52 protein-coding genes and 1 other RNA gene (1 of these 53 running past the window's edge) are annotated in these 57,671 nt (G+C 41.7%); 20 read left to right on the top strand and 33 right to left on the bottom strand.

Annotation, left to right across the window (positions count from 1 at the left end):
* The 4 genes in view from pdxH to LA313_RS04065 are tightly spaced (at most 2 nt apart) and all read left to right on the top strand, a layout consistent with a single transcriptional unit that may run on beyond the window.
* Positions 1-362 carry the 3' portion of a pyridoxamine 5'-phosphate oxidase gene (gene pdxH / locus LA313_RS04080; RefSeq protein ID WP_228913395.1) on the top strand. 283 nt of this gene lie to the left of the window's left edge, so only the last 362 of its 645 coding nucleotides appear in the window; its start codon lies beyond the left edge, outside the window; its stop codon occupies positions 360-362.
* 2 nt (positions 363-364) lie between these two features.
* On the top strand, positions 365-850 hold the full coding sequence (locus LA313_RS04075; RefSeq protein WP_228913394.1) for a SixA phosphatase family protein: 486 nt from the start codon (positions 365-367) through the stop codon (positions 848-850).
* Positions 851-2,959, top strand: coding sequence for a polyphosphate kinase 1 (gene ppk1, locus LA313_RS04070; RefSeq protein WP_228913393.1), 2,109 nt, complete (start codon positions 851-853; stop codon positions 2,957-2,959). It begins immediately after the preceding gene.
* On the top strand, positions 2,956-3,864 hold the full coding sequence (locus LA313_RS04065) for a Ppx/GppA phosphatase family protein (RefSeq protein WP_228913392.1): 909 nt from the start codon (positions 2,956-2,958) through the stop codon (positions 3,862-3,864). The genes ppk1 and LA313_RS04065 overlap by 4 nt, the downstream gene beginning before the upstream one ends.
* On the opposite strand, the gene miaE is transcribed toward LA313_RS04065, so the two are convergent.
* Positions 3,851-4,432, bottom strand: coding sequence for a tRNA-(ms[2]io[6]A)-hydroxylase (gene miaE, locus LA313_RS04060; protein ID WP_228913391.1), 582 nt, complete (start codon positions 4,430-4,432; stop codon positions 3,851-3,853). The genes LA313_RS04065 and miaE overlap by 14 nt on opposite strands.
* The gene (locus LA313_RS04055; RefSeq protein ID WP_228913390.1) at positions 4,432-6,324 is read right to left on the bottom strand and encodes a DNA polymerase III subunit gamma/tau; all 1,893 of its coding nucleotides are present in this window, start codon (positions 6,322-6,324) and stop codon (positions 4,432-4,434) included. The genes miaE and LA313_RS04055 overlap by 1 nt, the downstream gene beginning before the upstream one ends.
* A gap of 150 nt (positions 6,325-6,474) precedes the next feature.
* Here LA313_RS04055 and rnpB point away from each other — a divergent pair.
* The 4 genes from rnpB (at position 6,475) to LA313_RS04035 (ending at position 12,553) form a co-directional block, all read left to right on the top strand.
* Positions 6,475-6,816: RNase P RNA component class A (gene rnpB, locus LA313_RS04050), an RNA gene on the top strand.
* A 485-nt stretch (positions 6,817-7,301) separates the two neighbouring features.
* The gene (locus LA313_RS04045) at positions 7,302-10,010 is read left to right on the top strand and encodes a cation-transporting P-type ATPase (RefSeq protein ID WP_228913389.1); all 2,709 of its coding nucleotides are present in this window, start codon (positions 7,302-7,304) and stop codon (positions 10,008-10,010) included.
* 51 nt (positions 10,011-10,061) lie between these two features.
* On the top strand, positions 10,062-10,883 hold the full coding sequence (locus LA313_RS04040; protein ID WP_228913388.1) for a universal stress protein: 822 nt from the start codon (positions 10,062-10,064) through the stop codon (positions 10,881-10,883).
* Positions 10,880-12,553 carry a cation:proton antiporter gene (locus tag LA313_RS04035; RefSeq protein ID WP_228913386.1) on the top strand — a complete coding sequence of 558 codons (1,674 nt, stop codon included), beginning with the start codon at positions 10,880-10,882 and terminating at the stop codon, positions 12,551-12,553. Before LA313_RS04040 ends, LA313_RS04035 begins: the two co-directional genes overlap by 4 nt.
* Before the next feature lie 101 nt (positions 12,554-12,654).
* On the opposite strand, the gene LA313_RS04030 is transcribed toward LA313_RS04035, so the two are convergent.
* The 4 genes from LA313_RS04030 to LA313_RS04015 are packed head-to-tail and all read right to left on the bottom strand — an operon-like array spanning position 12,655 to position 15,062.
* The gene (locus LA313_RS04030) at positions 12,655-13,059 is read right to left on the bottom strand and encodes a hypothetical protein (RefSeq protein ID WP_228913385.1); all 405 of its coding nucleotides are present in this window, start codon (positions 13,057-13,059) and stop codon (positions 12,655-12,657) included.
* Between the two features lie 8 nt (positions 13,060-13,067).
* Positions 13,068-13,601 (bottom strand): RsmD family RNA methyltransferase, encoded by a 534-nt coding sequence (locus LA313_RS04025; protein WP_228913384.1) that lies wholly within the window; start codon positions 13,599-13,601, stop codon positions 13,068-13,070.
* On the bottom strand, positions 13,598-14,428 hold the full coding sequence (locus tag LA313_RS04020) for a DUF3822 family protein (RefSeq protein WP_228913383.1): 831 nt from the start codon (positions 14,426-14,428) through the stop codon (positions 13,598-13,600). Before LA313_RS04020 ends, LA313_RS04025 begins: the two co-directional genes overlap by 4 nt.
* Entirely contained in the window at positions 14,412-15,062 is a 651-nt protein-coding gene (locus LA313_RS04015; RefSeq protein ID WP_228913382.1) for a hypothetical protein, read from the bottom strand. The genes LA313_RS04020 and LA313_RS04015 overlap by 17 nt, the downstream gene beginning before the upstream one ends.
* Positions 15,063-15,178: 116 nt before the next feature.
* Here LA313_RS04015 and LA313_RS04010 point away from each other — a divergent pair, with 116 nt between their 5' ends.
* The 3 genes from LA313_RS04010 to LA313_RS04000 all read left to right on the top strand — a co-directional run bounded on the left by LA313_RS04010 (position 15,179) and on the right by LA313_RS04000 (position 18,409).
* Positions 15,179-16,618, top strand: coding sequence for an ATP-dependent DNA helicase (locus LA313_RS04010; protein ID WP_228913381.1), 1,440 nt, complete (start codon positions 15,179-15,181; stop codon positions 16,616-16,618).
* Positions 16,619-16,704: 86 nt separating this feature from the next.
* A complete protein-coding gene (gene kdsB / locus LA313_RS04005) occupies positions 16,705-17,460 on the top strand; it encodes a 3-deoxy-manno-octulosonate cytidylyltransferase (protein WP_228913380.1) in 756 nt (251 codons plus the stop codon).
* 103 nt (positions 17,461-17,563) lie between these two features.
* Positions 17,564-18,409: a DUF2911 domain-containing protein gene (locus LA313_RS04000; protein ID WP_228913379.1), complete on the top strand. Its 846-nt coding sequence runs from the start codon at positions 17,564-17,566 to the stop codon at positions 18,407-18,409.
* A 148-nt stretch (positions 18,410-18,557) separates the two neighbouring features.
* On the opposite strand, the gene LA313_RS03995 is transcribed toward LA313_RS04000, so the two are convergent.
* The 9 genes from LA313_RS03995 to LA313_RS03955 all read right to left on the bottom strand — a co-directional run bounded on the left by LA313_RS03995 (position 18,558) and on the right by LA313_RS03955 (position 27,619).
* On the bottom strand, positions 18,558-19,532 hold the full coding sequence (locus LA313_RS03995) for a Gfo/Idh/MocA family protein (RefSeq protein ID WP_228913377.1): 975 nt from the start codon (positions 19,530-19,532) through the stop codon (positions 18,558-18,560).
* Entirely contained in the window at positions 19,522-21,225 is a 1,704-nt protein-coding gene (locus tag LA313_RS03990) for a sodium:solute symporter (protein WP_228913376.1), read from the bottom strand. Before LA313_RS03990 ends, LA313_RS03995 begins: the two co-directional genes overlap by 11 nt.
* Positions 21,226-21,333: 108 nt before the next feature.
* Positions 21,334-23,862, bottom strand: a complete 2,529-nt coding sequence (locus tag LA313_RS03985; RefSeq protein ID WP_228913374.1) for a PIG-L family deacetylase — start codon at positions 23,860-23,862, stop codon at positions 21,334-21,336.
* A 54-nt stretch (positions 23,863-23,916) separates the two neighbouring features.
* A complete protein-coding gene (locus LA313_RS03980) occupies positions 23,917-24,456 on the bottom strand; it encodes a mechanosensitive ion channel domain-containing protein (protein ID WP_228913373.1) in 540 nt (179 codons plus the stop codon).
* A gap of 63 nt (positions 24,457-24,519) precedes the next feature.
* A complete protein-coding gene (locus LA313_RS03975; RefSeq protein ID WP_228913372.1) occupies positions 24,520-25,107 on the bottom strand; it encodes a Maf-like protein in 588 nt (195 codons plus the stop codon).
* A 1-nt stretch (position 25,108) separates the two neighbouring features.
* Positions 25,109-26,029 carry a geranylgeranylglycerol-phosphate geranylgeranyltransferase gene (locus LA313_RS03970; protein WP_228913371.1) on the bottom strand — a complete coding sequence of 307 codons (921 nt, stop codon included), beginning with the start codon at positions 26,027-26,029 and terminating at the stop codon, positions 25,109-25,111.
* 3 nt (positions 26,030-26,032) lie between these two features.
* Positions 26,033-26,359, bottom strand: coding sequence for a DMT family transporter (locus LA313_RS03965; protein WP_228913370.1), 327 nt, complete (start codon positions 26,357-26,359; stop codon positions 26,033-26,035).
* Positions 26,356-26,868 carry a KdsC family phosphatase gene (locus LA313_RS03960; RefSeq protein ID WP_228913369.1) on the bottom strand — a complete coding sequence of 171 codons (513 nt, stop codon included), beginning with the start codon at positions 26,866-26,868 and terminating at the stop codon, positions 26,356-26,358. The genes LA313_RS03965 and LA313_RS03960 overlap by 4 nt, the downstream gene beginning before the upstream one ends.
* A complete protein-coding gene (locus tag LA313_RS03955; RefSeq protein WP_228913366.1) occupies positions 26,852-27,619 on the bottom strand; it encodes a Rossmann-like and DUF2520 domain-containing protein in 768 nt (255 codons plus the stop codon). The genes LA313_RS03960 and LA313_RS03955 overlap by 17 nt, the downstream gene beginning before the upstream one ends.
* 127 nt (positions 27,620-27,746) lie before the next feature.
* Between LA313_RS03955 and ccsA the strand changes: the two genes are divergently transcribed.
* Positions 27,747-30,956, top strand: coding sequence for a cytochrome c biogenesis protein (gene ccsA, locus LA313_RS03950; RefSeq protein WP_228913364.1), 3,210 nt, complete (start codon positions 27,747-27,749; stop codon positions 30,954-30,956).
* Positions 30,957-31,629: 673 nt separating this feature from the next.
* On the opposite strand, the gene LA313_RS03945 is transcribed toward ccsA, so the two are convergent.
* From LA313_RS03945 to gcvT, 7 genes are all read right to left on the bottom strand, one after another.
* The gene (locus LA313_RS03945; protein WP_228913363.1) at positions 31,630-32,472 is read right to left on the bottom strand and encodes a pirin family protein; all 843 of its coding nucleotides are present in this window, start codon (positions 32,470-32,472) and stop codon (positions 31,630-31,632) included.
* A 43-nt stretch (positions 32,473-32,515) separates the two neighbouring features.
* Positions 32,516-33,244: an NYN domain-containing protein gene (locus LA313_RS03940; protein WP_228913361.1), complete on the bottom strand. Its 729-nt coding sequence runs from the start codon at positions 33,242-33,244 to the stop codon at positions 32,516-32,518.
* Between the two features lie 130 nt (positions 33,245-33,374).
* Positions 33,375-34,262, bottom strand: a complete 888-nt coding sequence (locus LA313_RS03935) for a cation diffusion facilitator family transporter (RefSeq protein WP_228913360.1) — start codon at positions 34,260-34,262, stop codon at positions 33,375-33,377.
* Positions 34,263-34,414: 152 nt separating this feature from the next.
* Positions 34,415-35,143 carry a YebC/PmpR family DNA-binding transcriptional regulator gene (locus tag LA313_RS03930; RefSeq protein WP_228913359.1) on the bottom strand — a complete coding sequence of 243 codons (729 nt, stop codon included), beginning with the start codon at positions 35,141-35,143 and terminating at the stop codon, positions 34,415-34,417.
* 57 nt (positions 35,144-35,200) lie between these two features.
* Positions 35,201-35,491, bottom strand: a complete 291-nt coding sequence (locus LA313_RS03925) for a 4a-hydroxytetrahydrobiopterin dehydratase (RefSeq protein WP_228913358.1) — start codon at positions 35,489-35,491, stop codon at positions 35,201-35,203.
* A 74-nt stretch (positions 35,492-35,565) separates the two neighbouring features.
* Positions 35,566-36,384: a sugar nucleotide-binding protein gene (locus LA313_RS03920; RefSeq protein WP_228913356.1), complete on the bottom strand. Its 819-nt coding sequence runs from the start codon at positions 36,382-36,384 to the stop codon at positions 35,566-35,568.
* Between the two features lie 3 nt (positions 36,385-36,387).
* The gene (gene gcvT / locus LA313_RS03915; RefSeq protein WP_228913355.1) at positions 36,388-37,470 is read right to left on the bottom strand and encodes a glycine cleavage system aminomethyltransferase GcvT; all 1,083 of its coding nucleotides are present in this window, start codon (positions 37,468-37,470) and stop codon (positions 36,388-36,390) included.
* Between the two features lie 141 nt (positions 37,471-37,611).
* Between gcvT and LA313_RS03910 the strand changes: the two genes are divergently transcribed.
* Positions 37,612-39,141 (top strand): NAD(P)H-hydrate dehydratase, encoded by a 1,530-nt coding sequence (locus LA313_RS03910; RefSeq protein ID WP_228913354.1) that lies wholly within the window; start codon positions 37,612-37,614, stop codon positions 39,139-39,141.
* Entirely contained in the window at positions 39,141-40,646 is a 1,506-nt protein-coding gene (hutH, locus tag LA313_RS03905; protein WP_228913353.1) for a histidine ammonia-lyase, read from the top strand. Before LA313_RS03910 ends, hutH begins: the two co-directional genes overlap by 1 nt.
* Here the strand turns inward: hutH and LA313_RS03900 are convergent.
* Together LA313_RS03900 and fumC are read right to left on the bottom strand one after the other, a co-directional pair.
* The gene (locus LA313_RS03900; RefSeq protein WP_228913351.1) at positions 40,616-41,017 is read right to left on the bottom strand and encodes a hypothetical protein; all 402 of its coding nucleotides are present in this window, start codon (positions 41,015-41,017) and stop codon (positions 40,616-40,618) included. The two genes, hutH and LA313_RS03900, sit on opposite strands and share 31 nt — an antisense overlap.
* Before the next feature lie 135 nt (positions 41,018-41,152).
* Positions 41,153-42,550 (bottom strand): class II fumarate hydratase, encoded by a 1,398-nt coding sequence (gene fumC / locus LA313_RS03895; protein ID WP_228913350.1) that lies wholly within the window; start codon positions 42,548-42,550, stop codon positions 41,153-41,155.
* A 194-nt stretch (positions 42,551-42,744) separates the two neighbouring features.
* Between fumC and LA313_RS03890 the strand changes: the two genes are divergently transcribed.
* Entirely contained in the window at positions 42,745-42,918 is a 174-nt protein-coding gene (locus LA313_RS03890; protein WP_228913349.1) for a hypothetical protein, read from the top strand.
* 88 nt (positions 42,919-43,006) lie between these two features.
* Here LA313_RS03890 and LA313_RS03885 read toward each other — a convergent pair whose 3' ends face one another.
* The 3 genes from LA313_RS03885 to prfB all read right to left on the bottom strand — a co-directional run bounded on the left by LA313_RS03885 (position 43,007) and on the right by prfB (position 47,272).
* Complete coding sequence (locus LA313_RS03885) at positions 43,007-45,547, bottom strand: outer membrane beta-barrel protein (protein WP_228913348.1); 2,541 nt, start codon at positions 45,545-45,547, stop codon at positions 43,007-43,009.
* A gap of 184 nt (positions 45,548-45,731) precedes the next feature.
* Entirely contained in the window at positions 45,732-46,076 is a 345-nt protein-coding gene (arsC, locus tag LA313_RS03880; protein ID WP_228913346.1) for an arsenate reductase (glutaredoxin), read from the bottom strand.
* A gap of 97 nt (positions 46,077-46,173) precedes the next feature.
* Positions 46,174-47,272 (bottom strand): peptide chain release factor 2 gene (prfB, locus tag LA313_RS03875; RefSeq protein ID WP_228913345.1). Its coding sequence is split into 2 segments (ribosomal slippage): positions 46,174-47,208 and positions 47,210-47,272, totalling 1,098 coding nucleotides; the frame shifts between segments, so codons are not numbered across the junction.
* Between the two features lie 135 nt (positions 47,273-47,407).
* Between prfB and LA313_RS03870 the strand changes: the two genes are divergently transcribed.
* Positions 47,408-48,436, top strand: coding sequence for a threonine aldolase family protein (locus tag LA313_RS03870; protein ID WP_228913343.1), 1,029 nt, complete (start codon positions 47,408-47,410; stop codon positions 48,434-48,436).
* A 111-nt stretch (positions 48,437-48,547) separates the two neighbouring features.
* Here the strand turns inward: LA313_RS03870 and LA313_RS03865 are convergent, their stop codons facing one another.
* Entirely contained in the window at positions 48,548-48,877 is a 330-nt protein-coding gene (locus tag LA313_RS03865; protein WP_228913342.1) for a YbaB/EbfC family nucleoid-associated protein, read from the bottom strand.
* Between the two features lie 126 nt (positions 48,878-49,003).
* Between LA313_RS03865 and LA313_RS03860 the strand changes: the two genes are divergently transcribed.
* The 4 genes from LA313_RS03860 (at position 49,004) to wrbA (ending at position 54,411) form a co-directional block, all read left to right on the top strand.
* The gene (locus LA313_RS03860; RefSeq protein ID WP_228913340.1) at positions 49,004-51,073 is read left to right on the top strand and encodes a S9 family peptidase; all 2,070 of its coding nucleotides are present in this window, start codon (positions 49,004-49,006) and stop codon (positions 51,071-51,073) included.
* 87 nt (positions 51,074-51,160) lie between these two features.
* Positions 51,161-52,201 carry a PLP-dependent cysteine synthase family protein gene (locus LA313_RS03855; RefSeq protein WP_228913339.1) on the top strand — a complete coding sequence of 347 codons (1,041 nt, stop codon included), beginning with the start codon at positions 51,161-51,163 and terminating at the stop codon, positions 52,199-52,201.
* Positions 52,202-52,390: 189 nt separating this feature from the next.
* Positions 52,391-53,650, top strand: a complete 1,260-nt coding sequence (locus tag LA313_RS03850) for an aminotransferase class I/II-fold pyridoxal phosphate-dependent enzyme (protein WP_228913337.1) — start codon at positions 52,391-52,393, stop codon at positions 53,648-53,650.
* A gap of 152 nt (positions 53,651-53,802) precedes the next feature.
* Positions 53,803-54,411 carry an NAD(P)H:quinone oxidoreductase gene (gene wrbA, locus LA313_RS03845; RefSeq protein WP_228913334.1) on the top strand — a complete coding sequence of 203 codons (609 nt, stop codon included), beginning with the start codon at positions 53,803-53,805 and terminating at the stop codon, positions 54,409-54,411.
* A gap of 47 nt (positions 54,412-54,458) precedes the next feature.
* On the opposite strand, the gene LA313_RS03840 is transcribed toward wrbA, so the two are convergent.
* The 5 genes from LA313_RS03840 to LA313_RS03820 form a co-directional block, all read right to left on the bottom strand.
* Positions 54,459-54,842 carry a DUF3037 domain-containing protein gene (locus LA313_RS03840; RefSeq protein WP_228913332.1) on the bottom strand — a complete coding sequence of 128 codons (384 nt, stop codon included), beginning with the start codon at positions 54,840-54,842 and terminating at the stop codon, positions 54,459-54,461.
* Positions 54,820-55,614, bottom strand: coding sequence for a HipA family kinase (locus tag LA313_RS03835; protein WP_228913331.1), 795 nt, complete (start codon positions 55,612-55,614; stop codon positions 54,820-54,822). The genes LA313_RS03840 and LA313_RS03835 overlap by 23 nt, the downstream gene beginning before the upstream one ends.
* A gap of 85 nt (positions 55,615-55,699) precedes the next feature.
* Positions 55,700-56,317: an SOS response-associated peptidase gene (locus tag LA313_RS03830; protein ID WP_228913329.1), complete on the bottom strand. Its 618-nt coding sequence runs from the start codon at positions 56,315-56,317 to the stop codon at positions 55,700-55,702.
* Between the two features lie 328 nt (positions 56,318-56,645).
* On the bottom strand, positions 56,646-57,089 hold the full coding sequence (locus tag LA313_RS03825) for a hypothetical protein (RefSeq protein ID WP_228913327.1): 444 nt from the start codon (positions 57,087-57,089) through the stop codon (positions 56,646-56,648).
* Positions 57,090-57,108: 19 nt separating this feature from the next.
* Entirely contained in the window at positions 57,109-57,540 is a 432-nt protein-coding gene (locus LA313_RS03820) for a hypothetical protein (RefSeq protein WP_228913325.1), read from the bottom strand.
* Positions 57,541-57,671 lie beyond the last annotated feature (131 nt).

Here is a 57,671-nt window from a genome sequence, read left to right as displayed (position 1 = left end):
TTTGCCTCTCTTTTTTCTGGCCCACATCAGAAAGACAGGTGATGGTGAAAGGCATTGCCGAAAAAACTTCTAAAGAAGAATCGGAAGCCTATTTTCATTCGAGACCACGGGGCAGTCAACTTGGAGCCTGGGCTTCCCAACAAAGTTCTGTGATTCCCTCCCGCGAATATCTTCAGAAAAAACTGGAACTTCTAGAGCAGGAGTATTCTGGAAAAGATATACCAAAACCTGTATATTGGGGAGGTTATAAAGTCATACCTTCTGAATTCGAATTCTGGCAGGGAAGGCCTAATCGTTTGCATGACCGTATCTACTATAGCAAAGAGAATGAAGGATGGAAAATGGATAGATTAGCACCATAAATATGAAGAAATTGATACTTGTAAGGCACGGCAAATCCTCCTGGAAGGAAGATCTGCCCGATGATGAACGTCCTTTGAAGAAACGAGCATTTAAAGACGCCGGCCTTGTACTAAATGCCTTTTCCGGATTTTGTGAAAAGCCGCTGAAGATCTGGAGCAGTTATGCCACCCGTGCACTTGATACTGCGAAGATCTTTAAAGAAAGGCTGGAGGTGGAAGATAACGATTTTACTGTAAAAGATGAGCTTTACACTTTTGACAGCTGGAGCCTGCTTGATATAATTCGCTCCTATGAAGACGAAGTTGACACTCTTATGGTTTTTGGTCACAACCCGGCTATTACCGGAGTAGCAAATCAATTGGGAGATCAACATTTTTCAAACATCCCTACCACCGGATTGTGCATGATCCAGTTCGAAACCGAAAACTGGAAGAAAATCCAGGATGGAAAGACATTAATGTATTTATTCCCAAAGAACTTAAGATAGATGCAGGAAAACCAGTACATCAACAGGGAATTAAGCTGGCTGCAATTCAATGCCCGGGTTTTACAGGAGGCTGCAGACAAAACTGTTCCCTTGATAGAGAGGCTGAGATTTCTTGGAATCTTTTCAAATAACCTTGACGAATTTTTTAAAGTAAGATATGCTACTATTAAACGTATCGACCTTGCCGGAAAAGGCGGGAAAAGCGTTTTAGGAGGGATCAAGGCAAATCAACTGCTGGAGGAAATAACCCAGATCGTAATTGAACAGCAGAGTGAAAGTTTAAAGATCCTTGATTCTATTCAGAATAAACTTAAGGAGCATAATATTTTTATTATAAATGAGAAGCAGGTTTCGAAAGCACAACAACCTTTTCTTAAAAATTTCTTTCTCCAGAAGGTTAGCCCCGCCCTTGTTACCATAGTATTGAATGACCTGGATGAGCTGCCGCGCCTAAAAGACAGTGCGGCTTACCTGGCAGTGAAAATGGTAATGAAAAATACGGTCTCTAAAAGGACAAATTCTCATGTCGTTTCCCGACACATCAAAGAAAAAAAATATGTGCTTATAGAAATACCACGAAGTATTGAAAGATTTGTGGTGCTGCCAAAGGAAGGTGAAAAGCAACATGTAATCCTGCTGGATGATCTTATTCGCTACCACTTGCATTCCATTTTTAATATTTTCGAATACGAGAGTGTGACAGCTCATATGATCAAGATTACCCGGGATGCTGAATTGGATATTGACAGTGATTTAAGTAAATCTTTTATTGAAAAAATTTCGGCCAGTGTTAAAGACCGTATTGAGGGGGAACCGGTGAGATTTGTATATGATATGAATATTGCTCAGGATACCCTGCAATACTTAATGAGTAAAATGGGTATTGATGCTACCGATAGTATTATTCCGGGGGGGCGATATCACAACAGGCGGGATTATATGAATTTCCCCAGTTTGGGAGGAGAGGAATTACAATACAAACAGTACGAGCCTCTGCCGTTATCCGGTCTTATTTTACAAGCCAGCCTGTTTAAGGAAATCGCAAAGAAGGATTATTTATTACATACCCCTTATCAAACTTTTTCCTACACTGTAAAATTTTTACGGGAAGCAGCACTTGATCCTGCCGTGAAGTCAATAAAGATCACCATTTATAGACTGGCAAAGATCTCTCATATCGCCAGCTCTCTTATTAACGCGGTCAAGAACGGAAAAAAAGTAACAGTTCAAATCGAGCTCCGCGCCCGGTTTGATGAAGTTGCCAATATCAATTACGCCGAACAAATGCAGCGGGAAGGGGTGAACCTTATTTTTGGAGTAAAAGGTCTTAAGGTGCATTCCAAGGCTTGCGTGATCGAAAGACTGGAGAATGATAAGATGAGACGATATGGCTTTATAAGTACAGGTAACCTGAATGAATCAACTGCCCGTGTTTATTCAGATCTCACTCTTTTTACCAGCAATCAAAGTATCCTGAAAGAAGTTAATAAAGTCTTTGATTTTTTTGAAGTAAATTATAAGGTGAGCAGATATAAACATCTACTGGTCTCTCCCCATTACACCCGAAGCACTTTAGTAAAACTGATACAAACAGAAATAGACAATGCTAAAGAAGGAAAATCTTCGGGAATTCGTCTTAAATTGAATAGCCTGTCAGATTATTCACTCATCGATAAGTTGTACGAAGCCAGCAGGGCAGGAGTGAAAATGAAATTGATAATTCGCGGAATCTGTTGTCTCGTGCCGGGAGTGGAAGGAATGAGTGAAAACATCGAGGTAATAAGTATCCTGGACAAGTACCTTGAACATCCCAGGATCTACATATTTGAAAATGGAGGTGACTCTAAAATATATATTTCCTCGGCCGACTGGATGACGCGGAATATGGACTATAGGGTAGAAGTAAGTTGTCCTATTTATGATAAGGAGATCCAGAAGGAATTGATGGAAACTTTTGAAATTTGCTGGAGCGATAACGTAAAAGCAAGGGTTATTTCTGTAAAACAGGATAATGCCTACCGCCGGAATAATAAACCGCCCCTTAGATCTCAATTCGCTCTGTATGATTATTTTTATAAGAAATTGGAACTAGAAAAAGAAAAAGTTTGATCAAACAAAGAAAGTTTGCCGCCATAGATATTGGTTCTAATGCTGTGAGATTGTTGATTATGACCATCACAGAGCAGGAGGGGAGAGAACCGCTGTTTAAGAAAACCTCCCTGGTAAGGGTGCCTATTAGATTGGGAGCAGATGTTTTTCTTACCAAACGTATTTCCGACGAGAATATTAAACGCATGGTAGATACCATGCAGGCTTTTAAATTACTCATGAGGTCCCATAAGATCGAGAGGTTTAAAGCTTGTGCGACTTCGGCAATGCGGGAATCCCTCAATGGGGAGGAAGTGGTGCAGCTTATCGAGGAGGAAACAGGAGTCGAAATAAGCATTATTGACGGGACCGATGAAGCCGCTATCATTGCCGCGACCGATCTTCATGCCCTTATCCAATCAGATAAAACCTATTTATATGTAGATGTGGGTGGTGGTAGTACAGAATTTACTCTTTATTCAAAAGGTAAGACCGTTGCTTCCAGGTCCTTCAAATTAGGAACGGTAAGATTGTTGGAGAATATTGTCCCCCAGGAGATGTGGGATGAAGTAGAAGCGTGGATAAGGGAAGTGACCCGCAAGTTTTCGAAGATTGACCTCATAGGCTCTGGAGGAAATATCAATAACATCTTTAAAAGCAGCGGCAAGGCTAATGGGAAACCTCTTAGCTTTTTCTACTTAAGCTCTTATTACCAGTTATTGCAATCCTTTACCTACGAAGAGCGGATCACGGAGCTTAACCTAAATCAGGATAGGGCAGATGTTATTGTGCCGGCGGCTAAAATATACCTCTCTGCAATGAAGTGGACTCGGGCACGAAGAATATATGTTCCGAAAATTGGACTTTCAGATGGAATTATAAAATCCTTGTATCAGGAAAGCCTCGAAGAAGCTACCCGTGCATAGTTTCCTTTTTTCCAAGGTCTCTCATGATTTCGGCTTCAAATTCCAGTAGATTTTGCCATTTTTGGTCCACCTCCTTGCGATCCCCATATTTACGGGCAAAATTGAGGAACATGGTATAATGATTAGCTTCACTCACCATTAAACTTCTGTAGAATTCAGCCAGTTCCCTGTCCTCAAGGTTTTCTGAAAGCAACCTGAAACGTTCACAGCTGCGGGCTTCAATTAATGCCGCGTAAAGCAGGCGGTGCGTTAGGTTTGTTAGCCTGCTTCCACCTTTAGGAAAGAAGGTTAACAGCTTTAATACATATTCGTCTTTACGGTCCCTGCCAAGGGTTAGTCCCCGTTCCAGGATACGGTCGTGAACCATTTTAAAATGGGCCATTTCCTCCCTTGCAAGCGCCGTCATCTCGGTAACAAGTTCAGAATATTCAGGGTGGGTGACGATAAGGGAAATAGCGGTCGAGGCAGCCTTTTGCTCACAATAAGCATGATCTGTGAGGATCTCCTCAATATTCTTTTCAACGATATTGACCCATCTAGGGTCTGTGGGTAATTTTAAGCCTAACATTATACATCCAGATCAAAGGTGGAACGTAACTTCTCAATAAGGGGATTTTTCTCCCTTAGTTTTTCAAATTTTTCAATGGCGGTGAAAGCAAATTTCTTCTCCGCTTTTTCATTTACAGTTACCTTCAGCTGTATGTGAGTATTTTGCAGTTTTTCCTTGAGAAAGCCCATCAAATGGTACTGCACTCTTTCCAACTCCAGTTTCATGGTTTCATTTGGGAGTTCTACACAAATATTCTTACCCATTAGTGCGGGAGTGTCTGTCTGCATTATCGAAGCCAGGATCTTTTCGCCTTTTTCATTCTGCTCTTCAGTAAATTCCTGCCAGGCGGCCTGCATCTGTTCTTCGGAAAATTTTCCGTTCTTCACCACTTCTTCTTCAGTCCTGGCTTCACGCTTTTGGGCTTCCAGTTCTTTTTTCTTCTGAATGCTCTTCAGGGAAAGACCCGAAACTTTTTTAGGGGCCATCTCATTTTTCACCTCCGTTTTTTCTTCGGAAGGTTGTTCAACAGGAGGAGTCTTTACAATAGTTTCAGCTTGAGAAGCCGAAGCCTTATTAGAAATTTCTTCAGAAGTATTAATTCTTTCCGAAGGTTCCTGTACAGAAGATTCTGATGCTTCAGATTCCGAAGTTACAGGAGCACAGTCGGTCGTTGCACCGGGTACAGATTTTGGCAGCTGAGAATCTGCCGGGGCGGCCGAATCTCCTTTTGCGTATTCATTGTTGACTATTACTTCCTTCTCTTTGGAAGAAAGTTTAAGTGCCGGTGCAGGGATTGGAGCCCCGGTAAAATGATTCGGCGGAATTATATAGCTGCTATCCTTTTTTTTTTCGTCGCTAAAAGTGACAGAAGCGAGTTGCATCAAGCAGAGTTCCACCAACAGGCGTTGATTTCGGCTGCTTTTGTACTGCAAATCACAGTCGTTAGCGAGTTCGATCCCCTTTAGAAGAAATGCTGAAGAAGCCTGTTGTGACTGTTGGTAATACAGTGCCTTTGTGTTATCTCCCACCTCGAGAAGGTTGATGGTCTTGGGATCCTTGCATACGAGTAAATCTCTAAAATGTGAAGCCAGTCCCGCAATAAAATGATGACCGTCAAAACCGTGGCTCAGGATCTCGTTGAATAATAAAAGTAACTGCGGAATGTCATTTTTCAGGATAAGATTGGTAGCCGAAAGATAGGTGTCGTAATCCAGAACGTTCAGGTTTTCGGTTACTGCCTGCCGCGTAAGATTTTTTCCGCTAAAGCTAACTACCCTGTCATAGATAGAAAGGGCATCACGCATAGCACCATCGGCTTTTTGAGCAATGATGTGCAGCGCATCTTCATCGGCTTCTACACCTTCCTGTTGGGCTATATAACCAAGATATTCCTTTGCGTCCTTTACCGTGATCCTTTTGAAGTCAAAAATCTGGCAACGGGAAAGAATGGTGGGAATGATCTTGTGTTTCTCTGTAGTAGCCAGAATAAAAATGGCATGTTTTGGCGGCTCTTCAAGGGTTTTTAAAAATGCATTAAACGCTGCCTGGGATAACATGTGTACCTCATCAATGATGTACACTTTATACTTCCCAACTTGTGGCGGGATACGCACCTGGTCTATTAGATTCCTTATGTCATCAACTGAGTTGTTTGAAGCCGCATCGAGTTCAAAGATGTTGAAAGCAAAATCCTCATTAGGATCCTGGTTGCCATCCTGGTTGATCTTTTTTGCAAGAATCCGGGCGCAGGTGGTCTTTCCAACCCCACGAGGACCGGTAAAAAGCAGTGCCTGTGCCAGGTGATTATGTTCAATGGCATTGAGTAGCGTATTGGTGATAGCCTGCTGGCCCACAACGTCTTTAAAGGTTTGGGGGCGGTATTTCCTGGCCGATACTACAAAGTGTTCCATTGAAATGTTTTAGATTGACAAATATAAAAAATACAAAACCGAAGCCGGGAATAATCCCCGTGTTTTTATCCACAAAAACCTGTTGACACTATTGCAATAAGCCGGATTTTTACACCACTCAAAAATGGCATTTAAACTGTATATTTGCCGCAAGCAGACCGCCTTATCGCTGCCCCGTCCCGATAGCTATCGGGAAAAGCGGGGCGGAGGAAAGTCCGGACACCATAGGGCAGCATAGTGGGTAACACCCACCGGCACTGAAGCAAATCGGTGTCAGGACCAGTGCAACAGAAAGGATGTACAGGTAATGCTGTAGTGAAATCAGGTAAACTCTATGCGGTGCAATGCCATGTATACCGGCTGTTAAGGATTGCCCGTCCGTTGCCGGAGGGTAGGCAGCTAAAGGCTTTTGGTAACAAAAGTTTCAGATAAATGATAAGGACTTCAATTTAGGTTGAGGAACAGAATCCGGCTTACAGGTCTGCTTTTTTTTTCACTATTCTTTCCGAAGCTTCTTTTTTCAGCTAGTGTAGATCATTAATGGATACATCCTCTATGGCATTCATCCTCCTCTTGCGGTCATAGCAAGGAATTTTAAAATTTGGATTACTCTTTCCGCATTAATTTAAAATCCCTGATTCAGTCTAAAAAATAGCTGATAACATTCCCTTTAGACGCTTTAGGTTTTCCTGCCAGACCTTGATCATAAATTGCCAATAATTCTTTAAAATGGAAGAAAACAATCCGACAAATATGTATCTTAACTACCACAATTTTAATTAGATACATTTATTATTTGTAGTCTTTTCTCTGCTCCATAGGAGAATCTGGCTAACCGGGAAATAGAAAAATTGAAGAACTGAGATCAACTTATTACCAACCTTATAAATTGATTTCTCAATTCTAAAAAGTTGGAAATTAAAGCCTGGCTTTTTTTCGTATGTAGCATCTTTCTATTGTATGTAAATAGTTTTGCTATGGAAAAGCGGAAAGTCGAGTGGCATACATTAAGGTACGATCAAGTAGCCGAAGAGCTGGGGACTAACATAGAGAAAGGTCTCTCCGGTGAAGAGGTGAATGAGCGACTGAACCGTTACGGGGAAAATCGAATTAGCCTTAAAAAACGGCAAAGCAGTCTGGTGCGTTTTCTCCTTCAGTTCCATCAACCCCTAATTTACATTCTTCTGGCTGCCGCCGTGGTTACTTTGTTGCTGGGAGAATACCTCGATGCCTCTGTTATCTTTGCTGTTGTCCTGATAAATTCTCTCATAGGGTATATCCAGGAAACTAAGGCTCTTAAAGCTATTGATGCCCTTTCGAAAAGTATGAGTACCAATGCCACAGTGATCCGCAATGGGAAACAGGTCATGGTGAACAGCATTAATCTTGTTACGGGAGATGTCGTAACGGTACAACCCGGAGATAAGATCCCCGCCGACCTGCGGTTTGTGTCAGTCAAAGACCTTCAGGTGGATGAGTCGGCCCTTACAGGGGAATCGGTTGCTTCCGAAAAAGGTACAGAACTGGTAAATTCTGAAGCCATTATTGGGGATCGAAAAAATCTCGGTTTTGCAACCACTATGGTCACTTACGGAACCGGTAGAGGAATTGTAGTAAGTACGGGAGACCATACAGAGGTGGGGAAGATCAATCAATCCATAGCCACAGCAGAGGAACTTGACACACCACTTACCTTAAAGATCAAAAACTTTAGTCATGTTCTGTTATGGGTGATTTTGAGCCTTTCATTTCTCATTTTGGTCGTTGCCTATTTAAGAGGAGAAAGTCTGGCTGATGCTTTTATGGTAGCTGTAGCGCTGGTTGTGGGTGCAATACCCGAGGGGCTTCCCGCTGCTGTAACGATCATGCTAGCCATTGGGGTGGCAAAAATGGCAAAAAAACGGGCGATCATTCGCAAACTGGTGGCTGTGGAAACCCTGGGGAGTACCAATGTCATCTGTTCAGATAAAACCGGCACCCTTACCGAGAACCAAATGACCGTACAAAAGATAATGGCCGGGGGAGAACTATTTGAGGTAACGGGGATAGGATATAAGCCTGAGGGTAAGATCCTCTTTGAAGGAGAAGAAGTGGAGCTGAATAACAAGCCGGCCCTTCAGCTTCTTTTACGAGGGGGAGTCTTGTGTAATGAAAGCCGCATAAAAGAAGAGGAGGGAAGATGGATTTCCGAAGGTGATCCCACGGAAGCAGCCTTAATTAGTGCCGCAGAAAAAGCCGGTATTAAAGATCATTATATAGACCATTACTATCCCCGGCTGGATGAAATCCCCTTTCAGTCAGAATATCAGTATATGGCTACCCTCCATAAACATGAAAAGAATGTAGTATTTATGAAGGGTTCCCTTGAGGCTGTGCTGAGGTCATGTGATCATATGATGGACAACTCCGGAAAACCTATTCCTGTTGATAAAGATTTCATCCAGAAGAATGCAGAGGCCATGGCTGCGGAAGGCCTGCGGGTCCTGGGCTTTGCTGTTAAAGAATTCGATCCAACCAAGGTAAGCGTAAGCCACCAGGATGTAACCAGTGGTATGCAATTTACCGGCCTGCAGGGAATGATCGATCCTCCAAGGAAGGAAGCAATAAAAGCCGTTGAACTTTGCCAGCAGGCGGGTATTCGCGTGAAAATGATCACCGGCGACCATGCCCTTACTGCCGCTACCATTGCCACTCAACTTGGGATCCAGGGAAAAAGTGAAAACGGAAAACTTAAATCCCTGACCGGACTGGAGCTGCAAAAATTCTCTGATGAGGAACTACCGGCGCTTGCAGAAGAGGTATCGGTATTTGCACGGGTGAGCCCAGATCAAAAACTCAGGCTGGTAAAGGCTTTGCAGGCCAGGGACAAGGTGGTGGCAATGACCGGCGACGGGGTTAATGATGGTCCGGCTTTAAAACAGGCCAATATTGGAATAGCAATGGGTATCACAGGTACTGAGGTGGCCAAAGATGCATCAGATATGGTCCATACAGACGATAATTTTGCCTCGATCGAGGCGGCTGTGGAGGAAGGACGTGGCGTACTGGACAACCTGACAAAATTTATTGTCTGGACCCTGCCCACCAACCTGGGGGAGGCACTGGTTATCCTCGCCAGTATTGTCTTTGCTACCCAGCTGCCCCTCGCCCCGGTTCAAATATTGTGGATCAATATGACCACTGCAGTCCTGCTGGGGCTTATGCTCACCTTCGAACCCAAAGAACCAGGCATTATGGATCGTCCTCCCACACCTGCCAATAAACCGATACTTACCTTTCCTTTGATCATGCGAACGCTGCTTGTGGGAACCCTTATCATGCTTGCTTCCTTTATTCTATTCCGGTTTGAAATTTCCCGGGGAGCCAGTCTGCCGGAGGCACAAACAGTCGCCACTACTGTTTTTATTGTCCTGGAAGGATTTTACCTTTTCAATTGCCGTTCCCTGAGAAGATCTATAAGGGAGATTGGTTGGTTTTCAAATATGTGGGTGTACTATGGAGTCCTGGCAATGTTTGTTCTTCAGCTTCTTTTCATCCACGCCCCCTTCATGAACAAATTGTTTCATTCAGCTCCTATAGGTTTGGATTCCTGGTTATGGATCTTTGCAGCCGGTTTGGCGCTTTTTATCATTGTTTATATAGAAAAGACGATTCGAAGAAAGTTCACCGGTAATGAAGAGTTCTAACCTGAATGAGTCTGGAATTAAATTCGGCATTCTAAAAAAAAAGTAAAGGAAATGGAAACAAGAAACCGGATAATAGTATTGGTTGAGTTTTCTGAATATTCAGAGAACCTGGTGAATTTTGCCTTCCGTATTTCTGAAATAATCAATGCAAAAGTTGTTTTGGTCCACAAGATAACAGGAATCACACCGGCAATGGCAGATGAGGGAATCAGGGATGAAATTATAAAATCTGAATCTGAAGAGGCTCATTCCAACCTGGTAAAAATGGCAAAAGGAAGAGTCTACAGTGATGATTCCTTTTTTGTGAGCCAAAAGACAATCATGGCTATACTCCGGGATCTGAAAAGTGATCTTTACTTTGACTGGGTTTTTACCGGTCTAAAGGAGGATGCCGGTAAGCTGAAGCGTCTATTCATGAGTAGCACCACTATTTCCATTATTGACGAATCCGATTTGCTTACGGTGGCTGTACCGGCAGGCATTCCGGTTCCGGTACCCACTAAACTTTTGGTGGGGGTTCATCCAAAATATCCGCTCAATAAACAACAATTTGAAAGACTGTTATCAGCATTGAAAGAGCAGATCAGGGAATTAGAATTCTTTACAATTCTTAAACAGGGTGAAGATGAAGCTAAGATCAACCAATACCTTTCAGAAGTTCAGGAGGAATATAGAGTCTATGATCCGGTTATTAGGATGTACGAGGGAGATGATGCGTTTAGTTTGCTAAAAAACAGGGTGGAGCAAACCGAAAATTCATTTCTGGTACTTCAGCAAGGTTCCCGCTCCCTTAGTGAACAGCTGTTCCGAAAATTTATGATCAATGAACTGGTGTACCATGCACAAACACCACTAATAGTTATATCCAGATGAATTGGCCTTCAGCCATCCTGGAAAATCCGTTCTATGAGGTTGCTATAATCCTTGCTCTTGCCGCGCTTCTGGGAATCCTTGGGCAGATAATGAGACAGCCCTTAATCGTAATGTTCATTGCGCTGGGTGTCCTGGTGGGGCCGTCTGTGCTAGACATAGTTGCCTCGCATGACAAGATAGATTTACTGGCAGAAATAGGCATAGCCCTGCTGCTCTTCATTGTGGGTCTTAAACTGGATCTCAGGATTATAAAATCTGTAGGGAAAGTAGCCCTACTTACAGGTTTGGGGCAGGTGATATTTACTTCGCTTATTGGATACCTTATAGGTCTGGCTCTCGGATTTTCTTCCCTTCATAGCTTTTATATTGCCGTAGTCCTTACTTTTTCCAGCACAATTATTATTGTAAAGCTTTTATCTGATAAAAAAGAAATCGATTCTCTTCATGGCCAGATAGCCGTTGGATTTCTTATTGTTCAGGACATTGTTGTTATTCTTTTGATGATCATTTTGTCTGCCATGCAACAAAGGGGCGAGACTTCGTTTCTCCAGGATCTTCTTGGTACACTGGCTGTCGGCTTTGGTTTCCTGTTGTTTACTGTTATTGCTATGAAGTGGATCATCCCTGCGTTAAGTTCTTTCATTGGAAAGTCGCAGGAAATGCTCACACTTTTTGCCATTGCATGGGCAGTAAGCTTAACAGCTGCCGGAGAGTTATTGGGTTTTAGTGGAGAAGTAGGTGCTTTTTTGGCAGGTATTAGCCTGGCTTCATCAGATTTTAAGGATATGATCAGTATTCGGCTGGTGAGCCTAAGGGATTTCTTGCTGTTGTTTTTCTTTGTAAATCTGGGAGCAAATCTTGATCTATCCATAATAGGCAGCCAGGTCTCATCTGCTCTTATATTTTCGGTATTTGTACTTGTTGGAAATCCAATCATTGTGCTTTTCATCATGGGAATCCTTGGCTACCGGAAAAGAACTTCTTTTCTAGCCGGACTTACTGTGGCCCAGATCAGTGAATTTTCGTTGATCTTTGCCGGCCTGGGATTCACTGTAGGACATATCACCGGGGAAATCGTAGGTTTGATTACTCTTGTGGGCCTCATCACTATTGGGCTTTCCTCCTATTTGATCTTATATTCCCATCAGATATATGAAGTGTTGTCACCGGCTCTTAACCTCTTTCAGAGAGACAGGGGTTACCTGGAAGGGGAGGAAACGGAAGATAAGTTAAAGAACTATGACATTGTGATCATGGGATTGGGGAGGTTTGGCCGCAGACTGGCAGAGATGCTTGATGAACATTCAGAAATAATTTATTTAGGGGTGGATTTTGATCCTTCTGTGATCAGTGAATGGAAGGCGAGAGCTAAAGATATTATTTATGGAGACATGGAAGATCCCGACCTGCTTGAGCGGATCCCTTTTAAAGAAAATGGGATCATTGTGAGTACAGTGCCAAATTATGAACTGTCTCAGCACTTGATCGAAATGCTGAAGCGACGGAAGTATAAAGAAAAAGTTTTTGTGACTGCAGGGACCCCGAATGATTATGAGAAATTACGGGCAGTAGGTTTTAAAGATTGGAGTATTTTACAACCTCATCAAATGGCTGCTTCAGATTTTTATCATTCCTTTTTAAAGAATAAAGTAGATCATAAAAGACATTAGCCTCGCTGGAAATAAAGCAGCTTCCTGATGAAGTAAGGATGAATATTTATTTTCAGAATACTATGCACTCTGCAGATTCTGAGAAAACATGCCAAAAAGCTTCAGTTTCTGTTCTTCTCTTTTTTAAGCTTCTCCTCCAGCACTTTCCCCGTCCAGTCCAGGGCATCATCAAGATCGGTAAAGATCTCAAAAGGGAGTTTACAGAAATTCTTTTCAAAAGAAGCCATTTTAAGGGAGGAAGTTTTTTTACTAACCACACCTATACCGGCCAGATTTTTTACCTCGTCCAGATTCATGTAAACTGTTGGATTGACATTGTAGTCATTCACCCTATAGGACAGGTACACAAAAGATTCGCGGCCGAAAAAATCGCTACAGACTTCTATAAGTTTCGCGACCTCTTTTGCCTCCAGTATCTGTCCTTCCCGTGGTTTTGATAATACAAAATCCCTGTGGAATTCAAGGACAGTGAATTCCAGTTCCAGTATTTTGCGGGGTAATGCCATTCTCTAAGTTAAGAAAAAAAACTAAAAACTGAATTACCGTATTTCCTCACCTCCCTAAAATGATCTATATGAGAGAGATCAATTTTTTTACTATGCTCTATGATGAGGGAGCCTCCTTCTTCAAGAAGATTTCTGGAAAATGTGAGCTCTACAATTTGTTGAAGGGACTCGGTTTCAAAATCATATGGTGGGTCTGCAAAAATGATCTTTGCAGTTTCTCCTGTAGCCTTAAGAAATTTGAACACATCACTTTTAACTGTTCTTACAGGCAGGTCAAGTTCCCCGACCATTTTATTGATGAACTTTACGCATTCAAAATGCGCATCAACAGCAATAATCTCTGTCGCACCACGGGAGCCAAATTCATAAGTAATATTTCCCGTTCCGCTAAAAAGATCAATGACCTTTAATGCTGAAAAATGATACTGGTTATTTAAAATATTGAAGAGAGCTTCCTTGGCAAAATCTGTAGTAGGCCTTACCGGAAGCTTCTTTGGAGCGATGATTTTTTTCCCTTTATGTATTCCTGAAACGATTCTCATTCGAGTACTTTAAAAAGTGTATAATGCATATAACCTTTTGGAGGCTCTTCCTTACTGTTGAAAAGATAACCAAAAGAAGTTTGCAGGAATTTTATTTCCTTCACGTAATTATAGGCGATATCGTAATAATCTGAATGTTCTTTGATCCTTCCCAGTAAGATTAATTCAAAACTTGTGGGGTCAAGATCCAGCTGTTCTGCGCAAAAGAGCAAATAATAGATAAAATCTTCCCGGGTTGAGCAATTAAAGGTATTTGCAAGTAATAATTGCCCTTTTTGATACACCAGTAGGTCGTAACCACCGGGGAAACAATTGAGGTAAACTCTTGTGCCTTCTGTCTGAAAGCAATTTTGGATCTGGAATTCTTCAGCAAGAACACTTACACAATGCCGGTATTCAAATTCACCATATCTGTCAAAAAAGAAATTATTGATATTGGTGTAGGGAATATAAATATTGACAATTTCTGCGGAAGATATTTCATCGTTGGCCACATAATCTGTTTCCAGGATCTTTGTGTTGTACTTGAGATATTCTGAAGCATTTTCCTCTTCAAAGAACTTCTGTGGGACCAGACTGTACAGTTCGTTAGAAAAAAGAACAACTACTTCGGGATTTTCTTTTATTAAAAAGGATTCCTGTTCGTATTGTTTTTCTATTTGTTGAAGTACCTGTGCAGGATTCAGCCGTCTGGAAAAGAGCATGTCTTTAAAGAAGACGATCCTTTTCTCATCTTTGGAAAGGGCACAAAAAGAAAGTCCATTCAGGCTCACCTGAATGGACAACTTTATATTTGTGCTTTTTGTTTCCTTACTCTGCGTCACCATACTTTAAAGGCCAGTTCCCGCTGGTATTTACTTCTTCCATGGAACCAACGCTAATAAATGGACCGTTCACGTTATCTACAGATACTACTTCCTGTTCCTGGTTTATCAAGTCGCTATCCTGATCATACAGAATAACTTTCTTAGCTATTTTAGCTTCAAAAACCGGAATCTTGGTTCCACTCTTGTCTATAGTGCCTGCATCAAGCTGGAATTGTGCATCTACTCCTTTAATTGGAATGTTCATCATGTTTTTGTAACGATCTGATCCTTTAAAAAGAGAATCTTTTACAGACTTATATCCAAGTGTATCGACCACTACTATTTCGATCCTGCGATCAACTCCATAGGTTTTTCTATACTCTTCGTCCATTACTGTAGTGTCCCTTCTTTGAGTAAGGGTAAATTGTGCGGTGTCAATAAAACGAATAAGATTATCCCAATCTCCTTCAAATTCCCCGGTCACCGTACGGTGAGCCAGCTCTGCATCTCTTATATCCTTTAAGTTTTCAATAACTTTGGCATATCTTGCCTCTTTGACTTCATTAAATTTAATAGGCTCATAAATTGAATTAAAAACCAGGTATCCAAGGAAAATAATCACAATCCAAAGAACTAACTGAATGACAAGTTTCATGCGGGTGCAGTTTATGATTTAATTAAGTATTGAGGCAAATCTACAATTTTTTTTTATTCACAAAAGATTCTTCCGAAAAAAACCTTGTTATCTTTGGGCTTCGACGGAAAATGACCATGGAAAAAATTAACGCTGCTGTATTTTACGACCTTTTACTGAAAGACCTGAAATTTGAAGCTAAATTAAAACAGGATATTGCACTGCAGCAGCTGGCCTCTTTTGTGGTAGATGGAACTAAGGATTCCCTGTTTCTCCTCAAAGGTTTTGCCGGTACTGGAAAGACCACAATTATTAGTTCTTTGGTGAAAAACCTGTGGCAGGTAAAAAAGAGTGGTATTCTTCTCGCGCCTACAGGCAGGGCGGCCAAGGTGATTGCAAATTACTCCGGAAGGGAAGCCTTTACCATACACAAGAAGATATATTTTCCGAAAAAGAAGTCGGGCGCCGGAGTTAGTTTCGTGCTGCAGCCTAACAAGCACCGCAACAGCATTTTTATTGTGGATGAGGCATCCATGATCCCCGATGTTAATAATGATGCCAAAATGTTTGAAAATGGATCTTTGCTCGATGATCTTCTCCAATACGTTTACTCGGGGCATAACTGCAGATTGATCTTGATTGGAGATACGGCACAATTGCCGCCGGTCAAACTGGAGGTGAGCCCGGCACTTGAGGAACAAAAACTTCAGAATACTTATCTAAAAGAGGTGACGCATATTGAGCTGGACGAGGTGGTGCGCCAAAGTGAAGAAAGTGATATTCTGCACAATGCAACTTTAATACGGGAGGCGCTCAGGGAAGAGTTTTATGAGAGCTTCAGATTTGAACTTAGTGATAAGAAAGATGTGATAAGGTTGACGGATGGTTACGATATAATGGAAGCCATTGAAGATTCTTATCGCAACCTGGGGCATGAAGACACCACGATAATTGTCCGGTCCAATAAAAGGGCAAATCTGTATAATCAGCAAATAAGGAACAGGATTCTTTTCCAGGAGGAAGAAATTTCTGCAGGGGATTATTTAATGGTTGTGAAGAATAATTACTTCTGGGTTAAACCTAACAGTGAAGCCGGTTTTATCGCCAATGGTGATATTATCAAGGTGTTAGAGATCTTTGCCATCAAAGAATTATATGGCTTTAGGTTTGCCGAAGTTAAGGCCCAAATGGTTGATTATCCAAATATGCAACCCATAGAAACGGTGGTGCTACTGGATACTTTGGAAAGTAATAATCCATCCCTAACCTACGACGAGTCTAACCGGCTTTACCAGGAAGTCATGAAAGATTACGAGGAAGAACGGTCAAAATATAAAAAGTTTCTAAAGGTGAAGAACAACAAGTACTTCAACGCCTTACAAATTAAATTTTCTTACGCCATGACCTGTCATAAATCCCAGGGAGGCCAGTGGAACACAGTATTCGTGGAGCAACCTTATCTTCCAAACGGGATCGATAAGGATTATTTGCGTTGGCTGTACACCGCCCTGACCCGCGCTCAGAAAAAATTATATCTTATTGGCTTTAAGGATGATTTTTTTGCCCCGGCAGACTAGTCAAAAATGCCATTTTTGGGCACTCTTTACGGCCTGCTTTTACAGTAAAACATAATTCTTCGGAAGAAATAAAGAATCAACAAGTTATGTCTACACAACAACCTCTCAAAATAATTGCAATGATCCCGGCGAGGTATGCCGCCACACGTTTTCCCGGGAAACTGATGCAGGACCTGCACGGCAAAACCGTCATTTTGCGAACCTACGAAGCCGCACTAAATACTAACCTTTTTGACGAGGTCTATGTGGTGACCGATAGCGATGTGATCTTTGAAGAGATCATCAAAAATGGGGGGAAAGCCATTATGAGCAAGAAGGAACATGAATGTGGGAGTGACCGTATTGCCGAAGCAGTAGAAGATATGGATGTGGATATAGTTGTTAATGTGCAGGGGGATGAGCCTATGATCGATACCGCCAGCCTGGGGCTACTTCTAGATGTTTTCCGTGGTAAAGATGCCGATCTTATTGACCTTGCCTCTTTAAAAGTGCCGCTAGTTGATAAGAAGGACATTGAAAATCCCAATAATGTCAAAGTGATCACTAACAAAGAGGATTTTGCGCTTTACTTTTCCCGTTCGCCCATTCCGTATCCCCGTGAGGAGAATTCTGGCGTAACCTGGTTTAAACATATTGGGATCTATGCCTTCAGAAAGCAGGCTTTACTGGATTTTTACCGTCTTCCAATGCTCAAACTTGAAGCTACGGAAAAAATTGAATGCATACGATACCTGGAATACGGGAAAAACATAAAAATGGTCGAAACAAAAGTGAAAGGGGTAGGGATAGATACTCCTGAAGATCTTGAGGAAGCGAGGAAACTCATAGCTGCCGAAAAATAGGGGTTGAAAATTATCATTTTTGGCTGCCTTGAACCGGTGAATTTTTCGTGCAGGCTGCATGGTGAAAATCTATATCTTTGGGGAAAACCAACCTGATATTATCATGAAAAAAATTCTTTTTGTTCTTTTTGCAGGGCTAATAAGCAACTTTGCTTCTGCCCAGATCGAAGTCCCACAACCCAGTCCCACTGCTAAAATTGAGCAGGAGGTAGGCCTCACTAATGTTGATATTAAATATTCCCGTCCTGGGATGAGAGGCAGAACCATCTTTGGGAATCTTGTGCCTTACGGAGAAAAATGGCGTACCGGAGCCAACAGTAATACCATCATTTCTTTTGATACCAACGTTACGATTGAGGGGAAAGAGCTAAAAGAAGGAACCTATGCTGTGTATACCATTCCGGGGGAAAATGAATGGGAGGTGATCTTCTACAAAGACAGCAATAACTGGGGGCTTCCACAGGAGTGGGATGAGAATAAAGTTGCGCTTAAAGCCACTGCCAAAGTACAGGAAATGCCAATGGCTATGGAGACTTTTACCATTCTCATAGATGAACTAAAAAACGATTCCGCTGCCCTTAATTTCATCTGGGAAAATACTGTGGCTACTTTGGACTTTAATGTTCCAACAGACGAGCGTGCTATGGCCAGTATCCAGCGAGTAATGAATGGGCCTTCGGCAGGAGATTATTTTTCTGCAGCTACTTATTATCACGACGAGAAAAAAGATCTAGACAAAGCTTATGAGTGGATTAAGAAAGCAGTTGAAATAGGTGGGGAAGATGCCTATTGGGTAGTGCGCAGAAAGGCCTTAATTGAAGCTGATCTTGGAAAAAAAGAAGAAGCTATTTCCACAGCTAAAAAATCTCTTGCCGCAGCAGAAAAAGCAGGAAATAAAGATTACATAAAATTGAATAAAGACTCTCTAAAAGAGTGGGGAGCACAATAATATAAGTTTAAAAAAGGCTGTCTAAAAACCTGGTAAACGTCATTCTGAATTTATTTCAGAATCTTATTGTGTTTGTTTTCAGAACTAAATAGAACCTGAAACAAGTTCAGGTTGACGTAAAATCTTACTTTTAGACGGCCTTCTCTTTTTAATATTCCAGCCCAATTTGCTTCCTTATCTCATCCAGTGCCCTAATTAGTTCAAGACTTTTTTCAGGGGTCATGACGTTGCTCTCGATCCTTCCTTTCCTCAACATTTCCTGAACGTGTTTTGCCTCATATTCATAGCCATACGAAGCAACATCAAAGGTCTTGCTTATAGTTCCTTCGGTTGTAGAAATTGAGACAGTAGAAGGTTCGTGCCACCTTGAGCTTATCCTTATGCTTGCTTTTTCTAATTCAAATTCGGCAGTGGTGGGAGTTTTTTCTGTGATACTGCTTTTTAGTTCAGCCTTTGCTCCATTGGAGTATGAAAAATAAATGTCACAATTTTCATCCACCTCTGTTGTTCCCAGTTTTGCATTGGCTTCAATATTTTCAGGCACTCCCAGGGTATGAAGAGCAAGAAAAACAGGATAGATGCCAATATCCAGTAAACTACCGCCTCCAAGGCTCTTCCTAAAAAGCCTTCCGTTCTGGTCAAAAGGTGCATCAAAACCAAAGTCGGCGGTAAGCTTCCTGATGCTTCCGTATTTTCCGCTTTGCAGCTCTTCCATTAAATATTGGATGTGAGGCAAAAATGGTGTCCACATAGCTTCCATGAGAAAAACCTGCTTTTCTCTGGCTTTCGAGATCATTTCTTCCACCTGCTCCTGGTTTATAGCAAAGGGTTTTTCACAAAGGACCGGCTTGCCATACTCCAGGCAGAGCAGGGTGTGTTCGTAATGAAAGACGTGTGGGGTAGCCACATATACCACATCAATTTCCTCATCCTGTAGCATTTCCTCATAAGATCCATAAGCTTTCTTTGCTCCGGCTTCTTTAGCAAAGGCTGTTGCCTTTTCGGTAGATCTGCTTGCCACTGCAAATAGCTCTGTGTCTTTGACTTCTTTAAGGCTGGTCGCGAACTTTTTTGCTATTTTTCCGGGGCCAATAATTCCCCATTTAATCTTTTCAGTCTTCATTTTTTACTATTTCTGTAGTATGCGGTTGGGAAGTCTGTATGATCACGGCCAATGTTATGACCAGGAGGCAACCTACAAGGTTTAACCACAGGTATGGCATTACCTCTTGAAAATACAGCACAAAAATGATTGCCTGTGTTATTAAAGCCGCAATAAAGGTGGCATTACTTTTCACGTAGGTTATAAAGAAAGCGAGCAAAAATATTCCCAGCACGTTTCCATAGAAGAGGGAGCCTATGATATTCACTAACTGAATAAGATTATCAAAAAGATCTGCAATACTGGCAACGGCAATGGCGATAAGTCCCCAGCCAAGGGTAAACCATTTTGACATACGTACGTAATGCTCCTGGGTTTTTTCACCTACATTCCTTTTGTAGAGGTCTATCATGGTGGTCGAAGCCAGGGCATTTAATTCTGAAGCTGTTGAAGACATGGCTGCCGATAGAATAACTGCCAGTAACAATCCAATAAGTCCCCGCGGGAGATTGTTCAGGATAAAATGTATGAACACATAATCCTTGTCATTGGTTTCTATTTCAGGATTTGCCCTGTTGATCAATTCTGTTGCTTCCTGCCGTACCTGTAATTCGGCTGCATTAAGCTGTACGAGGTCATTTTTAAAGGAATCACGATCTCCTTCTGAAAATTTTCCGGCGTTGGCGTAATCAAGGGATTTCTGCTGTTTTTGATCCTGAATTTGCTCCAGTTCTGTCTGAAGGTTAATGTACTGTGAAGAATGTTCAGAGTTAATAACCGCATTTGTGGCTGCCGGATTAAAATTTAGTGGTGAATAATTGAACTGGTAAAAAACAAAAACCATGACTCCCACTAATAAAATGAAGAACTGCATGGGGACTTTCAGTAGTCCGTTAAAGATCAATCCCAGCTGACTTTGCTTAACAGATTTTCCCGAAAGATACCGCTGCACCTGGCTCTGGTCTGTTCCAAAGTAGGAGAGGGCAAGGAAAGTTCCACCTATGATCCCGCTCCAAAAAGTATAGCGGTTGTCAAGATCTAATGAGAAATCGAGAATATCCAGTTTTCCGCTGGCACCGGCTATTTCAAGTGCTTCGGGGAAACTGATCTCTTCCGGAAGATATTGGATGATGAGGATTAGGGCTATTATCATTCCGGAGAATATCACCGCCATTTGCTGTTTTTGAGTGACATTGACAGCTTTAGTTCCGCCGGAAACCGTATAGATGGTCACCAGGATCCCAATAATAATGTTGAGGGTCGTAAGGTTCCAGCCAAGCACCGCCGAAAGAATGATAGCCGGGGCAAAAATGGTAATTCCCGCCGCCAGTCCACGTTGAACAAGAAAGAGAAAAGCAGTTAAGGTCCTTGTCTTTAGATCGAACCGGGTTTCAAGATATTCGTATGCCGTGTAGACCTCCAGCCTGTAGTAAATTGGAATAAAGACCATGCAAATAATGATCATCGCAATGGGTAAGCCGAAGTAGAATTGCACAAAGCCCATCCCGTCATGGAAGGCCTGTCCCGGGGTGGAAAGAAAAGTAATGGCGCTGGCTTGTGTGGCCATGACCGAAAGTCCTACCGTCCACCACCTGGCTTCATTTCCTCCCCGTATATAATCCTGAACATTCTTGCTGCCGCGCGTTTTATAGACACCGTAGATTACGATGAAAGCTAGAGTACCGGCTAAAATGATCCAGTCGATTTGCTGCATATCAGGAGAATATTGTCATGAGTACGTAAAACAGGAAAATATAGATGGCATTAGCAATAAGAACTGCGGTATACGATCTTTTCCACTGATATTTCTTCGGACCTTCCATTAGTTCGAATTGTGATTATCCTTTGAAGGAGCAGGTTTGTTCTTCCCCAAAGAGATCATATTGGCAAAAAGCCTGAAGGCCCCGGGTACACCGGCGGGAAATTCCCTGAAAAAGCTGAGTCCGGTGTAAATAAAGTTGCCCTTTCCATAAGGCGCCACAAGCAAACTGCCCTTTTTTGAAGTTTCACCTTTGTCATTCATCGCCAAAATGGGAGTAAATTCTTTTCCCCATCGATCTGGGAAGTAAAGACCGCGCTCCTGCACCCATCTCTCGAAATCTTTTGAAGTGATTTTATTGGGAGTATTCAGGATAGGATGATTTGGCGCCAGAAAACTAACTTCAGCATTTTCATCGGTCACCCTGTCCCTCGAAAGTTGCAGTTTATAGGGAGCGAGTTCCTCGGTTACGAGTCCGCGGCTGGTGTTGTACTGCAGGATCAAATTTCCGCCTTGTTCTACAAACTCAAAAAGTGCGGCCTGTCTATGCCGAAGTTCTTCCACAGTGTTGTATGCGCGTATTCCTACAACCACAGCATCATATTTAGCTAATGAGGAAGCAGAAATATATGCGGGATCCACCATATCTACCGAATAACCTATTTGTTCCAGCGCCTGCGGAACAACGTCACCGGCCCCCGGAATATACCCTATCAAATTTCCTCTTTTTTGGATATCCAGTTTTACAAGTTGCGTTTTATTTGGAAGCACCAGTGTTTGCAGTGGAATGTGCGGATAATCCATTTGAAGTACAGTTTTTGAATATTCTGTTTCGTTCACTACAGCTACAGGATTAAATGTCACCTTATCCTGAACAGCCGGTGGATGCACTTCAAAAGTGAAAGTCAGTTCCTCACCTTTTCGAAGGGTGTTAAAAATGTGATTTTCGGGAGATATTTTCCAGCCGCTGATTTTCCCGGGTTCAAGTATTCCCGAAATATTATTTTTCATGGCCTTCACAGTTACCGGGATCTTTCCCGGGGCACCGTTTGCAAAGACCATAACTTCGGTTCCTACTGTGACCGAAACTGCCGGCACCACCTCGAAGGGCCTGTAGGTTTCCCCGGCAACGGGATCATTGAACTTATAGGTAATATCTCTTTCAAAAGGAATATGCTCATCGTTGATCCTCACCATAAATTCCACCTTTAATTCCTGCGGAGTTTCTGGTAAACCTGTTAGATCCTTGTTTTCGACTTTATACATCCCGAGGCTGCCTTCTTCATTAAGCCAATAAGGACTTGTAAAATTGATATTTTCAGGAATTGTAAAATTCACTTCTTCAGCCGAAGGTGTGTTATTGGTAAGGGAAAGATTCGCAGGGATTTCTCTTCCTGTCGGCGATAGTTTTATTGAGACGAGTTCTGCGGGAATATCACTTCGGTTAATGGCTTCCAGGTTTAGTTTTATTTCTTCTCCCGGAGTAGCCAGGGAAGAACCGGCCACAGCTTCCAGGTACAGACCCAGAGAAGCCGCAATTATAGTTTTTATTTGCTCCGACTTGATTTCTCTCCAGTGCTGGTCTTCCAGGTTTTGGATTAGCCGGTAAGCTTTTACTAAGTCAGGTACACTGGCCGCGGGGTTCTCAAAATCAAAGTTCTTTTCCACTCCGGCGAGGATTTCTCCAATCTCTTTTCCGCCTGGTACGCGGGTCCAGGTAGTGTTGATGCCGTGAAATATATCTTTGTTGTTCTTTGGATGTTCTCCTTTTAGGAGTTCAATATATTCCGCAGCACTTCCGCGAGTCCCCGTGCTTCCAAAGCCCTGGGACTGATGCTGACTTCGGCTAAGGGAAGCGATCTCTGTATTAGACATTCCTTTCAGCGGAAAATAAACTCCGGTGTCAAAAGTGAGGAAATGGGATTTATCGGCTGCATCAAATGCTTCCTGGGAATCATAGAACCAGGGAGAGGTGTTGAAAAAGAGCTTTTTTGGCTGCCATGTTCTCAGCTTCTCTGCCTGCATTGGATAAGCTGATTTTTTCCCGGCAAGATCAAATGCGCGGCTGCTTAAAATGGCCGATGAGGTATGATGTCCATGAGTTTCCCCGGCCGAATTAGCATCAAAGCGGTTGATGATTATGTCGGGTTTAAAAGATCTTATGGTGCGAACTACATCTTTGAGGACCTCTTCTTCATTCCAGATGTTGAGGGTTTCTTCCGGTGTTTTGCTGTATCCAAAGTCATTTGCGCGGGTAAAGAATTGTTCCCCGCCATCTATTTTTCTTGCGGCTAAAAGTTCCTGGGTGCGAATTACTCCAAGCAGCTCCCTGAGTTGTGGGCCGATTAAATTCTGTCCGCCATCCCCACGAGTTAAAGAAAGGTATGCGGTGCGGGCGTCGAGTTCATTGCTAAAGTAGGAGATGAGCTTCGTATTCTCATCATCGGGATGGGCCGCTACATATAGAACAGAACCAAGAAAATTGAGTTTTTCAATTTCAGAATAGATTTCCGAAGAACTTAATTTTTCAGGTTTTTGAGCCTGAACAAGAGCAGTAATGAAAAAAAGGAAAAGACAAAAAAGCTTTCGCATAGGATTTTCTATTGATATGCTTTCAAATATAACAAGAATCCTCACCAAACCATGTTAGAGAGCATCTTTACCTTCATCTGCATGATATTCTTTTTCAACTAAAGAAACTGCTTTTTGCAGGATGAGGTTATTAGGATAGGTGATCAACTCCCCGTCGAGAGTCCTTAGGTGCAGGTGAAAAGCTTTAATGTCTTCAATAATAGCTTCTACAGGCATGTCTTTATCATGGATCTTGATTCGGCTCCCAATTTTATACGGAAAGGAAAAGAACAGGATAATACCTGCTGTGATATTACTAAGTATCGACCAGATGGCAAACATGGCCACTCCAATTATCGCGAACAGGGAGGAAAAAATAAGCGCAATTTCCTGCGCATTATAGCCCCAGGTAAGGGAAAGCAGAAAGATAGCGATTATTGTGACCAGGATATTGATGTACTTAAACATAAGCCTGGTACGGGTTATATGGATCTCACTGCGGTGGCCTACACGGTGGGCTGCCTTTTTCATAATGAATTGCAGGATCCATAATCCCAAAAGAATGGCAATAGTGGTAATTATTTGATTCCGGCTGAAAAAAAAGATGTCTAACATTCCTGAAAATGAATTTTTGTAAAGATACTTTTTAGGATTAGGATGCTGAAATTAAGCTGAAAATTATTCAGCGATCTCCCGCAGGGTCTGGTGCACCAGGTGAGTGGGCAGGCCTACTACATTGAAATAACTGCCTTCAAGATGTTCTACACCAATAAGGCCAATCCATTCCTGGATACCATAAGCCCCGGCTTTATCAAAAGGTCTGTATTTATCTATGTAATATTTGATCTCATCCTCTTCCAGGCTGCTGAAGGTAACTCGAGTGATCGCATGGACGGTTCGTAGCTTTTCAATCGTTTTAAAGCAAACAGAGGTAATGACCTCATGCGATTTTCCCGAAAGAGCTTTGATCATTTCCAGTGCCTGGGCAGGATCTGTAGGCTTTTCCAGGGCTTTTCCTTCGTGCCACACAATGGTGTCGCTGGTAATAAGGATATCCCTGGTAGAAAGTTCCCCGTCAAAAGCTGCAGCTTTGAGTTCTGCCAGGTAATTAGTAATCTCTACATCTTTTAATTCTGAAGGATATTCTTCTTTTACCGGCTTTAGTCTTATCTCAAAATCAATCTCCAGTTCTTTAAAGAATTGTTGCCTGCGGGGAGAACCTGAAGCAAGAATGATATGATGGTCTTTTAGTTTTTCCTGTAACATATTATAGTAATACAAATCTATAAAGGCCGATGGATAATATACCTGCGGCCAGGATTAATTTAAACACCAGGCTAAGGTGGTGGAAATCTTTTTTTGTCTCGGCTCCCAGTATTTTTACCAGAAAATAAAGGAGTGGGCCTACCACGGCAAACATGATGTAAAGCATGGCAGCGTGGCTTTCATAAAGGTACGTATATAAATAATAAAGCACTCCCAGTAGTGGTAGCAGGGCAATTATAAAAATGATAAAGTTGGTTCTGCCCCTGCCAAGCAGTACAGGTAGGGTGTTGTAACCGGCATTGTAGTCGCCGGTTATATCCTCCTGATCTTTCACCATTTCCCGAAGAAAATTCACTAAAAAAGCAAAAATGCCATAGTCAACAAGGATCAAGAAAATTACTTTTTGAGTAGAGAGATTTTTAGGGGTGATTGCCGGCACGAGATCAAAAATTCCCACCATGACAATGATCATGGCGACCATCACGCTTACCACAAGATTCCCAACCAGGACAGTTCCCTTGATCTGGGTAGCATAGAAATAAAGGAAAGCAGACGGCAGGATAAAAAGTGCAACGAAAGAAGGTTTGCCAACAATATTACTAAGGTAAAAACCTATTCCCACTCCAATGATATTCAAAGCTATAAACCAGTTCCAGGCAATTTTTTCTGAAATCTTTTGTCCAATGATCAACTTATGAGGCTTATTGATCTTATCGGCCGCTATGTCCTGAATGTCATTGATGATATTCCCGGCGGCAGCCAGAGAGATCATGGAAAGAACGAGCAGAGAAAAACTAAAATGGTCAAGGACTGTCTCAATATTAAAAGGCTCAAACAGGAAATACTTTACCAGTACCTGCGTGAGAATGATCATCAAAAGATTCGGAAGCCTAATCAGCTTCAAAAATGCAACTACAGGCATGGATTAAGCTGAAACGAATTTAAGCCCTATGATCGAAGCTATAAGTGTAAAAAGGAAAAACAGCCGCCAAAAATGAACAGGTTCTTTAAAAACAAAGATCCCGATCAAAACCGTACCAAAAGCCCCAATTCCGGTCCATACAGCATAAGCAGTACCAATAGGAAGGGCTTGAGTGGCTTTGTATAAAAGGGCCATGCTTACACTAAGGCAGACAAAGAAACCTGCCATCCACCATAAGGAGGTGCTGCCGGTTGTTTCCCTGGCTTTTCCAAGGCAGGTTGCAAACCCTACTTCAAAGAGTCCTGCGATAATGAGGAGGAACCAATTCATTTGTGGTCATTCCATTTGCCCTGTACTTTTAAAACCTGCTCTATGACATCTCTTACGCAGCCTTTTCCGCCTTTTTTGTGAGATACATAGCGGGAAATTTCCTTTATCTCGGGCGCAGCATCCTGTGGGCAGCAGGGGAGCCCTACTTTCTTCATTGCATATAAGTCCGGAAGGTCATCTCCCATATATAGCACTTCTTCGGGATTGATATCGTAAACCTCAAAAAATTCTTTCATTTGCTCCACCTTGTCTGGGCAGCCCAAATAAATGTCTGTAATTCCCAGACCTTTAAGACGGAGGCGTACGCCTTCATTTTTTCCGCCAGAGATGATGCAGATGGTGTACCCTTTGTCCCTCGCATATTTCATCGCGTATCCATCTTTGATATCCATGGTGCGAAGAAGATCGCCGTTGCTGCTTATTTGAATGGATCCATCGGTAAGGACCCCGTCTACGTCAAAAATGAATGTTGTTATCTGGCTAAGGAATTCTTTATAGCTTTTTTCCATGGAAGGTTTGAATTGCTGAAGTTAAGAGTTTATAGATTTCCCGGTTTTCTTCTGAAGATTCCAGGAGTTGTAAATGAGCATCAATTGTAGAGCGGTCATTTCTTATGGCCGGTCCCGTTTGTACTTTTGCCGGGGATGCATGCTGGACTTTCCTTGAAGTTTCTGCAATGAGGGGCTTCAAAATTTCAAACGGAATTTCACTTTTTTGACAGATCTGTTCCCCAACTGCGTACAGGTGGTTTACAAAGTTGCACACAAAAACGGCCGAGAGATGTAATTTTTTTCTTTGTGTTGAAGAGATCTCATAGCTTTTCCCTGAGATCATTCCCGCAACCTGTTTAAGTAACTCCAGGTCACTGGAAGAATTGGCCTCCAGGCAAAACGGGATCTGCGAATAATTTACTTCATTGTCCTTAGAGAAGGTCTGGAGCGGATAGAATACTCCTCTTCGGGGGCAGTCGACCAGGGCATCAATAGCAACAGAACCCGAAGTATGAACTACCAGTGCATCTTTTTGCTGAAGTTTTGCGGCAACTTCAGGAATGACATCATCTTTAAGAGCCAGTATATAAATATGGGCAGAGGTGAGTTCAGAAATTTTTGTGGTCACTTCAGTTTTATTTCTGAAGAAGTCGAGGGTATTATCAGAATGATTGTAGACCTGTTTGACATGTATTTCTTCCGCAGCTGTAAAAGCTTTAAAAAGATGTGTAGCAACATTGCCTGTTCCCAAAAGTACAATTTCTGTCATACGGCAAAAATACCAAATTTCTTTAACTCCGATGGCTGCTGCTGCAGGAGAGAAAATGTAGTATTAATAAAATCTTAATTCCTGATAAATTCCTTACTTTTGCAGGGTTTAAAAAAACAACCCCTCGATGCAGAAAAAAATAGCTTCTATCATCTTTTCCACCCGGTTAATGGCCTTTCTTTTTATTGTCTTTGCCCTGGCCCTTGGGATTGGAACTTTCGTTGAAAATTATTACAGTACAGCAACAGCAAAAGTCTGGATTTATAATGCCCTTTGGTTTGAGGTGATTATGGCTTTTTTTGTCGTCAATTTTGTTGGAAATATCTTTAGATACGGGTTACATAAAAAAGAAAAGTGGTCATCTCTACTACTGCACCTTTCTTTTATTCTCATCCTGGTGGGAGCCTTTGTAACAAGGTATATTAGTTATGAAGGAATGATGCCCATAAGGGAAGGAGCAACAGAAAATACGTTCCTTTCAGAAAAGACATTTTTGACCACCTTTATAGACGGGGAGATCGATGGTGAACCCCGCCGTAGGGTGGTTGAAGAGGATGTTCTTTTGGCTCCTGGGGCTTCAAATGAGTTTACTTTTAATACAGATTATAACGGGCAGCCGGTAAAGCTTGAGATCATAGATTACATCCATGGTGCCGAAGAAGGTCTTGTGGAGGATCCCGAGGGAGAAAATTATCTTAAAATTGTAGAAGCGGGAGGTGGAGACAGGCACGACCACTACATTAAGGAAGGGGAGGTGAGTAATATCCACAACGTGCTTTTTGCCTTGAACAAACCTACCGAAGGTGCAATAAATATTACTCTTGAAAATGGAGAATATTCTATTTCTTCTCCTTTTGAAGGAACCTACATGAGAATGGCCGATCAACTGCAGGGTGAAGTAGCGGCCGATTCTGTTCAAACCCTGCTACTGCGCTCCCTGTACAATATGGCGGGTATGCAATTTGTTCTGCCAGATCCTGTAATACGGGGAAAATATGATGTGGTCCCTACCGAGGAAAAGACCGAAGGGCAGCAGGACGCAGCGGTTGTGCGTATCACTACTGCGGGAGAATCAGAAACCGTGAAGTTACTAGGGGGTAAGGGTATTGTAAATGATCCTAAAAAACTGAACATTGGGGGACTTGAATTTTATATTCAATACGGGTCCAAACTATATGAACTGCCATTCTCCATTAAGTTGAACGATTTTATTGCCGATAGATATCCGGGAACAGAAAAAAGTTATTCATCTTTTAAAAGTAAAGTCACAGTTATTGACGAAGAGGAGACTTTTGACTATGATATTTTCATGAATCATGTGCTTGACTATGAAGGTTACCGCTTTTTCCAGGCCTCTTTTGATCCCGATGAAAAAGGTACAGTACTTTCGGTTAACCATGATTTTTGGGGAACCTGGATCACTTATATCGGATATACACTACTATATATAGGTCTAATGTGGATCTTGTTTGCCAAAGGTTCCCGTTTTGGAGAGCTTAAACAAATGCTTGAAAAGGTGAAGAAAAAGAAAGCCAAACTCCTTAGCGTTTTAATGATTCTTTTTGTCTCTGGCACCGGCCTGGCACAAGAAGATGAACACGCACATGAAAATCCGCTGGCGGTTCCAAAAGCACGAATAGATTCCATTATTAAAGCCAATGTAGTTTCTGAAGAACATGCTGCAGCGTTTGGACGTCTTGTGGTGCAGGATGCAGGCGGAAGGATGAAACCAATTAATACCTATTCTTCAGAGTTACTCCGGAAGTTGAGCAAAAGCGATGATTACGAAGGTTTAACATCAGACCAGGTAATGGTCTCCATGACAGAAAATCCTACAGTTTGGTACAATGTCCCCATTATTAATGTTAAGAAGGATAACGATAGTATTAGACATATTGTTGGAGTTCCAGAAGATCAAAAACATCTTGCTCTTACCAATTTCTTCGATCGTGAAGGAAATTACAAGCTGGGGCCTTACCTGGAAAGAGCTTATATGGCTTCGGTACCCAATCAATTTGAAAAAGACTTTATAGAGACCGACAGGCGGGTGAATCTCCTCTATAACGCCCTGCAGGGGAAGATCCTAAGAATTTTTCCAATCCCGGAGCATGAGAACAACAAATGGGTTTCCTACCCCGAAGCTGCCGAAGCAGGTTTTAAAGGAATGGACTCAGTATATACGAGGCAGATCCTTCCAATGTATTTTAATGCGCTGCAAATTGCTAAGGAAACCGGAGATTATGCTCAGGCAAACGAGTTGTTGAGCAGTATCAAAGGTTTTCAAAAGAAATTTGGAGAGGAAGTTATCCCTTCAGAAAAAAAGATAGAGACAGAGATCCTTTACAATAAATACGACGTCTTTAGGAATCTCTTCTGGATGTATATGCTGGCAGGGGTACTTATGTTAATTTTTGTGATCGTGCAGATATTTAAGGACAGTAAAATTATACGGGCCTTAATTAAGTTGAGTACAGTATCTATAATTATCTTCTTTGCCTTACATACTGCGGGGCTTATTGCCCGTTGGTATATTTCCGGGCACGCTCCCATGAGTGATGCGTACGAATCCATGATCTATGTGGCCTGGGCGACGATGCTCTTTGGGTTGCTCTTTGGAAGAAAAAGCTACCTTACAATTGCATCTACCGCCTTTGTGACTGCCATGATTCTTATGATAGCACATTGGAACTGGATGGATCCTTCAATAGCTAATCTACAGCCGGTACTGGACTCCTACTGGCTCATGATCCACGTATCGGTGATCGTTGGTAGTTATGGTCCATTTACCCTGGGGATGATACTTGGAGCAGTGGCACTACTTCTTATGATCTTCACTACAAAGAAGAACAAGAAGAGAATGGATCTTACTATTAAGGAGATAACCATAATTACTGAAATGGCTCTCACTATTGGTTTGGTGATGTTAACCATTGGTAACTTCCTGGGAGGGCAATGGGCGAATGAAAGCTGGGGTCGTTACTGGGGTTGGGATCCAAAGGAAACCTGGGCTTTGGTTAGTATCATGGTTTATGCATTTGTAATCCATATGCGCCTGGTGCCGGGAATGAGAAGCCGTTGGTTATTTAATTTTATGGCGGTGATTTCCTTTGCAAGTATTATGATGACTTATTTCGGAGTGAATTTTTACCTCTCCGGATTGCACTCATATGCCAGCGGAGATAAAGTAATTACACCAGATTTCATATATTATTCGGTTGCTGTAGTAGCACTTTTAGGAGCAGTCTCTTATTGGAGGTTTACCAAATATTATAAAAAGAGTAACCGAAGCAGGCTAACTGCAGATTATATTAAGAAGAAGAAAAAGAAAAAGAACTAACTAAAAAATCCTGCTGAATAAGCAGGATTTTTTAGTTAGTGTTGGTCCCAATTCAATGGATTATTCCGAATGTAATTTGCTATCCGTTCATGTGATTCCCGGTTACGAATAATATAGTCATGAAACCTGGGCTGCCAAGGAAAATGTTCATTATTCTTTCTGCATTCAAAGGTTGATCGCCCTTTGAACCATCGAGTGATCCGGGGTAAATTGTCGTGCAAAATGGGATTTTATTTCCTGTAACCCCACCCGAATTCGTATTGTTAATGATAGAGGGGCGATTAATCACGTCTCTACCAACATTACAACCGCCATTTTTATTAATAACAATAATTCAATGAATTGGTCGGGCATTATAACAAATTCATCTAATGTGACGAATGGGAAATTTTCAGGAATTAATTGCCATAGGTCAAATACAATGCGGCCAATATCTGACAATATCATTTCCTTTTGTACAAATGATATTGAACCAAAATATGGTTTTCTTTCTGCTGTACAAATTGTTACGAAATATGCTGCATTCCAAGCATAATCCCAATGCTGCAGTTTGGTTGTGGTAATACGATATTTGTTCCGAAACCTGTTTGTCATAGTCAAGGTTCGGGAGGCAGGTTCTAAGATTTCACATTTAAAATAAGGGCAACTAGCAACTGGCAACTGGAACCGGAAACTATTCAAACTTCCCCTGCTGGTAATCGGCATAGGCCTGTTCTATCTCTTCTACAGTGTTCATAACGAATGGCCCCTGTGCGATCACGGGTTCATTAAAGGGCTCTGCATGACCAAATAAAACTATACTTTCTGCCAGGGCTTCTATTTGAAGCTCTTCATCATCATTATTGAATTCTACCAGGTGTAAGGATTGGATGATTTCTCCATTGATCTTTATTTCTCCTTTAATGACATAACACAGGATGTTGTGGTCCTTCGGAACAGTGGCGGTAAAAACACCTTCGCGTTCAAAGAATATTGTGCTTAGGTTAATACCTGTAGAGGTTTCAAAGGCCCCTTGGGTATCATTCAAACATCCCGAAACAACCTGAGCTTTAACCTTGCCATCCTTGAAAGTTGTAAATGGAATTTCCTCTTTTTGCAAGCCTTTATACTTTGGCTCTGTCATTTTAAGTCGGGCCGGGAGGTTAACCCACAGCTGCAGGATCTCCAGTGGTCCACCTTCTGCTTTAAATTTTTCCGAAGAAACTTCAGCATGAGTTAAGCCTTTACCGGCAGTCATCCACTGCACGCCGCCGCTCTCGATCACGCTATTGTTTCCGCCGGAATCTTTATGAGCGATGTCTCCATCCAGTATGAAAGTAACAGTTTCCATCCCGCGGTGAGGATGAGGACCAAAAGGCAAACCTTTATTTCCCGGAGAATACCTTTGTGGCCCATGATGGTTGAGGAAAAGAAATGGATCTATCATTCTTAATGACCTTGTGGGCATTGGAGAATAGGTAATAAGGTCGGCTATGGGACGATATTCCGCTTTATAGGTTCTTTTAATGGTTCTCATTAAGCAATATATTTAAGAGGTGTCAAAAATGTCATTTCTGGACCTATTCCTTGTTACGTACGTAGATAAGTTTATATTTTCCCCTGCCTTGATTTTCCCGTGATTCAATTTCAAATTTGTCGATGGAATTGATCATAGGGGTTAGTTTTTGGAAACCGTAGTTACGGGAATCAAAGTTTGGTTGCTTTTTTTGCAGTAAACTTCCCACATCTCCAAGAAATGCCCAGCCATCATCATCGGCAACATCAGAGATCGTGGAAGCTATCAATTTGATCACTTTATTGGTGATCTTGTCATAATCACTTTTCTTGGTTGTCTTTTCCTTGCTGGATTCCTTGGACTCATTTTTCAGGATCTCGATATAAATAAATCTATCGCAGGCTACGATAAAAGGATCGGGAGTCTTCTTTTCTCCAATTCCAATCACATTCATTCCTGCTTCCCGTAATCTTGTTGCGAGGCGGGTAAAGTCACTATCGCTGGAAACCAGACAAAAACCATCTACTTTTTGTGAATAAAGAATATCCATGGCATCGATGATCATAGCCGAATCTGTCGCATTTTTTCCTTGTGTATATCCATATTGCTGAATAGGAGTGACTGCATTTTCAAGCAGCACATTTTTCCATTTTACAAGATGGGGTTTGGTCCAGTCACCGTAAATTCTTTTTATCGTTGGGTTGCCGTATTTGGCGATCTCTTCCATCATTTCCTTGACATAGGCCGAAGGTATATTGTCGCCGTCTATTAACACCGCTAATTTTACATCCATTTAATTCAAAATTTCTTGATTATCCTATAAAGATAGGGAATTGACTTCTACCCTGCAGACGGGGGAGCAGGATTAGTATTTATTTAGCAGAGGGGAAGGCTAAAAAAAAGGATGTCAAAAATGGCATTTTTTAGGAGTGGTTTGTGTCGTGCGGCTCGATGTGGATGAGGATATCGGCCACCTCGGGCATTTCATGCAACAGGCGATCTTTAAGATTGTGAGCAATTTCATGACCCTGGTTGACCGAAAGTTCACCGTCAACAATTACGTGAAGATCTACATGAAAAGTCATTCCGGTTTTACGGATAAAACATTTTTCGGTCTCAATTACTCCCTGCTCCTTTTGAGAGATCTCCCGAATCTCTTCAACCATGTCATCATAAAGATGTTCATCCATGATTTCCCCCAGGGCAGGCCTTAAGATGAGATAGGCGTTGTAAAGAATAAATCCTGAAGCAAACAGAGCCGCCCAATCATCGGCAGTTTCGTATCCTTTTCCCATAAATAGGGCAATGGAAATTCCAATAAAAGCCATTAGGGAGGTGATAGCATCACTACGGTGGTGCCAGGCATCGGCTTTTAAAGAGCTGCTTTTTGTTTCCTCACTTTTTTTATTGATGAACCTGTAAAAGATCTCTTTGGTAAAGATTATTGCCGCCAGAACTATCAGGGTATAAGGTTTCGGTACCTTGTGCGGGGTTTGAATGTTTTCAATACTTTCCATTACAATAATGGTAGCCGAAACAACCAGGAAACCCACCACAGCAAATGTGATAAGAGGTTCTACACGACCGTGCCCATAAGGATGATTTTCATCTGCCGGGCGGGCAGAATATTTTAAGCCAAAAAGCACGAGAAGGCTTGAAAAAACATCGGTGGTAGACTCTATGGCATCGGCGATAAGTGCATAGGAGTTTCCAAAGATACCGGTCACACCTTTTATTATGGCTAAAGCCGCATTTCCAAAAATGCTATAGTAAGAGGCTTTGATTGCCTTTTGGTGCGCGTCGGTTTTCATGAAGTTTAATCTAGAGAGACTGTCTGAAAAGCCATTTAAGCGTCATTCTGAATTTATTTCAGAATCTCATTAATCTGATTTTTAGTAATGATGAGAACCTGAAACATGTTCAGGTTAACAAAAAATCAGACCTTTAAAACAGGCCCTTATTGTTATTCTTCCTCTTCAGTAGATTCTTCCATGGTGTGATATACATGCTGTACATCATCGTCCTCCTCCAGCTTTTCCAGAAGTTTCTCAACATCGGCTGCTTCTTCGGAAGATAATTTTTTAGTTACCTGCGGAATGTATTCGAATCCTGAAGAAATGATCTCAATGTCGCGACTTTCCAATTCCTTCTGAAGGGCTCCAAAAGCTTCAAAAGGAGCATAAATAATAATGCCATCTTCATCTTCGAAAACTTCTTCGGCACCAAAGTCGATTAGTTCCAGTTCAAGTTCTTCGGCATCAAGACCCTCTTTTGGGATCCTGAAGTTACAGGAATGATCAAACATGAATTCTACAGAGCCTGAAGTTCCAAGGTTTCCGTCGCATTTGTTGAAATATGACCGAACATTGGCTACTGTGCGGTTGTTATTGTCTGTAGCGGTTTCTACAAGCACGGCGATCCCGTGTGGGGCATAACCTTCAAAAAGCACGATTTTATAGTCACCCTGACTTTTATCTGAAGCCCGTTTAATAGCGCGTTCGATATTATCTTTGGGCATGTTGACACTCTTCGCATTTTGGATCACGGCCCGCAACCTGGAATTGGTGTCGGGATCTGGACCGCCTTCTTTTACGGCCATTACAATATCTTTCCCAATGCGAGTAAAAGCTTTGGCCATAGCAGACCAACGTTTCATTTTGCGTGCTTTCCTAAATTCGAATGCTCTTCCCATTTCTTTGTATTAATTGTCGCGTAAAAATAGGAAAAATCATCAAGCTCTTAAAAAAGATTATTCCCCTGCATCTACTATATTTTCAATGCTCCGCGCCAGTTTAAAATCCTTTTCGGTCACTCCGCCGGCATCGTGTGTGGAGAGGGAAATTTGTAGTTCATTGTAAACATTTGACCAGTCGGGATGGTGTTGCTGGGCTTCGGCTTCAAAAGCGATCCTTACCATAACCGAAAATGCTTCTTTGAAATTTTCAAATTGAAAGGAGGTATGAATGGCATCATCTTTAAACTCCCATCCTTCAAGGTCTTCCAGTCTCTTGTTGATCTCATTTTTGTCTAGAATTTGCATAGCTTCTGGTTTTAGTTTTACTAAAGTTACATAACCTCGCAGAGGGCAAAATAGAATTAGTAGAAGATTAACAACTAGGAAACCAGGGTGCTGCCCACTACATCCTGGATGGAGATCTGTAAATTCTTTGGAAGAAGGTTATCTTTTGGAATAACGGCCAGAAAGCGGTCAAAGTTGGAGTCGTAAACATTCTTAAGCAGTGGCTTCTTTTCTCCCAGAGCTTCACAAATTTCGCCTACCAGATCATTGTGATGAATAAGATCATTGCTTCCAAGGTGAAATACGCCCTGCCTGTTTCTATTGATGATATAGTGCAGTTGCTGGGTTACCTTAGCTTCGTAAGTAGCATTCACAACTACATTGGAAAAAACTTCAATAGCCTCATGTTCCTTCAGCTGGCGTTTGATCTCATTCACGCGGGGGGAGTTGGCTCCAAAAACCATAGGCAGCCTGGCAATAACATATTTATTGTTGGGCAGTCGCAGCAGTGCATTTTCAATTTTGATCTTGAACCTTCCGTAAACACTTTGAGAAAGTGTTTTGTCGTATTCGTAAGAAGGGTAGTTTGTAAAAGCGTCAAAAACATTGGCCGAAGAAAGAAAAATAAGCTTCGTGTTCTTGTTCTTTTGAATGTAATCTATAATTTCAAAATGGGTATGTACCTGTGCGAGGAAATTTCCGCGGAGAGCAGAAACGATTACATTAGGACGCAGGTTTTCCAGAATAATACTTGCACTTTCCCGCTCAAGGTCGAACTGATGGAATTTTTGGTTCTTTGCAAAAAAGGCATTTTCTGTGCGGTAAGTAGCGTGGGTATCAAAATAGGGGTAAAGCTCTTTATACAGGGAATTCCCGATAAAGCCGCTTCCCCCTAAGATCAATATTTTTTTCAAAAACTATCCTTTATAAAATGGCATTTTGACCACTGTAGCAGGAAGGGTTTTTTTGCGTATCTGGATATTAATTCGACTTCCCGGCTTGGCCAACTCTACAGGAACATAGCCCATTCCAATACCTTTTTCAAGAGATGGGGACATGGTTCCTGAAGTTACATTGCCAATAACCTTGCCATTATCATCTACGATGTCATAGCCCTGGCGGGGAATACCACGTTCGTTAAGTTCGAAACCAATCAGCTTTCGGGCGGGACCATTTTCTTTTTGTTCCTTAAGAGCTTCAGAATTTACAAAGTCCTTTGTGAACTTCGTGATCCACCCAAGACCTGCTTCTATTGGGGAAGTAGTGTCATCAATGTCATTTCCGTAGAGACAAAAGCCCATTTCCAGTCGCAAAGTATCTCTTGCAGCAAGACCAACCGGTTTTATGCCATAGTCTGCACCTGCTTCAAAAACCCTGTCCCATACCCGCTGGGCATCATCGTTCTTTACGTAGATCTCAAATCCGCCGCTGCCGGTATATCCCGTAGCCGATATGATTACATTTTCGGCTCCGCCAAAAGGTGCCACTTCAAAGGTGTAGAATTTTATTTCTTTAAGATCAACATCTGTAAGGGACTGCATAGCTTCGGCAGCTTTAGGTCCCTGGATAGCCAGCAGCGAATATTCATCTGAAAGATCGCGCATGGTGGCATCCATAGTATTGTGTTGAGAGATCCAGTTCCAGTCCTTCTCAATATTAGAAGCATTTACTACAAGAAGGTATTTCTCTTCGTTGAAGCGATAAATGATAAGGTCATCTACAATACCCCCTTCGTTGTTGGGCATACAGCTGTACTGGGCCTTGCCATCTGTAAGTTTGGAAGCATCGTTGGAGCTTATTTTCTGGATCAATGCGAGAGCATTTTCCCCGGTGATGAGGAATTCTCCCATGTGAGAAACGTCAAATACACCTACCGCTTTTCTTACGGTTTCGTGTTCAATATTTACACCATCATAAGAAACGGGCATGTTATAACCTGCGAAAGGAACCATTTTGGCTCCAAGTTCTATATGGGTAGAGGTAAGGGCAGTATTTTTCATTTAAAAATTATTTTGCACAAATTTATTAATTTCAGAAAAGAATGAGGGTTTATTAAGGAAATTTTCAACAGAAATAGATAAGGCAGGGATAGGGCCAATGGAAATTCTATATTTGTATAACTTTTCAAAAAGCAAAGACCAATGAAGATCCTTAGCGCCAAACAAATAAAGGAGGCCGATAAGCTCACCATTGAAAAGCAGGGGATATCCTCCACCGAACTTATGGAGAGAGCTGCCAGCCTGGTGTTCGAAGAGATCCACAGGCGATTGGAGGGAGCTCCTATTCCTGTCAAGATCTTTTGCGGAATAGGTAATAATGGAGGGGACGGCCTGGTAGTTGGCCGGCAGTTGATAGAAGCAGGTTACGATGTTACCATATATATCGTAAACTACAGCGACCAACGTTCCCAGGACTTTTTGCTGAATTATGATCGGGTTAAGAATCATAGTAAAGAATGGCCCATACTTTTAAAATCTGAAGAAGATTTCCCTGAAATAAAATACGGAGATTTTGTTGTGGATGCCATCTTTGGAGTAGGACTAAACCGTCCGCTGCCCGATTGGGTTGCTTCGCTGGTAAGGCACATTAACGGTTCAGGTGCTTTTGTTCTGTCTATTGATATGCCGTCGGGGCTTATGGCCGATGCCGCGGTTGAAGACGAGGAGTCGATCATTCAGGCAAGCTATACCATTACTTTTCAGGTGCCAAAAATGGCATTTTACATGCCCGGTACTGCGCCATTTGTGGGGGACCTTCAAATTCTGGATATTGGTCTGGACACCGATTTTCTTCAGAATGCCCCGGCTGCAGCCCAGTTAATTTCAAAACCTGAAGCCAAAGCACTTTACACTCCCCGTAAAAGGTTTTCCCATAAAGGCACTTACGGCCATGCCCTCATTATTGGAGGGAGCTACGGGAAAATAGGCAGCGTTTGTCTTTCTGCAACTGCCGCAATGCGGGCGGGTGCTGGGCTGGTGACTATTTTTGCGCCTAAATGCGGTTATGAAATACTTCAAACGTCCCTTCCTGAAGCTATGGTCTTAACCGACTCTCATAATGAGATGCTTACAAATCTGGAATTTGATCTTGAGCCAGATGTGATAGGTTTTGGAATAGGAGTAGGGACTAATGAAGAAACAGTGAAGGCTTTTGAGCAATTGCTGAAAAATTACAGAAAACCCATGGTCATAGACGCCGATGGACTAAATATACTTTCGAAAAATAATAAATTACTTGATCATTTACCCGAAGGCAGTTTGTTGACTCCTCACCCTAAAGAACTGGAGAGATTAATTGGTTCCTGGAAAGATGATTTTGAAAAACTTGAGAAGGTAAGATCCTTTGCTACAAAATATAAGGTTGTGGTGGTGATAAAAGGGACTTACACCTTTACTGTGGCCCCAAATGATATTTTTATCAACACAACAGGAAATCCCGGGATGGCAACAGCAGGTAGCGGCGATGTCCTAACGGGGATCCTTACAGCCCTTATTGGCCAGGGTTATGAACCTTTACGTGCAGCGGTACTGGGAGTTTATCTGCATGGGAAATCGGGCGATCTTGCAGCCGAAAAACTTAGCTATGAAGGAGTAATAGCAGGAGATATTGCTAAAAATACAGGAGCGGCCATATTTGACCTTTTTGAAAACAAACAAACCAACAATTCCTAATGAGAGATTGTCATTATATAAGTTCTTCTGTTCTTGATATTGAAGAAATAAGAGAGATACTGGAAAAGAAAAAAAGTCTTGCTTTAAGTGAGGAGGCTATTTATCATATCGAGAAGGCGAGAAAGTATCTCGACAATAAGATGAAGGAGAATAAAACTCCCATTTATGGCATAAATACCGGTTTTGGATCTTTGTGTAACGTAAAGATCTCTTCTGAAAATCTTACTAAACTTCAGGAGAACCTTGTAATGTCTCACGCCTGCGGAACAGGGGAAAAAGTATCAAAACCTATCATAAGATTAATGCTTCTGCTTAAAATTCAGTCACTTAACTATGGACATTCAGGGGTGTCAATGGAGACGGTTAACAGGTTGATAGACTTTTTTAACGAAGATGTGCTGCCGGTGGTATACTCCCAGGGTTCGTTGGGAGCTTCGGGCGATTTGGCTCCGCTGGCCCATTTGTCGCTGCCTTTGATCGGAAAGGGAGAAGTCTATCTCGACGGAAAAATAATTCCTTCCGAAGAAATGCTGAAGAAATTCGGTTGGGAACCTATCACTTTACAATCAAAAGAAGGGTTGGCCTTGCTCAACGGAACTCAGTTCATGAGTGCTCACGGGGTTTATGCCCTTCTTAAGGCTAACCGGCTTTCTATGTGGGCCGATATTATTGGAGCTCTGTCTGTGGATGCATTTGATTGTAATATTTCTCCTTTTAATGAGTTGGTACATCTTGTAAGACCCCACAGGGGACAGATAAAAACAGCCGAAAGAATAAGAAAGATCCTGGAGGGTAGTGAGATTGCGGAACAGGTAAAACAGAATGTGCAGGATCCATATTCTTTTAGGTGTATTCCGCAGGTACATGGTGCGAGCAAGGATACTCTCGATTTTGTCTATAAAAGTTTTAAAACAGAGATCAATTCGGTTACCGATAATCCGAACATTTTTGTGGATGCCGATAAGATCATTTCCGGAGGGAATTTTCACGGACAACCAATTGCCCTGCCTCTAGATTATCTTGCCATTGCAATGGCAGAGCTGGGAAATATTTCAGAAAGAAGGATATATCAACTGGTTTCGGGCTTGAGAGGGCCCGCTTTCCTGGTGGATGCTCCCGGTCTCAACAGCGGATTCATGATTCCGCAATACACTGCTGCCAGCATAGTTAGCCAGAACAAACAACTTTGCAGCCCTGCAAGTATTGATTCGATTGTGTCTTCGAACGGGCAGGAAGATCACGTAAGTATGGGGGCTAATGCGGCTACAAAAGTTGTGAAGGTAATTGATAATGTAGCTACGGTACTGGCGATCGAGCTTTATAATGCCTCCCAGGCGCTTTCCTATAGAGGAAAGCACAAAACTTCTCCTATGCTGCAAAAACTTATCGAGGATTTCCGAAAGGAAGTTCCTTTAGTCAAGGAGGATATTGTGATGGCACCTTATATCCAGAAAGCCAGGAAGTTTCTAAAGAATTATAACCTTACAGAATTTGCATTTGAATAGGAATTGATCAATTCAAACATCCATGCTGTGGCTTCTTCGAGTGAACTGAAGATCTTAAAGCAGTTCTTATTTGCATAAAACTGCTGTTCAAGAAGTGCAGTTTGACGGGTCACGGGATCTTTGGAAACGACAGCTATTGCTTTTAATTGAGGGTTTTCTGCAGATTCTCTATATACCATGGGATTTACGGCGTAAGAGTTTATCCTGTGGGAGATGTAACCAAAAAAGTCATTATTAAAACTATCGTGACCAATTTGCAAAATTTTCCTGTTTGTCTCCACATCCAGTAGAGCCCCTTCGTTCATTTCATTTATAAGTATCCTGTCATGAACCCAGATCACTCCGCAGTTGAGTTCGACTTTTTTTATCATTAGGTGTAGGGAATAAGGCTGTGAAAATAGGATTTTTTACTGAAATATGAGGAGACTAAAAACAGGATTTTCTTAAATAAAAAAGAGTCTTAAAAACCTATATTTTAAGACCCTCTTTTTGATGTAGTTATAAATTTATTTTAGGGAACCAACCATATCCTGAGGTTTGACCCATTCATCAAATTCCTCGGCAGAGACATATCCTAAATTCACTGCTTCTTCTTTTAATGTAGTGCCGTTTTTATGCGCAGTATTTGCGATTTCGGCTGCTTTGTAATATCCTATTTTTGTGTTTAGGGCAGTTACCAGCATGAGGGAATTGTTAAGAAGCTCCTGTATTCTCGGCTTGTTAGGTTCAATTCCCGCAGCACAATGTTCATCAAAAGATGCACAGGCATCTCCAAGAAGTTGTGCACTTTGAAGGATATTAGCAGCCATTACCGGTTTAAACACATTGAGTTCAAACTGTCCCTGCATCCCTCCAACATTGATGGTAACATCATTTCCTATTACCTGGGCGCAAACCATGGTTAGGGCTTCTACCTGGGTCGGGTTTACTTTACCGGGCATAATAGAAGATCCCGGTTCATTAGCGGGGATTAAGATCTCTCCAATACCACTTCTTGGACCAGATGCCAGCATACGAACATCATTGGCAATTTTATTAAGAGAAACTGCAAGTGTTTTTAAAGCGCCACTGGTCTCCACAAAAGCGTCATGTGCAGCAAGAGCCTCGAACTTATTTGGTGCAGAAATAAAGGGGAGCTCTGTGAACTTCGCAATAAATTCTGCAACACGTTTAGAGTAACCTTTTGGAGTATTCAATCCTGTTCCAACGGCTGTTCCTCCCAAAGCCAGTTCCGAAAGGTGGGGCAAAGTGTTTTCAAGAGCATTTAGACCGTGGTCAAGCTGGGAAACATAGCCGCTGAATTCCTGTCCCAGGGTTAGGGGAGTGGCATCCATGAAGTGGGTACGACCAATTTTTACTACGTCCTTAAATTCTTCCGACTTCTTCTTTAAAGTATTGCGCAGTTTCTTAACTCCGGGAATTGTTGTTTCCACGATCTTCTTATAAACCGCAATGTGCATGCCTGTAGGGAAAGTGTCATTGGACGATTGGGATTTGTTTACATCATCATTGGGAGAAAGTACTTTTTCACCCTCTCCAATCTCTTTGCCTGCAATTTGCTGGGCACGATTTGCTATAACCTCATTGAGGTTCATGTTACTTTGAGTCCCACTTCCTGTTTGCCATATCACCAAAGGAAATTGATCATCATGCTTTCCTTCAAGGATCTCGTCGCATACCCGGGCGATATAATCTCTTTTGTCTACAGTAAGAGCACCAAGTTCACAGTTGGTAAAAGCTGCAGCTTTTTTAAGGTAGGCAAAGCCGTAAATGATCTCCAGAGGCATAGAACCGGGAGCACCAATTTTAAAGTTATTTCGGGAGCGTTCTGTTTGTGCTCCCCACAGTTTATCTGAAGGGACTTTGACTTCCCCCATTGTATCTTTTTCTATTCTGTATTCCATGATTGTATTGGGTTTATTACAAATTTACATTTTCGCCAAAATTTAAGCACTTTAAAAAGAACAAAATTAGATGGCGCAAGAGAAAAATATCCCACAAATTCTCTGAAGTCCAGTGAACAAAAAATAAAATAAAAACTTTTGTGATTACCTCTCAGAGTTTCTATCTTTGGCAAAGATTCAATAAAATAGCAAACATGTTTGAATTTGATCAATATCTGGGCTTTTTAGCTTTTCTTATTATACTGCTCATCGGGTTTTGGGTAATGTTGTTCTTAACAGCCATAATTCCTTATTGGATTGGAGGAGCAGTTAAAGAAATGCTCGATGAAAGGAAAGAAAAGAAACGCCTGGAAAGAGAAAAAGCTTAAAAAGGATTTTTTTGGCACTCTCAGACCGTATTAAAATATAAAAGCCGTCAATTTGACGGCTTTTCTTATTGATATAGTTTTAGGGATCCTAAAATTCTCCTTCCCCTCCATTGTCTTCACCATTTCCAGAGTCCCGCTCATTACGTCTCTGATCTCTTTTCTGCTGATTAAATCTGTAGGTAAGGGAAAGGGTGACACTGCGCTGTCTCCACTGGAATCGACTATCTCTCGTATAGAAGTCGGTGGTCGAAATGGATTCCCTTTTTCTTGAGTTTAACAAGTCTCTTACGTTAAGTGATAGAGAAAGGGTTTCATTAAAGAACTCTTTGGCCACGGCCATATCTATCGAAAGCAATCCATCTTGAGTTCCCTGGATATCTTCGGAGGCACCTCTATAGAAAGCGTTAGTCTGCCACTGTATTTCGGCCGGTAAGGTAAGTTTAGAACTAAATCGCGCAAACCAGCTGGTGTTCTTAGCACTGTAGAAGTCACCTCTGTATTCTCCTTCTGTGTCGAATTGAAAAAAGTTAATACTTCCGTTAAGCCTTAACCAGTCGGTAGGGTTGTAAAGAGCACCGGCTTCCGCACCAATCCTTGTATTGGTAGCGAAATTAACCGGGATCGTTCTTATAATGAGGATTCCATCTTCTTCAGTAAATTCTCCCGTAGATTCCTCAATTCGCTGGAAAGAATTGGTTTCCCGCTGGTAATAGACAGAGGAAGTAAGCGTTAGTTTTTCATCCCATCTCTTTAGATAACCTACATCGAACGCATTTGAAAAAGCCGGTTCAAGATTTGGATTTCCCTGGAAAATATTAATTCTGCTTGATCTCGATGGGAATGGGTTCATATACCAACCACGCGGCCTGTTGATCCTTCTGTTGTAGCCAATGGTTATATTTTCTCTTTCATCAATTTCATAAATTATATTCACAGTTGGAAAGAGTCCGAGATAATTGTTGTCAAAATCTGTATCAATCGGGATACCGTAAGCATCTTGTAGTTCGGCTTCAGTTAATTCCGACTCAATTTTTCCTTTTAGCTGAGTGTTTTCAAGCCTTAGTCCCAGTAGGAAAGAGAAATCTCCGATCTTCGTTCCATATTGGGAGTATAAGGAAAGAACATTTTCATTATATGTGAAGTCATTCGAAAGAGTATCATTAATTACGAAATTCCCCGTCATAGGATCTTCCAGTTCTAGAACGTACTCAGTTAACTCCTCTTCAAAATTCCCACGGAAACCAGCTTCGAACTGAGATTCTTCCCCAATGGGAAGTACATAATCTGCCTGTATCAGGTATTCCTCTTGCGTCTCTTCAGTAACTGCTTCCTCGTCAAAGAAATCGGGCTCATCGGGCAGCTCGTTCAGGAGCAACTTCTCATTTACAACACTGGTCTGTGTTTCCGCATCGTTTTCATATTGAAGATCTGCCGTGAGTTGATGTCCACTGTTGTTGAATTTATTGATGTAATTTATCGAAAATTGATAACTGTTATCTTCTTCCATTTCAGCTTCGACCCGCTCAGTTCTACGCACCAGGATTCCCCTGTTTTCGGGGTCTGATGTGTCAAATCTTCGGCTCATATTTGTAGTGAGATCTTCATCTTCTCCATACCTCAAAAAAGCTGTGGCAGTTATAGAAGACATATCTGTAATATAATATTCAACTCCAAAGTTAGTGTTGAAATTTCTGTTTAACCGCTGCATATCCCTGTCCTCAATGAGTCGATATGGATCTGCTTCGTTTCTTGCAAAATAATAAGTGTCGGAAAAAGCATTACCGGGAGCATCAAAATATCTGAATCCTGTAGTATTAAAAAAGTTGAATTTATCTGTCCTGTAGTTGACATTGGCTGAAAGTCCCACCTGGTCGGGGTGTCCTACCTGTGCTGTAACAGATCCATTGAAGCCAAGGGTCTTTTCTTTCTTCAGAATGATATTTAGGATACCTGCTGTACCTTCTGCATCATATCTTGCTGAAGGGGAGGTGATGACCTCGACGCGCTCAATAGCATCTGCCGGAAGTTGAGAAAGAACATCTGTATTTCCAAACCCCGCCATGGCTGAAGGTTTTCCATTAATAAGGATGCGAACGTTCTCATTTCCTCTCAAACTAATCCCGCCTTCGATATCTACAGCTACAGAGGGTACATTATTAAGTGCATCGGCCACTGTACCTCCTGCCGTGGTAAGGTCTTTTCCTATGTTGTATATTTTTTTGTCAAGTCTGACTTCAACCTGCGTGGTTTCTGCAGTGACCACAACCTCTTCCAATTCTCCTGCGGCCATTCCCAATACTATTCGGCCCATTTCGATATCCGAATTGATCTGGCGGGCGGGAAATTTCTTTGGACTAAAACCAATAAATTCTGCAGTGATAACATAATTTCCTTCCGGTACTTCAATAGCAAAATTTCCCTGCGCATCTGTGATCCCTCCCGTTAGTTTATCAGGATCATTGGTGCTTTGAAAAGAAATGGTGGCGTATTCCAGGGGTGTTCCCTGCTCATCGGTCACTTTTCCCGAAACCTCATACTGGGCGCCTTGTGCAAAGGCTGAAAAAGAAAGTAGAAAAAAGAAGGAAAAAAATAAGGCACTGCAGCGGTGCCGGCTTATGCTCGCAATCATATTTGGTTTTTATTCTTTGACAGCTAAAAAACCAAATGGTTTAATTTTTTCTCTAAAAAAATAAACATTTTTGATAACTGAATGATTGTCAATATTTTACAATGCAGTTATCAAGTGGGAAAAACGAAGGGCTCAAAAGTAACCTCTGCAGGAAATTATACCTTCTGCTAAAGTGAATTTGCTTTTAAGCAATAAGATCTTCAATATTGGAGGCCGGTCGTCCAACTACGGCTTTGGTATCGGTTTTTACCACCGGGCGCTGAATAAGTTTAGGATGCTCCGCCATTATCCTTATCAATTCATTGTCGCTGAGGTCCCGGTCGCGATAATTTTCCTTCCAGATCTTTTCTTCAGTCCGCACCAGTTCAATAGGAGCCATGTTTAATTTCTGAAGAAGAGCTGCAAGTTCTTTTTCACTAAGTGGTTGCTTCAGGTATTCTCTAATCTCAAAATCCTTTCCAGATGCTTTCAGGATTTCCAGCCCTTCCCTGGATTTTCTGCATCTGGTGTTGTGGTAAATTGTAATCATGTTTAATAGATATTAGATGTTAGACGTGAGATAGTAGACTTGTTGTTGGATGAAAGAAATTCTTCCATTTATCTCAAATCTCAGATCTCAAGTCTTGTTACTCTTCTACTTTTTGTCCCATCATCATAAGGAACGCTTTAAGGAACTGGTTGATATCGCCGTCCATTACCGCATCTACATTTCCGGTTTCTTCGCCGGTTCGAACATCCTTCACCAGTTTATACGGGTGCATTACGTAATTTCTAATTTGCGATCCCCATTCAATTTTCATTTTTGAATCCTCAATTTCCCTTCGCTGTGCCTGTTGCTTCTGAAGTTCAATTTCATAAAGCTGACTCTTAAGCAACTGCATCGCCTTGGTCTTGTTATCTAATTGAGACCTTGTTTCAGAATTTTCTACGACAATTCCCGACGGGGCGTGACGAAGCCTTACGGCGGTTTCGACCTTGTTTACATTTTGTCCTCCCGCACCAGATGATCTCATGGTTTCCCAGGAAATATCTGCAGGATTGATGTCAATTTCGATAGTGTCATCGGCTAAAGGATAAACATAGACGCTGGCAAAGGAAGTATGTCTTTTGGCATTACTGTCAAAAGGAGAGATCCTCACCAGGCGGTGCACCCCGTTCTCCCCTTTTAGCCACCCAAAGGCAAATTCTCCTTCTATTTCAATGGTGACGGTTTTTATTCCCGCAACTTCCCCGGCCTGGTAATTGAGCTCGCGCACAGAGTAGCCGCGATCTTCGGCCCAGCGCAGGTACATTCGCATAAGCATTTCTGCCCAGTCGCAACTCTCGGTACCACCGGCACCGGCAGTTACCTGAAGAACCGCACTCAAATTGTCCCCTTCTTCCGAAAGCATGTTCTTAAATTCCAGGTCCTCAATTAGGGTTCTGGATTTCTCATGTCTTTCCTCGACGTCTTCGGCGGTGGCTTCCCCTTCTTTGTAGAATTCAAAAATCACTTCGAGGTCATCCACAAGAGTGACCGCCTCTTCATAGTCATCAACCCATTTTTTTTGGGAATTGAGTTCTTTTAAAAGAAGTTCAGCCTTTTTTGGATCGTTCCAGAAATCGGGTGCCAGGGTTTTTTCCTGGAGATTGGATATCTCTATTTTTTTGGCATCAACGTCAAAGATACCTCCTTAACGCAACCAGGCGATCTTTGAGATCTTTAATAGTATCTATAGTAAGCATACTTGAATTTTCAACAAAAATAGAATTTATGAGGGTTCCCGGAAACTATTTTACGAATATTTTATAGTTTTATGCACCTTCAAAAATGCCGCTTTCTGGCTCTATTTCTGAAGGTCAAACGTTTAAAATTAAATCATGAAAGAAATAGATCTTAGAAGTGACACAGTCACTAAACCTACTGAAGGTATGATGCAGGCAATTATCAACGCCGAAGTAGGCGATGATGTTTATAAAGAAGATCCCACAGTAAATAAGCTGGAAAGAAAACTGGCCGATATGTTCGGAATGGATGAAGCACTTTTTTTTCCAACCGGAAGTATGGCCAACCAGGCGGCCATTAAGCTACACACCCAGCCCGCCGATCAGCTTATTTGCGATAAATGGGCCCATGTTTATAATTACGAAGGCGGTGGCGCTTCCTTCAACAGCGGAGTTTCCTGCAAATTGGTGGACGGCCACCGCGGAATGATCACTGCAGCCCAGGTGGAGGAAAATATCAATCCTCCCGACTTTTATCATAGTCCGCTTACCACACTCGTATGTCTGGAAAACACAACAAATAAGGGTGGCGGAGCCTGTTATGATTTTGAAGAGATCAAAAGGATTAGAAAGGTGTGTGATGAGCACAATCTTGGTTTCCACCTCGATGGCGCACGACTTTTTAATGCTCTTGTTGCCAAAAAAGAAGATCCTAAGGAGTACGGGAAGGTGTTTGATACAGTTTCTGTCTGTCTTTCAAAGGGGCTCGGAACTCCGCTGGGAACTGTTCTTATAGGGGACAAAAAAGTTATGAAGAATGCCATGCGGGTGAGAAAAGTTCTTGGTGGTGGAATGCGCCAGATAGGTTTTATGGCCGCTGCCGGAATCTATGCTCTTGATAACCACGTGGAGCGTTTGGCCGAAGATCACAAAAGAGCTTCAGAAATTGGCAGAACCCTAAAAGAGCAAAGTTATATTGGGGAAGTAGAGCCTGTTGAAACCAATATTGTCATTTTCTATTTAAAAAATGCTTCAGATGAAGCTGTTTTTATGAAAGCTCTTCAGAAGGAGAATATAAGGATCAGCAATATGGGACAGGGGAAACTAAGAGTAGTAACTCACCTGGATTATTCCGAAGAAATGCATCAAAGATTTCTGGAGGTATTGAGAGGAATTGAATTGTAAAAAATATACCCTTCCAAAATGTCATTTTGGAGGGTATATTTTTAAAATGTAATCTTTAGACGGTAGAGTTGTTCAAGAGTCGTCTCAAATCTCCCGTCTCATATCTAGCATCTATTGACCAAGCATATCATTCATCCCTGGAATATCGGGCATTCCTTCTTTCGCAACGGCTGCAAGTTCGGCTTCATTTACCTCGGTGGCACGGGCAACGGCTTTATTAATGGTTAGCACCAGGTAATCTTCCAGCTGTTCCTTATCTTCAAGAAGTTCATCGGCAATTTCGATGTTCTTGATCTCACGGCTTGCGGTAATTGTTACTTTCAAAAGTCCGTCGGCTGACTGCTCATCGAGCATCACTGTTTTTAATCTTTCTTTAGTTTCTTCAACTTTTTTCTGGGTCTCTTTGATCTTGTTCATCATGCCCATCATATCTCCAAACATATTCTCATTTTTATAGTTATAACAAAATTACCTAAAAAGGTCATATTAGAGAACTTATAGATACAGTTTTAAGTTTTCTTTATTAGAAATCGTAACTTTGCAGCCGGTAAAATTAAGATGGGAAAAATGAAAGTTGCTGCTAAAGAAATAATTGCTCCGCGGATAAAAAAAGTTCCGGTAAAGCTTGAAAAACATGGAGATGTGCGTACAGATGACTACTTCTGGCTGCGCGAACGTGACAACCCCGAAGTTCTGGATTACCTAACGCGGGAAAATATTTATAATGATGAAATGACAGCTCATACCAAGGAGCTGCAGGAGAACCTTTTTCAGGAGGTAAAGAAAAGGATAAAAGAGGATGACTCTTCTGTTCCATATAAACTGAATGGCTACTGGTATATTACGCGTTTCGAAAAAGGGAAAGATTATCCTATCTATTCACGCAAAAAGGAAAGCCTGGATGCCCCCGAAGAAATACTCTTTGATGTAAATGAAATGGCCAAAGGTCATGACTATTACAGGTTAAGCGGCCTAAGCGTAAGCCCTAATAATAAACTGATCTCCTATGCGGTAGATACAGTTAGCCGAAGAAAATATACCATCTATATTAAGAACCTGGAGACAGGCGAAATTTATCCCGAAAGGATACACAATACTACCGGTGGCGCTACATGGGCAAATGACAATAAAACCCTTTTTTATGCCCGGAAGGATGAAGAAACCCTGCGCAGTAACAAGATCTTTAAGCACCATTTTGGAACAAAAGCTAAAGATGATGAGCTTGTGTTCTTTGAGGAGGATGAAACCTTCCACACTTATGTTTACAAATCCAAATCTCATCGTTACATAATAATTGGATCTGATAGCACTTTAACTTCGGAATACCGCTTTATTGCTGCCGATGATCCCGATGGGGAAGTGCAAATTGTGCAGCCAAGAATGAGAGGGGTGGAATATAGTATCGCCCACTACAGGGATTGTTTTTATATCCTTACCAACTTGGATGGGGCTACCAATTTTAAATTAATGAAAGCTCCTGTTCATAATCCGGGAATGGAGAACTGGCAAGAGGTGATCCCGCACCGCGAAGATGTACTTCTGGAAGATATAGACTTGTTTAGGGAATACCTGGTGGTAAGCGAAAGAAGTGAGGGATTGAACAAGATCCATATTCGCAGGTGGGATGGCACAGATTCTTATTTTTTGCCGTTCGACAACGAAACTTATACCGCACTTACCGGTACCAACCCCGACTTTGATACAGAGATCCTTAGGTACATGTACAATTCTTTGACAACGCCTACCCAGGTGGTTGATTTCAATATGCGCACCAAAGAAAAAGATGTCAAGAAGGAACTTGAGGTCCTGGGCGGGAAGTTTAAAAAAGAGAATTACCTTTCCGATCGTATTTGGGCAACTGCCCAGGATGGAACTAAGATCCCGATGACCCTGGTGTATAAAAAGGATCTTAAAAGGGACGGGACAAATCCTGTTTTACAATATGCTTATGGCTCTTATGGTTCTACCATTGATCCATACTTCTCTAATGTTCGATTAAGTCTTCTGGATCGCGGTTTTATCTTTGTCATAGCTCATGTGAGAGGTGGGGAATATCTGGGCCGGCAGTGGTATGATAACGGTAAACTCTTGAAAAAGAAGAACACCTTTACAGATTTTATAGATTGTACCAGGCATTTGCTTCAGGAGAATTATACTTCCAGTGAACATATGTACGCAAGTGGAGGTTCGGCCGGCGGATTGTTAATGGGAGCAATAGCCAACATGGCTCCGCAGCTATATAAAGGTATTATTGCGTCGGTCCCATTTGTAGATGTCGTAACGACAATGCTGGATGAAACCATTCCTTTGACCACCGGGGAATATGATGAATGGGGAAATCCAAATGATCCTAAGTACTATTTTTATATGAAATCTTACTCGCCTTATGATAACGTCAGTGCTCAGGAGTATCCGCACATGTTGGTTACCACAGGATTACATGACTCGCAGGTGCAGTATTGGGAGCCGGCGAAGTGGGTGGCGAAATTGAGGGAGTTAAAAACCGATTCGAATAAATTACTTTTTCATACCAATATGGAGGCGGGCCATGGAGGAGCATCAGGACGATTTGAGGCTTTGAGAGAAGTAGCTGAAGAGTATGCTTTTCTCCTCGATTTAGAGGGAATCCGCGAATAATTAAAATATTTGACTTAAATTTGCTTCGTTTGTGATCGCATTCGGGATAAAATTTCTGGATGCGATTATTGTAAATAACTTCAATTTATGAGAGAAGATTTACAGGTTTTCGATAATGTATTACAACTAATAGGTAATACCCCTCTAATTCACTTAAACCGTATTACTCAGGATCTTAAAGGAGACTATTTCGCAAAAGTAGAAGCCTTTAATCCCGGGCACTCCACCAAAGATAGAATAGCACTACATATTATAGAAGAAGCCGAAAGAAAAGGAATTCTTAAACCGGGAGATACTATTATTGAGACTACCTCGGGGAACACCGGCTTTAGTATTGCTATGGTTAGCGTTATAAAAGGTTACGAGTGCATCCTTGCGGTGAGCTCAAAATCTTCCAGAGACAAGATCGATATGCTGCGCTCTATGGGTGCAAAGGTGTATGTATGTCCTGCTAATGTGACTGCCGATGATCCAAGATCTTATTACCAGGTTGCAAAAAGAATGCATGACGAGATCAAAGGTTCGGTTTATATCAATCAATATTTTAATGAGCTCAATATAGAAGCTCATTACCGTTCTACCGGGCCGGAGATATGGAAACAGACCGAAGGAAAGATCACACATCTGGTAGCCTGCAGCGGTACCGGGGGAACGATCTCGGGAACTGCAAGATTCCTAAAGGAACAAAATCCTGACATCAGGATCCTCGGAATTGATGCCTATGGCTCTGTTCTCAAAAAATATCATGAAACCAAAGAATTCGATGCTGCAGAGATCTATCCTTATCGTATTGAAGGATTAGGAAAAAACCTTATTCCAACAGCTACAGATTTTGAAAGCATTGATAAATTCGTTAAAGTAAGTGATGAGGACAGCGCACATGCTGCACGTGAACTTGCCCGTACCGAAGGTCTTTTTGTAGGCTACACCAGCGGTGCCGCTTTACAGGGAGTGCGACAGTTGGCCGAAGAAGGTGAATTTAACGAAAATAGCAAAATTGTGATAATTTTCCCCGATCATGGTTCCCGTTACATGAGCAAAGTCTTTAGTGATGACTGGATGAATGAGCAGGGGTTCTTCGACAGCAAGAACGAAAAGGCAGAAAATCAAATTGAATTTATAAAGTAACGACAGGAAGCCTTTGTTAGGCTGCTGTATACTAATTTTCTTCTAAGTAATTTCGGATTAAATAGCGACCGGGAGCAGCTGCTCCTATAAAGAAAGCTGAAAAGTGCATGTTTTTCAATGCAGTTGACCGGCCTAGATTCTGCAGTTGCTATTTATTTGTTACTTTTGCTGAAGTGAAAAATATATAAAATGGCAGATTTATTCGATAAAATATATAAGGACAAGGGGCCTTTAGGGAAGTGGAGTGAAGTAGCTGAAGGTTATTTTGTTTTTCCCAAACTGGAAGGACCTATTTCCAATCGTATGAAATTCCGTGGGCAGGATGTAATTACCTGGAGTGTCAACGATTACCTGGGACTTGCAAATCATCCCGAAGTGCGGAAAGTAGATGCTGAAGCCGCTGCAGAATGGGGCTCTGCCTATCCAATGGGCGCCAGGATGATGAGTGGTCACACCTCTCTACATGAAAAATTGCAGGAGGAACTTGCTTCTTTTGTGGATAAAGAGGCTGCATACCTTCTTAACTTTGGTTACCAGGGAATGGTTTCTACCATTGATGCCCTTGTTTCTAAAAAAGACGTTATTGTTTATGACGTAGATGCTCATGCATGTATTATTGACGGGGTGCGCCTGCACTTAGGTCAGCGCTTTACTTACAAGCACAATGACATGGAGAGCATTGAAAAGAACCTCCAGCGTGCCGAGAAGATCGCAGAGCAAACCGGTGGCGGAATCCTTGTAATTTCTGAAGGTGTTTTTGGAATGAGGGGAGAGCAGGGAAAACTTAAAGAGATCGTTGCTCTTAAAGAGAAATATAACTTCAGGTTACTTGTAGATGATGCTCACGGCTTTGGTACTCTTGGTAAAACAGGAGCAGGAGCAGGTGAGGAGCAGGGAGTGCAGGATCAAATCGATGTTTATTTTGCAACCTTCGCAAAATCTCTTGCCAGTACAGGGGCTTTTATCGCCGGAGACCAGGAGATCATGGATTACCTGAAGTACAATCTTCGTTCTCAAATGTTTGCCAAATCTCTGCAAATGCAGCTGGTAATTGGTGCACTTAAACGTCTTGAGATGCTTAAAACAATGCCCGAACTTAAAGAGAAGCTTTGGGAGAATGTAAATGCGCTTCAAAATGGTCTTAAAGATCGTGGATTTGACATAGGAACAACTCAAAGTTGTGTGACTCCGGTTTATCTCAAGGGAAGTATTCCTGAAGCTATGGCCCTGGTCAACGACCTTAGGGAAAATCACGGGATCTTCTGTTCTATCGTAGTTTATCCGGTTATTCCTAAAGGAATGATACTTTTAAGATTAATTCCAACAGCTACTCATACCTTAGAGGATGTGGAAATTACTTTGACTGCTTTTTCAGCAATTCGTGAACGCCTGGAAAATGGGACTTACAAAAGACTTTCCGCAGGAGTTGCTGAGGCAATGGAAAAATAGTCTTTTTAAAAAATTAACTTATAAATCCCCTTTTTAAAAGGGGATTTTTTGTTCCGCTGCGTATTAACTTTTATAATTTGTTTAGCAGAAAAGTAGATATTTTCAGGTTATCTTATTGAAAATGAATTAACAACTATAAAACAAGATAGACTATGGAAGATTTAAAAGTAGCTGTGATCTATTACAGTTCGACAGGAACAAATTATCAACTCGCAAAGTGGGCGGAAGAAACAGCCAAAGAAAATGGAGCAGAGGTGCGCTTTAGAAAAGTTAAGGAGCTGGCACCAAAAGAGGCAATTGAGGCCAATAAGGACTGGAAGAAGCATCTGGAAGCCACACAAGATGTTCAGGAAGCTTCCATGGATGACCTGGATTGGGCAGACTGTTATATTTTTAGTGCTCCAACCCGTTATGGAAATTTGCCATCACAGTTCAAGCAGTTCCTCGATATGACCGGCGGACTTTGGTTTAACGGGAAACTGGCCAATAAAGTGGTTAGTGGAATGACCAGTGCGAGTAATGTTCACGGGGGGCAGGAATCCACCTTACTTTCTTTGTATAAGACCATGTTTCACTGGGGAGCAATAGTTGCCGCACCGGGATATACCAATGAAGCCATATTCAATGCCGGAGGAAATCCTTATGGAGTAAGTATAACGGCAGGTAAGGAAGAATTAGGGGATAAGGTTAAAAAAGCGGTTGCCCATCAGGTAAAGAGAACCATGACCATGGGAAGTTGGGTGAAAAAGGGAAGTAAATAATACCTTTTTTAAAAGGTAAGTTACAAAAGCTGCTTTGGCAGCTTTTTTTATAATACCAACTCAGAGAATAGCCTGTCAAGAGTTTTGTCCAAATCAAAACACAAGCCCGGGTGAGGCCTCGAAGTCTGGATTACAGAACTTCGTATTGCTGTGAGCCATCGAAACCGCGAGGGTATATCCATTTGGGCAATTGGGCCTCCATCTTTGGAACCAAGGCAGATCTTTTCAAAAGATTCCAGATTCTTTCCCAGCTGGTCCAGGTCGAGATCTTTGCAAAGCATGTGCAACTTTTCTGAATCCACTTCATACCTTACCTGCAGGTATTTCTCTTTTTTACAAAACACCACAACCCCCACATTGAGGAACTCTTCCCGTTCCACCCGTGGTACCACCCTTATGGTAGCATATTCATATAAGTGCCTGTCTTGCATTTTGTGCTTCTTTTATAAAAATATTTGAATTCCTAAGGCGAATTTCAAGAAACTGGATATATGCTGCTCTAATCTCTGCCGGGGAAAGATCGGTCTCCCTCCATTGCAACCATTCATCGGGAAGACATTCTACGATCTCCCTGATTTTTTCAATTTTCAGCAGCTGTTTGATCTGTTCATCTATTTCATTGAGTTGAGCAGCCTGGGGAAGCAATACGTGATCTTTTATTAAGCTGAAAGGGCTTTGTGCATGCTTCTCCATGTTGTTCCAGGAATGGTGGAAATAAAAGGAAGCTCCATGGTCAATTAGCCAAAGATCCTGGTGCCACATAAGCATATTTGTGTTCCTGAAGGTGCGGTCCACATTCGTGATAAAAGCATCCAGCCATACAATTTTAGAGGCAGTTATTTCATCTACAACAGTCACTGCCGGATCAAAATTAATTGCCCCAGAAAGAAAATGCAGGGCAAGATTGAGCCCTTTACTGCCCTGAAGCAAATCCTGAATTTCTTCATCCCCTTCGGTCCTCCCAAAGGCTTCATCAAGATTAGCGAATACCAGCTCGGGAACTCTAAGTCCAATAACCCTTGCAATTTCTCCGCCAAGGAATTCGGCTATTAATGCTTTAACCCCATGTCCGGCACCGCGAAACTTCAGGACGTACTTGAAATCGTCATCGGCCTCGGCTAGTGCAGGGAGAGAGCCACCCTCCCGTAAAGCGGTGATATAACGGCAAACGGTCACCGTGCGTATATCTATTATTTCTCCCATAGAAGGTTTAAAAATGGCATTTTCTGAAACAAATTTAAGATTCTTCGGCAGAGTCACAGGATTATTCCTGAAATATAAAAGGTTTTTACACTTTTTGGGCCTTCAGGTTTACTTCATAAGGAAAAGCAAATTCCTTATGTGAGGCTCCTTCAAGCCAGGCAGAGTGATCCCTGTGGTGAAGCACCACCGGCATTCGTTGCTTGTTGTTGTGAATCTCGCTCATCAATTCATTCGCCTGGGTGGTGGTGATGCTGTAAGAGCCAATAGACTTGCCTGTTGCAGGATCCTGCCAGTGAGAATATATTCCGGCGAAGGCAAAAATATCTTCTTCAGATGATGTTATGAGGTACTTTTGCTTGGTTTTTCCTTTTTCGTCCAGCCACTGCCACTCATAATATCCATTAGCGATTATAAGGCATCTATTCTCTACCGAATTCCGAAAAGCAGGTTTTTCGTCCAGGGTTTCTATTCTTGCGTTGAGGGTGGATTTCTTCAGGCTGTCATTTTTTGCCCAAAAGGGGACAAGGCCCCAGTTAAAAAAAAGGAGCTCTCCGGGTGCATCATTTGTGACCACAGGATTGGATAAAAAGTCGAAGCCATTGATCCCCTCTTGAGGGGTATAAAGCTCCGGTTCCACGAATGTTGCATTAAAAGCTTTTTCTATCTCTATGATCTTTGAGTTTAATTTTGTCCTGAAGCACATAACTTTTTTCTAAAGATAAATTTTCTTCAGAAAAAAATGTTCCAAAGAGCTATTCCAAAATAGCTTTTTTGGATGTCTTATCGGAAACATTATCTGGCAGTTGTTTTTTCAGTAGTTCTTCAATAGGCTTTAAAACTTTATGAGGCTTACCAAAAGGAGACTGTTAAAAGCCATTTTACGTCCACCTAAAATTTCAGGAGTTTTAGGTTCTGTTTCTTTCTGAGAATTAGGTTAATAAGCTTCAGAATAAATTCAGATCAACGATCAATAGCAATTTAGACAGCCTCCATTTCAAATAAAACAATGTGCTCTTTAAATTCTGGTTGAATTAGGCCAGTAGCCTTTTCTGTTTTTGTTGTTTCATTGCTTGACTAACGATTTCAAAAATTTCCTTTTTAAGTCGTTTGTATTGTCTGGAAAAGTGATTGACATCATTAAGGATTTCCTTATGTTCTTTGCGATATACACGTCCTTCTCTTGGTTCATCCAGGCTTTCAATCAAGCTGCGAAGCCTGTTAATATGTTCGGAAACCCTTTTTTCTAAAACCTTTAGTTCTTTAACCGAAAGACCTAACTGGTCAATAAGTTCCTTCACCCGGTTAAAAAGTTGGGATTCAATTATGGGCAAAGTGTATTCTTTAAGCATATCTTCAAAAAAGCGATGTTCATCTTTAATGAAGCTGAGTTCAGATTTCCACTGTAAAGAGGAGAAATGCATTTCGTCGGGTGTTTTCCACTCGATGTACCTGTAATTATGTGCTTTATTTTTCATGGCAAAAAAATTATACTTGTTAATGCTCCTTACTGGTTCGGCGTAACAGGGGCCCGGTATAGGAAAAAATTTCCAGTTTGAATTCCCTGAATTTGTGGGCAAAATCCAGGATCCTTCGTTCGAGTTTTAAATGTTCATCGTGGTAAAAGACTTCACAGCTTATATCCTCGCATTCTAGTATTCCCTCAATGTCATACCGGTGGTTATGAACTTCCCTGGTAAGCTCCAGGTTCTCCTGTTTAAAATTTTGCAGGGCATCATAGAAAAGCTGAAGCCGCTCATATAGATTTAGTATATTCTTTTGAAAGATATCTGCACCCAGGTACAGGTTTAAGAAGTTGATTTCCTCATTGAAGTAGGCTAATCTTTCTTTCCACCTGCTGTTTTCTTTTAACAGGCGGTCTATGTCCTTTTCATTTGCGGAAAAACTTCTGGATGTGTTCCGGCTCATAATCTACTGTATTTAAGTTATTAAGGTAAGAATAAAAACTGTTCATCAAACTGACAAATGTCAGATAAGAAACTTTTTTTGGGAGTAAAAGAAGAAAAAACCCCGTATTTTAAAAGACTTATAAAATTTAA

This window comes from Salinimicrobium sediminilitoris, assembly GCF_020866905.1.
In the GTDB taxonomy this organism is placed as follows: Bacteria; Bacteroidota; Bacteroidia; order Flavobacteriales; family Flavobacteriaceae; genus Salinimicrobium; species Salinimicrobium sediminilitoris.
Note: the sequence above shows the minus strand (reverse complement) of the source record. Positions and strands in the feature narration are given on the sequence as shown.

Excerpts from the sequence above, each read along its gene's own strand:
- LA313_RS03965 (WP_228913370.1), bottom strand. The coding sequence starts at position 26,359 with ATGAATTGGTTCCTCCTCATTATCGCAGGACTCTTTGAAGTAGGGTTT.
- arsC (WP_228913346.1), bottom strand. The coding sequence starts at position 46,076 with ATGATTACAATTTACCACAACACCAGATGCAGAAAATCCAGGGAAGGG.
- LA313_RS03930 (WP_228913359.1), bottom strand. The coding sequence starts at position 35,143 with ATGGGAAGAGCATTCGAATTTAGGAAAGCACGCAAAATGAAACGTTGG.
- LA313_RS03900 (WP_228913351.1), bottom strand. The coding sequence starts at position 41,017 with ATGATAAAAAAAGTCGAACTCAACTGCGGAGTGATCTGGGTTCATGAC.
- LA313_RS03970 (WP_228913371.1), bottom strand. The coding sequence starts at position 26,029 with ATGCCTGTAGTTGCATTTTTGAAGCTGATTAGGCTTCCGAATCTTTTG.
- LA313_RS04010 (WP_228913381.1), top strand. The coding sequence starts at position 15,179 with ATGGAAAAAATTAACGCTGCTGTATTTTACGACCTTTTACTGAAAGAC.
- LA313_RS03975 (WP_228913372.1), bottom strand. The coding sequence starts at position 25,107 with ATGTTACAGGAAAAACTAAAAGACCATCATATCATTCTTGCTTCAGGT.
- miaE (WP_228913391.1), bottom strand. The coding sequence starts at position 4,432 with ATGTTAGGCTTAAAATTACCCACAGACCCTAGATGGGTCAATATCGTT.
- LA313_RS03870 (WP_228913343.1), top strand. The coding sequence starts at position 47,408 with ATGAAAGAAATAGATCTTAGAAGTGACACAGTCACTAAACCTACTGAA.
- LA313_RS03890 (WP_228913349.1), top strand. The coding sequence starts at position 42,745 with ATGTTTGAATTTGATCAATATCTGGGCTTTTTAGCTTTTCTTATTATA.
- LA313_RS04025 (WP_228913384.1), bottom strand. The coding sequence starts at position 13,601 with ATGAGAATCGTTTCAGGAATACATAAAGGGAAAAAAATCATCGCTCCA.
- LA313_RS03925 (WP_228913358.1), bottom strand. The coding sequence starts at position 35,491 with ATGCAAATTCTAGACAAAAATGAGATCAACAAGAGACTGGAAGACCTT.
- LA313_RS03935 (WP_228913360.1), bottom strand. The coding sequence starts at position 34,262 with ATGAAAACCGACGCGCACCAAAAGGCAATCAAAGCCTCTTACTATAGC.
- ccsA (WP_228913364.1), top strand. The coding sequence starts at position 27,747 with ATGCAGAAAAAAATAGCTTCTATCATCTTTTCCACCCGGTTAATGGCC.
- LA313_RS04075 (WP_228913394.1), top strand. The coding sequence starts at position 365 with ATGAAGAAATTGATACTTGTAAGGCACGGCAAATCCTCCTGGAAGGAA.
- ppk1 (WP_228913393.1), top strand. The coding sequence starts at position 851 with ATGCAGGAAAACCAGTACATCAACAGGGAATTAAGCTGGCTGCAATTC.
- LA313_RS03960 (WP_228913369.1), bottom strand. The coding sequence starts at position 26,868 with ATGGAAAAAAGCTATAAAGAATTCCTTAGCCAGATAACAACATTCATT.
- gcvT (WP_228913355.1), bottom strand. The coding sequence starts at position 37,470 with ATGAAAAATACTGCCCTTACCTCTACCCATATAGAACTTGGAGCCAAA.
- fumC (WP_228913350.1), bottom strand. The coding sequence starts at position 42,550 with ATGGAATACAGAATAGAAAAAGATACAATGGGGGAAGTCAAAGTCCCT.
- LA313_RS03910 (WP_228913354.1), top strand. The coding sequence starts at position 37,612 with ATGAAGATCCTTAGCGCCAAACAAATAAAGGAGGCCGATAAGCTCACC.
- LA313_RS03860 (WP_228913340.1), top strand. The coding sequence starts at position 49,004 with ATGAAAGTTGCTGCTAAAGAAATAATTGCTCCGCGGATAAAAAAAGTT.
- wrbA (WP_228913334.1), top strand. The coding sequence starts at position 53,803 with ATGGAAGATTTAAAAGTAGCTGTGATCTATTACAGTTCGACAGGAACA.
- LA313_RS03835 (WP_228913331.1), bottom strand. The coding sequence starts at position 55,614 with ATGGGAGAAATAATAGATATACGCACGGTGACCGTTTGCCGTTATATC.
- LA313_RS03945 (WP_228913363.1), bottom strand. The coding sequence starts at position 32,472 with ATGAGAACCATTAAAAGAACCTATAAAGCGGAATATCGTCCCATAGCC.
- LA313_RS03820 (WP_228913325.1), bottom strand. The coding sequence starts at position 57,540 with ATGAGCCGGAACACATCCAGAAGTTTTTCCGCAAATGAAAAGGACATA.
- LA313_RS03885 (WP_228913348.1), bottom strand. The coding sequence starts at position 45,547 with ATGATTGCGAGCATAAGCCGGCACCGCTGCAGTGCCTTATTTTTTTCC.
- LA313_RS03855 (WP_228913339.1), top strand. The coding sequence starts at position 51,161 with ATGAGAGAAGATTTACAGGTTTTCGATAATGTATTACAACTAATAGGT.
- LA313_RS03840 (WP_228913332.1), bottom strand. The coding sequence starts at position 54,842 with ATGCAAGACAGGCACTTATATGAATATGCTACCATAAGGGTGGTACCA.
- LA313_RS03825 (WP_228913327.1), bottom strand. The coding sequence starts at position 57,089 with ATGAAAAATAAAGCACATAATTACAGGTACATCGAGTGGAAAACACCC.
- LA313_RS04045 (WP_228913389.1), top strand. The coding sequence starts at position 7,302 with ATGGAAAAGCGGAAAGTCGAGTGGCATACATTAAGGTACGATCAAGTA.
- LA313_RS03980 (WP_228913373.1), bottom strand. The coding sequence starts at position 24,456 with ATGTTAGACATCTTTTTTTTCAGCCGGAATCAAATAATTACCACTATT.
- LA313_RS03940 (WP_228913361.1), bottom strand. The coding sequence starts at position 33,244 with ATGGATGTAAAATTAGCGGTGTTAATAGACGGCGACAATATACCTTCG.
- LA313_RS04055 (WP_228913390.1), bottom strand. The coding sequence starts at position 6,324 with ATGGAACACTTTGTAGTATCGGCCAGGAAATACCGCCCCCAAACCTTT.
- LA313_RS03865 (WP_228913342.1), bottom strand. The coding sequence starts at position 48,877 with ATGTTTGGAGATATGATGGGCATGATGAACAAGATCAAAGAGACCCAG.
- LA313_RS04030 (WP_228913385.1), bottom strand. The coding sequence starts at position 13,059 with ATGGCATTACCCCGCAAAATACTGGAACTGGAATTCACTGTCCTTGAA.
- LA313_RS04015 (WP_228913382.1), bottom strand. The coding sequence starts at position 15,062 with ATGAAACTTGTCATTCAGTTAGTTCTTTGGATTGTGATTATTTTCCTT.
- LA313_RS03830 (WP_228913329.1), bottom strand. The coding sequence starts at position 56,317 with ATGTGCTTCAGGACAAAATTAAACTCAAAGATCATAGAGATAGAAAAA.
- LA313_RS04035 (WP_228913386.1), top strand. The coding sequence starts at position 10,880 with ATGAATTGGCCTTCAGCCATCCTGGAAAATCCGTTCTATGAGGTTGCT.
- LA313_RS04040 (WP_228913388.1), top strand. The coding sequence starts at position 10,062 with ATGGAAACAAGAAACCGGATAATAGTATTGGTTGAGTTTTCTGAATAT.
- hutH (WP_228913353.1), top strand. The coding sequence starts at position 39,141 with ATGAGAGATTGTCATTATATAAGTTCTTCTGTTCTTGATATTGAAGAA.
- LA313_RS04000 (WP_228913379.1), top strand. The coding sequence starts at position 17,564 with ATGAAAAAAATTCTTTTTGTTCTTTTTGCAGGGCTAATAAGCAACTTT.
- LA313_RS03850 (WP_228913337.1), top strand. The coding sequence starts at position 52,391 with ATGGCAGATTTATTCGATAAAATATATAAGGACAAGGGGCCTTTAGGG.
- LA313_RS03955 (WP_228913366.1), bottom strand. The coding sequence starts at position 27,619 with ATGACAGAAATTGTACTTTTGGGAACAGGCAATGTTGCTACACATCTT.
- LA313_RS03995 (WP_228913377.1), bottom strand. The coding sequence starts at position 19,532 with ATGAAGACTGAAAAGATTAAATGGGGAATTATTGGCCCCGGAAAAATA.
- LA313_RS03990 (WP_228913376.1), bottom strand. The coding sequence starts at position 21,225 with ATGCAGCAAATCGACTGGATCATTTTAGCCGGTACTCTAGCTTTCATC.
- LA313_RS04020 (WP_228913383.1), bottom strand. The coding sequence starts at position 14,428 with ATGGTGACGCAGAGTAAGGAAACAAAAAGCACAAATATAAAGTTGTCC.
- LA313_RS03985 (WP_228913374.1), bottom strand. The coding sequence starts at position 23,862 with ATGCGAAAGCTTTTTTGTCTTTTCCTTTTTTTCATTACTGCTCTTGTT.
- kdsB (WP_228913380.1), top strand. The coding sequence starts at position 16,705 with ATGTCTACACAACAACCTCTCAAAATAATTGCAATGATCCCGGCGAGG.